This window comes from Metabacillus litoralis, from assembly GCF_020524045.1.
Classification (GTDB): Bacteria; Bacillota; Bacilli; order Bacillales; family Bacillaceae; genus Metabacillus; species Metabacillus litoralis_C.
Window position 1 is genome coordinate 230,686 of the sequence record NZ_JAIVKL010000003.1, and the last position, 57,671, is coordinate 288,356.

Consider the following 57,671-nt stretch of genomic DNA (forward strand, 5'->3'; position numbering starts at 1 on the left):
TTATCCAAATCGCCTTATGCTTGTCGCCGATAAGCAGGCGCCTTTCGCTTTTCATTGTCTAGCTGCAGCGCCTAGCCCCTCGGGGTCATAAGCCACTCAAGAATTGAAGACAAAGAACGTCTTCTATTCCTGAGCGTCTTATGCCTGTCGGGGCTGAACAGGCGCTTACGCTTTTCATTGTCTAGCTACAGGCGCCATCGGCTCGAGATCATAAGTCAAATAGGAATTGAAGGTAAAGAACACCTTCTTATCCAAATCGCCTTATGCTTGTCGCCGATAAACGGCGCCTTCCGCTTTTCATTGTCTAGCTGCAGCGCCTAGCCCCTCGGGGTCATAAGCCACACAGGAATTGAAGACAAAGAACGTCTTCTATTCCTGAGCGTCTTATGCCTGTCGGGTCTAAACAAGGCGCCTTTCGCTTTTCTTAGTATCGGAGGTTATTTATGGCGAATAATAAGTATATTACAGAAGCAATCTTTAAATGGGTTGTTTATTTTATAGGTTTACTCATTATGTCATTTGGTATTGTATTGACAATTAAAGCGGAGTTAGGTGTTTCTTCTTGGGATGTGCTTCATATTGGTTTGTATTATCAATTTGGCTTAACTATTGGTTCTTGGACGATTATTACCGGTGCGTTAATCTTAGTGATGGCTACCTTTCTTATGGGGAGGATTCCGCAAATTGGTGCTTTTATTAATATGATAACAATTGGGATTTTTATTGATTTATTTTTATTATTGCCTTTTCTTCAAACACCTGATTCGTTTTTAGGTAAATTGCTGATGCTTCTAATAGGCATTGTTGTTTTATGTTATGGCATGGGATTATATATATCTGCAAAATGTGGTGCAGGACCCAGGGATAGCTTAATGATGGCTTTAGTAGAAAAAACGGGTAAGTCTATAACGGTTATTAGAGGTAGTATTGAGATTATTGTCTTATTTATCGGCTGGATTTTAGGTGGACCTGTATTTATTGGAACGATTATCACAACGCTATCTCTAGGGTACATGGCAGGTATCATGATTCCGTTTTGTGAAAAATCAACAAATAAACTTTTTGGTAAACTATTTAATCCAAGTGGAAAATTATTTGAAACAAGTTTGCTAGATCGTAAAGCTTAAGGGGGATATTATGAAAATATCAACAAAAGGACGTTACGGATTAACAATTATGATCGAACTCGCAAAAAAGCACGGGGAAGGACCTACTTCATTAAAAAGTATTGCTCAAACTCATAATTTATCAGAGCATTACCTTGAGCAACTTATTGCCCCATTAAGAAATGCCCGTCTTGTAAAAAGTATTAGAGGGGCTTATGGAGGCTATATTTTAGGAGATGAACCCGCTAATATCACTTCAGGTGATATTATCCGAGTGTTAGAAGGACCAATAAGTCCAGTTGAAGTTCTGGAGGATGAAGAGCCAGCAAAAAGAGCTCTTTGGATTCGAATTCGTGATGCTGTTAAGGATGTTCTTGATAATACAACACTAGAGGACCTTGCTAGCTATACAGATGGTGAACAAGAGCCTTATATGTTTTATATTTAATTTTATATTCTAAAAAGCTCTTTAGTGTGATGCTTAAATACCATGTGTAGGAAGGAGGGGTCGTTGGTGAAAAGAATATATCTTGATCATGCGGCAACTTCCCCAATTTATCCAGAAGTTGCAGAAAAAATGATGTCAATGATGATAGAAAGCTATGGAAACCCTTCTAGTATACATTCATTTGGGAGAGAAGCTAGGCGTATTCTTGATGAAGCTAGAAGAAGTCTTGCCAAAACGATCGGTGCTAAACCAGCTGAAATTATATTTACAAGTGGGGGAACTGAAGCTGATAACTTAGCTATTATTGGTTCAGCTTTGGCGAACCAACATAAGGGCAAACATATTATTACAACAGAAATAGAGCATCATGCAGTATTACATGCTTGTAAATATTTAGAGAAAATCGGTTATGATATTACCTATTTACCTGTAGATAAGTATGGCATGATATCAATTGAAGATTTAACGAATAGCCTAACAAATCAGACAGTGCTTGTTACAATTATGTATGGCAATAATGAAGTAGGTGTTATTCAGCCTATAAGAGAAATTGGTAACATACTAAAAGATCATCAAGCAATTTTTCATACAGATGCTGTACAAGCTTATGGAATTGAACAGATAGATATTAATGAACTTAATGTAGATTTATTATCTGTTTCTTCTCATAAGATTAACGGGCCAAAAGGAGTCGGCTTTTTATATGCAAAATCAGGCGTTAAGTTACAGCCAACTCTACATGGAGGAGAACAAGAATTAAAACGAAGAGCTGGGACTGAAAATGTTCCTGGTATTTTTGGTTTTCAACTTGCTGCCCAAGTATCCTTAGCAACACAGAAACAAAAAGCGGAAAACTACATGGCATTTAAGCAAGAAATGATATCTATTTTTCAGCAACATCAGCTCAGCTTTGAAGTAAATAGTCCAAGTGATGGATTGCCTCATGTATTTAATGTTTATTTTCCAACAACTAATATAGAGTCATTACTTGTAAATTTAGATTTAGCCGGTATTGCTGCATCAAGTGGGTCAGCTTGTACAGCAGGTTCAATTGATCCTTCACATGTCCTAGTCGCCATGTATGGCAAAGAATCAGATAAATTACTTTCATCGGTTCGATTTAGCTTTGGATTAGGAACCAATTTTGAAGATATTCAATATGCAGCAAATGAGATTGTAAAAGTCGTTAAAAAAGTTACAACATAGAGTATTATTGGAGGTGACGGGATGATTAAAGATCCTAAAGATACAAGAGTTGTTGTCGGGATGTCTGGAGGAGTTGATTCTTCAGTGGCAGCTCTTCGGTTAAAAGAACAAGGATATGAAGTGATTGGTATATTCATGAAGAATTGGGATGATACCGATGAAAATGGAGTATGTACAGCAACAGAAGATTATAACGATGTGATTGAAGTATGTAATCAGATTGGAATTCCCTACTATGCGGTGAATTTTGAAAAACAGTACTGGGAAAAAGTATTTACTTATTTCCTTGATGAATATAAAGCAGGACGAACACCTAATCCTGACGTGATGTGTAATAAAGAAATCAAATTTAAAGCATTTTTAGAGCATGCTATGTCTCTCGGTGCAGATTACTTGGCAACAGGTCATTATGCACGTGTTGAGTTTCGTGACGGAGAATACAAAATGCTGCGTGGAATAGATGATAACAAAGATCAAACATATTTCTTAAACCAATTAGGTCAAGAACAACTTTCAAAGGTTATGTTTCCAATAGGTGATATTGAAAAGCCACTTGTACGTGAAATGGCGAAGAAAGCAAACCTTGCCACAGCGACAAAAAAAGACAGTACAGGGATTTGCTTTATAGGTGAAAGAAATTTTAAAGAATTTCTAAGTGGCTATCTGCCTGCACAACCTGGAATTATGCAAACCCTTGATGGTGAAGTAAAAGGTAAACATGATGGACTTATGTATTATACGATAGGTCAACGTCATGGCTTAGGTATAGGTGGTAGTGGTGATCCGTGGTTTGCAATTGGTAAGGATTTAGAGAAAAATGTATTATATGTTGATCAAGGTTTTCATAATGAGCTTTTATACTCTGACTCTATCATCGCAACAGATATAAGCTGGGTTTCAGATTCTCCAAATACAGAGTTATCTTGTACAGCAAAATTTCGTTATCGCCAAGAAGATAATGAAGTAACAGTAAAAATGATAGATGATCATACAGCAAAGGTTTTGTTTAAAAAGCCAATCCGTGCTGTTACACCAGGACAAGCTGTTGTTTTTTATGATGGTGAAATTTGTCTAGGTGGAGGCACAATTGATGAAGTATACAAAGATGATAAAAAACTTTGGTATGTAGGTTAAAACATAGCATGTATAGGTAAGGGGCTGACGCTTATAGTGGAGTCAGCCTTTTACTCTTGTTATATCTTAAGGATTTATTACGTACTGAAAAATAAATGGAATTACATATGGCCAACATATATAAAAAGAGCTGTAAAGATGTTATCTTAAACGTAATTTGTTCTGCAAATAAACTGAGATAAATAACACTTGAAAGAGGGTACAAAATGGATAATAATCAACTTGGTATTGAAGCTATGCAAAAAGGTCATTTTGAAGAAGCAGCAACAGCATTTTCACAGGCGATCGAATCAAATCCGGCTGATCCAGTAAGTTATGTTAATTTCGGAAACTTACTTTCAGCAGTAAATGAACTCGAGAAAGCATTAAAATTTTATGAAAAAGCAATTGAAATTGATGAAAATACTGCAACTTCTTATTATGGAGCAGGAAATGTTTACTTTAATCAAGAAAACTATAATGAAGCTAAAAACATGTATGAAAAAGCATTAAGAAAAGGATTGGACAATGGTGACCTACATTTTATGCTTGGAATGTGTATGCTTCAGTTCGATCAAAACCGTTTAGCTCTTCCATATTTTCAACGTTCTGTCGAGTTAAATGAGGAAGACGCAGATGCAAGATTTCAATATGGATTATGTTTAGCTCAACTTGATTTAGTTGATGAAGCAATGAAACAATTTCAAGTAGTAATCACGTTAAATACTCAACATGCGGATGCTTTTTATAATCTTGGTGTAGCATATGCTTTTAAAGAAAATACGGTAAAAGCGAAAGAACTGTTAGAAAATGCACTAACTATACAGCCTGACCATATGTTAGCTGGACATGCGTTAAAAATAATAAATGAAAACGAAAATAAATAGTAGTAGCTAGCAGTAGAAGGGAGTATGGTTTCATGCAGGAAAGTGCAGATTTATTTGCAGAAAATGAAAAGTATGTGAAAGGATTAGTAAAGGTAGTTATCTTTCACAATGAGCAGAATTTATATTCTGTTTTAAAAGTAAGAATTCATGAAACAAGTGAGGATATTGAAGATAAAGAAATAACTGTTACTGGGTATTTTCCACTCCTGCATGAAGATGATACATACACCTTTTTTGGCTCCTTTACAAACCACCCAAAGTTTGGTTTGCAATTTCAAACAGAGCATTTCCGAAAAGAAATACCTCAAACAAAGGAAGGAATCATCCAATATTTATCAAGCGACCTTTTTAAAGGAATTGGAAAGAAAACCGCAGAAGCAATCGTTGATAAATTGGGTGAAACAGCGATCTCAAAGATTCTTCAAAATCCCTCTATCCTCGATGAAATTCCCAAAGTAAACAAAGACAAAGCAAAACAGTTAGTTGAAGCACTTGTGTCACATCAAGGTCTAGAACAAATTATGATCTCATTAAATCAAGTAGGCTTTGGGCCTCAGCTGGCCATGAAAATTTATCAAACATATCAAGATCAAACCTTAGAAATTATTCAAGAAAATCCTTATCAATTAGTACAAGATATTGAAGGGATTGGCTTCGTACGTGCAGATGAACTTGGACAGCAAATCGGTATCTCAGCGAAGAGCTCTGAGAGAATTAAAGCAGCTTGTCATTATATTATTGAACATTTAAGTTTGCAAGAAGGTCATGTTTATATAAATGTTGAACAATTAGTCATTAAAACAAAAGAATTGCTGGATCATTCAAAAAAAGATCTCATTCAAGAAGGAGACATTGCAAATGAGATAATTGCTTTAGGTGAAGAAGGAAAAATGATCGTTGAAGAAGATCGAGCATATATGCCTTCTCTTTACTTTGCTGAACAAGGTTTAGTGAAAAATATCAAACGAGTTTTGGAGCAAAAGGAGTATGAAGAGCTATTTCCAGAATCTGAATTTTTATTATCACTTGGAAATCTTGAAGAACGATTAAAGGTTCATTATGCTCCAACTCAAAAAGATGCTATTCAGAAAGCTTTAATGTCACCAATGCTTTTACTAACAGGAGGACCTGGAACAGGTAAAACCACTGTTATTAAAGGGATCGTTGAATTATATTCAGATTTACATGGCTGTTCATTAGATCCTTCAGATTATAAAAAAGAGGAGCCATTTCCAATCCTTTTAGTTGCACCAACTGGTCGTGCTGCTAAAAGAATGAGTGAGGCAACAGGCCTGTCTGCTGTTACGATACATCGTTTATTAAAATGGAATGGTGCAGACGGTTTTGAACATGATGAAGATAATCCAATCTCAGGAAAACTACTCATTGTTGATGAAGTATCCATGGTTGATATTTGGATTGCCAATCAATTGTTTAAAGCATTACCAAATAATATTCAAGTAGTAATGGTTGGTGATGAAGATCAGCTTCCTTCTGTAGGACCGGGTCAGGTTCTTAGAGATCTGTTAGCTTCTTCAATCATTCCAACTGTTCGATTAACTGACATTTATAGACAAGCAGAAGGATCTTCCATTATTGAGTTAGCACATGAAATTAAAAAGGGTCAAATGCCACAAAATATTACAAAACCAACCTCAGATCGCTCTTTTATTCAGTGCTCACAAGCCCAGATAAAAGAAGTTATTGAAAAAGTGATAAAAAGTGCGATAAATAAAGGGTATTCAGCAAGAGATATTCAAATATTAGCTCCAATGTATAAGGGACCAGCTGGGATTGATTCATTAAATAAACTACTTCAAGAACTTTTTAATCCTAAAACACCTGGTAAAAGAGAAATGAAGTTTGGTGATGTGATTTATCGAAACGGTGATAAAATTCTTCAACTGGTTAACCAGCCAGATCAAAATGTATTTAATGGAGATATTGGAGAAATCGTATCTATTTTTTATGCGAAAGAAAATACTGAAAAAGAAGATATGATTGTTGTTTCATTTGATGGGAATGAGGTTACCTACATAAAGCAGGACTTTAACCAATTTACCCATGCGTTTTGTTGTTCGATTCATAAATCACAGGGAAGCGAATTTCCAATCGTGATCTTGCCTATTGTAAAGGGATATTATCGTATGCTACGTAGGAATTTAATTTATACAGCTATTACGAGGAGCAAACGATCACTCATTTTATGTGGTGAGAGGGACGCATTACAATGGGGAATATCTAATAATGAGAGTTCTGAAAGACAAACAAGTCTTATGATCAAACTGAATGGTGATGCATATGAAATCATTGATGAGTTACAAAAAGAGTTACCGTTTCCTGTAGAAGATGCAAATATTGGCATGGAAAACGTTACACCGTATGACTTTATGGAGGTTAGTGAATCATAAAAATGTTCGAAAGAGGTGGAGCTACTTTGCGAACATATTCAAAGCTTAAAGGACTTCCAGTATACAGCAACAGCAGTGCTGACCTTCTTGGTCATATAACGAATTTATGCGTATCTACCCAAGGCTTTATCATCGGACTTCTAATGGAAGGAAAGGGTCTTTTCAATCGTGATCGTTTTTTACCTATTAAATCAATACATGCAATCGGTGATCATGGAGTAATGGTTGATGAAGCTGAAAACTTATTAACAATCCATGATCTAAAGAAAAATTACACGTATAAGACTTATAGTGACCTTCAATACAAATCAGTTATAACAAAAGAAGGAGAAAGACTTGGTTTGCTGGAGGATGTATATTTTTCTGAAGAAATGGGCACAATTGAGGCATACGAGTTGACGGACGGATTTTTTGCTGACATCGCTGAAGGAAAAAAAGTGGTGAAATCAAGCGGTGAGCCACTATCGATAAGCAAAGATGCGATCGTCATAGACTTTTAAGAATGTAAAAGAGGTGTGCCCGTTTGTTTTCATGTCCGAATTGTAAAAGTAAAGATCTTGGGAAGATAGGCGTTAATCAATATTACTGCTGGAGCTGCTTTATTGAACTGTCTGTTACAAAAGGAACTATTCTAACACATCAAGTTGAGGAAGATGGCACGTTAAGCTCTCTTGATGATTTGTTTTCAGATGATGAACGATCAATAAGCATGTAAAGGGGAGATTGATTTTGAAACGTACTGTAACCTCATTAATGTCTTTAGGAATAGGTGCTGCAGCATATCATTTAGCTCGCAACTCTAACATGACGAATAATCGTTCAATGAAAAAAATGAAAAAACGCATGATGAAAATGTTTTAATATTTAGAGGCTGAAGTTTTAGAGTTAAGTTAATGATAAACCCGAATTATTAGGTGATAAATTATTATCATTTGCCTATTAGTTCGGGTTTTTATTTGCCGTCTTCAATAGTTTTTTGATTTTGCATACTATTAATAAGAACCAGTAGAATGGAGCGGAAGACAATCGACTCCTACGGGCTGTAGAGGAAAGGCTGAGACCCCGCAGGCGCTTGCGTCGAGGAGGCTCAGCTTCCTCCCCGTGGAACGCGAGTGTCTGCAGCGCAATGGAACGAACTTGTTTCTTTCAGCTAAACTGCATTTAGATTTATTCGTCTTTTGTTATGTCCTCTTTAATTATGTCCTAGCCTCTTTAAAAAGTTTTTTTAGTTTTAATATCTAACTCTAGCGCTTACTTAGTTTGAGACTGCGCTTTTCTTATACATCATGTATAAAAAATCCCTTTCCTTTAAAGAATAGTAGGAAAGAGGAGGGAGTTTTTTGAGAGAACGTCAAATAAAATGGTTATTACGAATTACTATTTTATTATTAGGATTACTAACCATTTATATCTTTTTCAAACTATATGATATTTGGGCTCCTTTTTTTCTTATGTTTAAAGCCATTTTTATTCCTTTTTTAATTGGCGCATTTATTACATATCTCCTTCATCCAACGATTGAAAAATTACATCGTACAGGAGTACCAAGACCAATCTCAATACTTATTATTTACTTTCTCTTTTTTGGCTTAATCGGATATGGTTTTTATAAAGGAATTCCTGTATTAGTCAACCAATTACGTGATTTATCTGAGAATTTCCCGAAGCTTTCTGTCGCATATTCTGAGTGGGTGGATTCAATTCATGATCAAACGAATCGTTGGCCAAATGGCGTTCATGAAAGAATTGATCAGCTTTTTGCTAAAACAGAAGCTTGGTTAGCATTAACTGTCGAGAATGTAATTAGTAGCTTAAAAGGAATTTTTGATTATATGCTATTAATCGCAATCATTCCATTTTTAGTTTTTTATATGCTTAAGGATTATGACCTAATTAAGAAAGCAGGTTGGTATTTAACACCTAGAAAATGGCGAAGTGAAGCCATTCAATTTTTAAAAGATGTTGATCGTTCATTGGGAAATTATATTAGAGGACAATTGTTTGTTTGTTTTATGATTGGTTTAATTGCGTTTATTTCTTTTTGGTTCTTTAATGTAAGATATCCCTTGATATTAGGTTTATTAATTGGTGTAACGAATATTATACCTTATTTTGGACCAATTATTGGCGCTGTTCCAGCTCTCATTATTGCAGCTACAATGTCGACGAAAACAATTATTATTGTAATTGTTATCATTTTATCTCTTCAATTTATAGAGGGAAATATTTTAGGTCCATTAGTTGTAGGTAAAAGCTTGCATATGCATCCAATTATTATTATGTTGGCATTATTGGCTGGTGGAGAAATAGGTGGAATCGTTGGATTAATGTTAGCAGTCCCAATCGTAGTGATTTTACGAGTGATGATTCTTCATCTTGTATTACTTAAGAGACAACATTGACATTTAACGCGCGCTTGTCTATAATCACGATAGAATATTGAATATCGTTAAATCAATGATGGAAAAAAGATGTTGTTACCGCCTTTAGAGAGGAATTTCCTTGGCTGTAAGAAATTCTAGGTAGGCACAACTGAAAGCTAGTCCTAAGTGCAGAAAAACCTGTCGTCTTAACCACGTTACGGTTAGTAGAGGTGATGAACAAATAGATGTATGACTTTTTTGCTCAAAGTGGCGAATAAAGCAAAATACATGTAAATGTTCATAATCAGGGTGGTACCGCGAGCAAACTCTCGTCCCTGTGCAAAGAAGGATTTCTTTACACAGGGACGAGAGTTTTTTGTGTGATTTAATGTTTAAAATGAATGAGGAGGATACATATGAGAAATCTACAATCAGCTGAAGTGCGTCAAATGTTTTTAGACTTTTTTAAAGAAAAGGGACATGGTGTTGAGCCAAGTGCTTCTTTGGTGCCACATGAAGATCCTACATTACTTTGGATTAATAGTGGTGTTGCCACATTAAAAAAATATTTTGATGGCCGAGTGATTCCTGCCAATCCTAGAATTTGTAATGCACAAAAATCAATTAGAACCAACGATATTGAGAATGTTGGTAAAACTGCTAGACATCATACATTCTTTGAAATGCTAGGTAATTTTTCAATTGGAGATTATTTTAAGGTTGAGGCTATTGAATGGGCTTGGGAATTCCTAACAAGTGAAAAATGGATTGGGTTTGATGCTGAAAAGCTCTCAGTGACAATACATCCTGAAGACAACGAAGCATTTGATATTTGGAAAGATAAAATTGGTGTACCAGAGGAACGTATCATTCGATTAGAGGGTAACTTCTGGGACATTGGTGAAGGACCAAGTGGACCAAATACAGAGATCTTTTATGATCGTGGTGAAGAATATGGCAATGATCCGAAAGATCCTGAATTATATCCTGGTGGAGAAAATGAACGATATTTGGAAGTGTGGAATTTAGTATTTTCTCAATTTAACCATAATCCAGATGGTACATACACACCACTTCCTAAGAAAAATATTGATACAGGTATGGGACTTGAACGTATGGTCTCTGTTATTCAAGATGTGCCAACGAATTTTGATACAGATCTATTTATTCCGATTATTCGTGCAACAGAAGAAATATCTGGTGAAAAATATCGTACAGATAAAAATAAAGATGTCGCATTTAAAGTAATTGCTGACCATGTACGTACGGTAAGCTTTGCTATAAGTGATGGAGCTCTACCTTCTAATGAGGGCCGTGGATATGTTCTGCGACGTTTATTAAGAAGAGCAGTCCGCTATGCGAAACAAATTAATATTAATCGTCCTTTTATGTATGAATTAGTCCCTGTTGTAGCAGAAATAATGGTCGATTTCTACCCTGAAGTGAAAGATAAAACAGAGTTCATTCAAAAAGTGATTAAAAATGAAGAAGAACGTTTTCATGAAACACTAAATGATGGTCTGGCAATACTTAGTGAAGTAATCAAAAGCCAGAAAAAGCAGGGTAAAGATATCATTCCTGGAGAAGATGTATTCCGTTTGTATGACACTTATGGATTTCCGGTTGAATTAACAGAGGAATATGCAGAAGAAGAAGGAATGAAGGTTGATCAAGCTGGATTTGAAACAGAAATGGGACTCCAACGTGATCGAGCTCGTGCTGCAATACAAAAAGTTGATTCTATGCAAGTTCAAAGTGGAGTACTTGGTGAAGTTAAGGAAAAAAGTGAGTTCGTTGGTTATAGCCAATTAGAGATTGAGCAAGCAAAAGTTATGGTAATAATTAAAGATGGTGAACTTGTTCAGGAAGTTTCTGAGGGGGAAGAAGTTCAAGTTATCCTTGATTCAACACCTTTTTATGCTGAAAGCGGCGGACAAATTGCAGATGAAGGTATTCTAACCAATGGCAAAACACATGTTTTAGTGAAAAATGTTCAAAAAGCGCCAAATGGGCAAAATCTTCACCTTGTAGTAGTTGAAAGTGGTACTTTACAAACTGGTGATACATTTAAAGCATCTGTTACTGAAGCAAATCGTCGTGCTATTGTTAAAAATCATACTGCTACACATTTATTGCATCAAGCATTAAAAGATGTCCTTGGAGAGCATGTAAATCAAGCAGGTTCATTAGTTACTGCTGATCGTCTGCGCTTTGATTTCTCTCACTTTGGACAAGTAACTCAAGAAGAATTATCTCAGATCGAACATAATGTGAATGAGCAAATTTGGAAGAGTATTTCTGTTCAAATTGAGCTAAAATCACTTGCAGAAGCGAAAGAAATGGGAGCAATGGCGTTATTCGGTGAAAAATATGGTGAGGTTGTTAGAGTTGTTCAAGTTGGTGACTACAGCTTAGAGCTTTGTGGTGGATGTCATGTTGATAATACAGCAACAATTGGTTTATTTAAAATCGTAACTGAATCTGGAATCGGTGCAGGTACGAGACGAATTGAAGCTGTGACAGGTAAAGGTGCTTATCAAGCTATAAATGAACAATTAGAGAAACTAACAGAAGCTTCAGAGCTTTTAAAGTCAAACCCTAAAGATATTACAACTAGAATTAATGGATTACTTCAAGACTTCAGATCACTACAACGAGAAAATGAATCATTAAATTCTAAACTTGGAAATTTGGAAGCAAGTAATATTGTTGATCAAGCTAAATCGATCAATGGAGTAACTGTTCTTGCGACGAAAGTAAATGCAAAAGATATGAATAGTCTACGTGGAATGATGGATGACTTGAAAAATAAGCTGCAATCAGCTATTGTTGTTCTCGGAGCTGCTGAGGATGGTAAGGTAAATTTAGTTGCAGGTGTAACAAAGGATTTAGTTGATAAAGGCTACCATGCAGGAAAACTTATTAAAGAAGTTGCTGAAAGATGTGATGGAAAAGGTGGCGGTCGCCCAGAAATGGCTCAAGCCGGTGCTAAAAATCCTGAAAAACTGGACGGAGCACTTAAATATGCTGAAGAATGGATTGAATCCGTTTTATAATTAGTAAAAGTAGTGTAAAATAAAGGTAAGATTGGACAAGCAGATTTCTTCTTAAGAATCTGGGAAAGAGGTGCGAAGGTGAGTTCATTTGATAAAACGATGAAATTTAATTTCTCTGACGACTCTGTCGAAACGAATGTAAACGAAGTCCTTTATACTGTATACGATGCATTACAAGAAAAAGGCTATAATCCAATAAATCAAATTGTGGGCTATTTGCTTTCTGGTGATCCAGCCTATATTCCTCGTCATCGTGATGCAAGAAATCTAATTCGCAAGCTTGAGCGAGATGAATTAATTGAGGAGCTAGTTAAATCTTACTTACAAAAACGGATTTGATCTTTAGTATCTAAAGTATCTGTTCTGTAAAAAAAGAAATGTAATTTTGTATAGTGATGGGCTAAATTATTTTGAACAACCATGTTCTGAAAGTATTTAGCTCCAATCCTTATACAATAAAATCGAGAGGCATATTATGCGAATACTTGGATTAGATTTAGGAACTAAAACATTGGGAGTAGCCGTTAGTGATGAATTGCGCTGGACAGCACAAGGAATTGAAACGATTAAAATCAATGAAGAAGGTCGAGACTATCAGCTGGGAAGACTTTCTGAACTAATTAAACAGTATGAAGTTGAGAAAATTGTCCTTGGAATGCCTAAAAACATGAATGGAACAATTGGACCAAGAGCGGAAGCAAGTCAATCTTTTGCTGATATACTAACAAAGAAGTTTAATCTTCCTGTTATCCTTTGGGATGAGCGATTAACAACAATGGCTGCTGAAAAAATGCTAATCTCTGCAGATGTTAGTCGAAAGAAAAGAAAAAAAGTAATCGACAAAATGGCTGCAGTGATGATCTTACAGGGTTATTTAGATAGCTTAAATTAGACAAAAATTATTATGAGGTGAAGAATTCATGGATCACGGAGAAAAACAAATTACAGTTATAGATGAAAATGGAAATGAACAATTATGTGAGGTTCTTTTTACATTTGAATCAGAAGAATTTAAAAAATCTTATGTGTTATACTACCCACTAGGTGCAGAAGAGGACGATAGTGAGGAAATTGAAATTCATGCTTCAAGCTTTAATCCACATGCAGATGGTGAAGATGGAGAACTAGAGCCCATCGAAACAGAAGAAGAGTGGGACTTAATTGAGGAAATGTTAAATACATTTCTTGATGAAGAAGAAGAGCAAGAATAAGAATAAAAAGTGCAATAAGAGATATCTCTTATTGCACTTTTTTTATGTTTATCTTGTTAAACTATTAAACATATTGCGTGCATTGTTTAAAAATATTGCCGAATATTCATGAACATTGTAATATAATAGTTGGGATGAGAGGAGGATATACATGTCTGAAGATCCAAAAAAAGATTCATTCCGTAAAAAACTGTTAGAAAAACATAATGAAGCAAAGGTTGTACGGAGAATTGTTCTTTCGGTATTTATTATTCTTTTAATTGTATTTTCTGGATTAATCGGAGGCGGCTATCTATATATTAAATCTGCTCTAGAGCCAGTTGATTCAACAGATCAAAAGGCTATAGATGTAACCATACCGATTGGTTCGTCAGTTTCTTCTATTTCTAAAATTTTAGAGGAAAATGATATTATAAAAGATGATCGTGTATTTAAATATTATATTAAATTCAAAAATGAATCTGGTTTCCAAGCAGGAGATTATCAGCTTAAAAAGTCAATGACATTCCAAGATATTATTGCTAGTTTAAAAAAGGGTAAGGTCATGGATGATGTTGTTTTTCAAGTAACAATCCCTGAAGGAAGACAATTAAAAGAAATCGCATCAATTATTTCAAACAAAACGCAATATTCAGAAGACGACATTTTCGATAAAATAAATGATAGAAAATTTATTGATTCTATGAGAGCTAAATACCCTGATTTACTAACAGACGATATATTTAAAGAAAATGTAAAATATCCACTCGAAGGTTACTTATTTCCTGCAACATATCCATATTATCAGGAAGAACCTACGATTGAAGAGATACTGGAACCGATGATTAATAAAATGAGTGAGGTTGTTGCGAAATATATTCCGCAGCTTCAAGAAAAAAATATGAATGTTCATTATTTTGTGACGATGGCTTCATTAATTGAGGAAGAAGCAACAGAAAAATCTGATCGAGAAAAAATCTCTAGTGTCTTCTACAATCGTATTGATAAAGATATGATGCTACAAACAGATCCTACTGTTTTATATGCACTGGGAGAACATAAGGACAGAGTACTATATAAAGATTTAGAAGTAGATTCACCATATAACACATATCAAAATACCGGGCTACCTCCTGGACCAATTGCAAATGCTGGTGAAATGTCTTTTGTAGCTGCTCTTACGCCTGAACAGACAGATTTCTTATATTTCTTAGCTACAAAAGAAGGGGAAGTAATTTTCACAAAAACCCTAGATGAACACAACAAAGCAAAAAATGAACATATTACTAATAACTAACCATATTTCAACAAAGGGAAAGTGAATTATTATTCGCATTCCCTTTCTTGTTGTGGTAAAATATATCGAGTTGTTATTCGGATTAGTTTATTTGATATATTCACACAAAAGAGTTCTCAGGATATGGGGCTCTTCTTTTTAGGTAGATATAGATTATTCAACAAAGTTTACCAGTAAGTAGTTGTTTAGGCAGGAGGGCAATCATGTTAAATGAAGATGTGCTAACGTATGTTGAAAGCTTGATTCCAGAACGTCCTCAATACGTTGAACAAATTGAAGAGTTTGCTTTAAAGCATGATGTGCCAATAATGGAGAAATCAGGTATAGAGGTATTGTTATTGTTGTTAACAATGCAACAGCCTAAGAAAATATTTGAAATCGGGACAGCCATTGGTTACTCAGCAATAAGGATGGCTTTATCTTTACCCAATACCCACATTGTTACTGTGGAGCTTGATGAAGAGAGATATAAGCAAGCAACAATTCATATAAAAGAACTAGGACTCGAGAATCGAATTAAAATTTTCTTAGGTGATGCTCTATTATTATCAGATGATATAAGCAAGCATGGCCCATTTGATGCGTTTTTTATTGATGCAACAAAAGCAAAATATAGTAAGTTTTTTGATTTATATGAACCAATGCTAACAAAAGATGGAATTATATATACTGATAATGTTCTTTTCAAGGGAACTGTTGCTCGAGATCGTTCTGAATTAAAAACGAGAAGACAACGAACACTTGTTAGAAAGCTTGATGAATATAATCGAATGCTGTTTTCTAAGGAAGGTTATACATCAACAATGATTCCTGTAGGGGATGGTCTTGCAGTTACAAGAAGAAAAGAAGTATAAAGAGGTGTTAAGAATGAAAAAGCCAGAATTATTAGTGACTCCTAAAAAGGTGGAAGATTTATTACCTTTAATTGAAGCAGGTGCGGATGCATTTGTGATTGGTGAGCAAAAATTTGGTCTTAGATTGGCTGGAGATTTTTCAAAGGACGATATTAAGCATACAATTGGTGTTGCTCATCAGCATGGGAAAAAAGTGTATGTTGCAATGAATGCAATTTTTCATAACGAATTAGTCGATGAGTTAGGTGAATATTTACGTTTTCTAAGTGAAGTAAAAGCAGATGCGGTTGTTTTTGGTGATCCAGCAGTTCTTATGATGGCTAAGGATGCTGCACCTGACATGAAGCTGCATTGGAATACAGAAACAACAGCAACAAACTGGCATACGTGTAATTATTGGGGTCGAAAAGGATCGAAACGGGCTGTACTTGCTAGGGAGCTAAGCATGGATGCAGTAGTTGAGACAAAGGAACATGCAGAAGTTGAAATAGAAGTACAAGTTCATGGAATGACATGTATGTTTCAATCAAAACGCTCACTATTAGGCAACTATTTTGAGTACCAAGGAAAAGCATTAAAAATAGAAAAGCATGATAACAAAGAAACAATGTTTTTATTTGATCCTGAACGAAATAATAAATACCCAATATTTGAAGATGCAAATGGAACTCATATTATGAGCCCCAACGATATTTGTATTATAGATGAACTTGGTGAAATGATTGAAGCAGGTGTGGATTCATTTAAGATTGATGGTGTTCTACAAACATCGGATTATATTGTGGAAGTGACAAAAAAATACCGCAAAGCAATTGATTTGTTTGTTTCGAATGTTGATGACTATGAAGAGGTTAAGGATGACCTTTTAAATGAGATAGAAGATCTACAGGCTAAAAATCGCCCATTAGATACAGGCTTTTTCTTTAAAGAAACAGTATATTAATCTAATAAAATGAATCGGTTGAAAGTTAAGCCTTTCATTTCGAACATAAAAGGAGTGAAAAAATTGACAACAGTAGTTGATAAAATATCAAGCATCGTTGATGGGAAGCGTGTAATTACAAAAAAACCTGAGTTGTTAGCACCAGCTGGAAACTTAGAAAAATTGAAAATTGCCGTTCATTATGGCGCCGATGCTGTATTTATCGGTGGACGTGAATATGGTCTAAGATCTAATGCTGATAATTTCTCACAAGAAGAAATGGCTGAGGGAGTTCAGTTCGCTAATAAATATGGAGCAAAAATCTATGTGACAACAAATATATTTGCTCATAATGAAAACATGGATGGTCTTGATGAATATTTAATAGGTCTTCAAGATGCAGGAGTAACTGGGATTATTGTTGCCGATCCATTAATTATTGAAACATGTAGAAAAGTTGCACCTAAGCTTGAAGTACATTTAAGTACTCAGCAATCTCTATCCAACTGGAAAGCTGTTCAGTTTTGGAAGGAAGAGGGACTTGAGCGTGTTGTATTAGCACGTGAAACAAGTGCTGAAGAAATTAAAGAAATGAAAGAAAAAGTTGATATTGAAATTGAGGCTTTTGTTCATGGAGCAATGTGCATTGCCTATTCTGGTCGATGTACATTAAGTAACCATATGACAGCACGCGATTCTAATCGTGGTGGTTGCTGTCAATCATGTCGTTGGGATTATGACTTATTTAAACTTGAGGATAATCAAGAAGTCGAATTATTCGATAAAGAAGATGCACCTTTTGCGATGAGCCCAAAAGATTTGAATTTAATTGAATCTATTCCTAAGATGATTGAGCTAGGAATCGATAGCTTAAAAATCGAAGGTCGTATGAAATCAATTCATTATATTGCAACGGTTGTTAGCGTATATCGTAAAGTAATTGATGCTTACTGCGCAGATCCAGACAATTTTAAAATTGATATTGAATGGCTTAAAGAACTAGATAAATGTGCAAACCGTGAAACAGCTTCAGCATTTTTTGAAAGTGTTCCTGGTTTTCAACAACAGATGTTCGGTAATCATAGTAAAAAAACAGTGTATGATTTCGCTGGTCTTGTATTAGATTATGATCAAGAAACAAAAATGATTACTTTACAACAACGTAATCATTTTAAACCAGGTGAAACGGTTGAATTTTTCGGACCTGAAATTGAAAACTTCACACAAAAAATTGAGAAGATATGGGATGAAGATGGAAATGAGCTTGATGCAGCTCGTCATCCACTACAAATAGTAAAATTCAAAGTAGATAAACCCGTCTTCAGAAACAACATGATGCGAAAGGGGTTCTAACTACTATGGCGAAGAAGCCGGTTGTAATCGGTGTTGCTGGAGGATCTGGCTCAGGAAAGACGAGCGTAACAAAAGCAATATATGAGCATTTTAGAGGTCATTCTATCTTAATGCTTGAACAAGATTACTATTACAAAGATCAAAGTCACCTGCCGTATGAGCAACGATTAAATACAAATTACGACCATCCATTAGCTTTTGACAATGATTTACTTATCAATCATTTAAAAACATTGCTAAGTCATGAATCAATTGAAAAGCCAGTTTATGACTATAAATTGCATACAAGATCGGAAGATGTTATAGTTGTGGAACCTAAGGATGTTATTATCTTAGAAGGGATCCTTATTTTAGAGGATGAGCGCTTACGTGACTTAATGGATATTAAGCTCTATGTGGACACTGATGCGGATCTTAGAATCATTCGTAGAATTCTTCGCGATATTAAAGAGCGTGGTCGCTCAATTGATTCTGTTATTGAACAATATATTTCTGTTGTAAGACCGATGCATAATCAATTTATTGAACCAACTAAACGATACGCAGACATTATTATTCCAGAAGGTGGACATAATCATGTTGCGGTTGATTTAATGGTCACAAAAATTCAAACAATTCTTGAATTAAAGGCGATTTTGTAATAACATAGCATAGATAAAGTCTACTGTGTTCATATTATGTATAAGTACAGTTTTTCCTGGGGCATTTTGTTGCCCTGATTTTTTACATATGATCAAATTCTAGGTGTTTTAAGTTGAACTCACCATTATTTGAAGTACAACCATTATATTTTTAGTTATCATTTAGAAGGAAATATCACCCTAGCTTATACTTATACATAAGTAGTATTCATTCTATAATATTCATACATAGAAAATTAAAGTGCTAATGACTCAGTACGATAGGGACAGTCTACTAGAAGGAGTGGAACAAACATGCCACAAGATAAAATTTTTCCAATGACAAGAGAAGGTAAAGATAAGCTTGAACAAGAGCTTGAATATTTGAAAACGGTTAAACGTAAAGAAGTTGTAGAAAGAATTAAAATAGCACGAAGCTTTGGAGATCTTTCGGAGAACTCAGAATACGATTCAGCGAAAGAGGAACAAGCTTTTGTTGAAGGTCGTGTAACAACACTTGAGAATATGATTCGTAATGCGAAGATTATCGAAGGTGAAGCTGATACTAGTATTGTTGCTTTAGGAAGAACAGTTGCTTTTATTGAATTACCTGATGGTGACAAAGAAACGTATACAATTGTTGGTAGTGCTGAAGCAGATCCATTTGAAGGAAAAATTTCTAATGACTCACCTATTGCAAAAAGTCTTATGGGACGTAAGGTAGGAGAACAGGTGACTGTTCAAACACCAGGTGGAGAAATGCTTGTTAAGATTGTAGAAATTAGCTAATACAGGTTTATATAATGAGCACCTCGTCGAAAATGATGACGAGGTGTTTTTTTGTTGTAAAAAACACCTCCTTAATTACTTTGAAACAGCTAGTAGAAAGTTGTGTTGTAGATAAAGGATATCTTCATGACCTTTTAGTATATGTGATATCAAATTGAATTTTTGAGTTGTGAAGTTTTGTAGGGGAGTAATCATCATGTTTGGTAATGAGCATGTAGCAAGGTAAGTACCAACGAAATCGAGTTTAGAAACCTTTTTAAATATATTCCAATTCCCTTAAAGAAGTGAACTAAATAGCTATGAAAAAGCAAATAAGATACGAACTCAGTCAGTATGTAACAAAGAGAGGTGTTTTCAATGAATTTAAGAAGAAGATTTCTTACTGTAGGAATTGTCATTATGATATGTTTATCTTTTTATTTATACCGATTAGCAGAGTTACAATTAATTAAAACGGAATCATTTTCAAAAAAAGGGATTAATCTTGTGCAAGAAAGTGTGAAGCAGCGGACACAAGAAGTTTTAATTGATGATGGGAGAGGTCGGTTTGTTGATCGAAATCATTCTTCATTAAAAAAAGATGCTACACCATCTTTAGTACTGTTTCCTTTTTTAAAAGATATCTCTTGGTCTAGTGATAAGCTTTCTAGCTTAGTTAACGTATCTAGTACAGAGCTAGAGAGACTTGTTCAAAATACGAAAAAGCCGCTTGTTCTTTCAAGTAAAGATGGACTTGAATTATCAAAATCAGTATTAAAAGAAATTAATGAATTAGAGATCCCAGGTGTATTCGGTGTATTTCAACAAACAACAACAGATGAGTCAGTTGCTGATCACATTATTGGAATAACAGGAGAAAATGCAGAAACATTAAGAGAAAAATATCCAGATCGAACTGATTTATCTTATAAAACAAAAATTGGAGTAACTGGATTAGAAAAGACATTTGATGAGTTTTTGTTACCAGATGCAGAAACGAAACTTTTATATCACGTTGATGGAGATGGAAATCCACTCTTTGGAATAAATGTAAAATATATTGCTGATTCTAATCCATTCTATCCAGTAACAGTCGAAACGACAATTGACAAAGATATGCAAGAGGCTGCTGAAGATATATTAACAGATCATCAAGTAGAAAATGGAGGTCTTGTGCTTCTTGATGTTCAAACAAATGAAGTGCTTGCAATGGTAAGCAAGCCAGACTTAGATCGTTCTCTTTCTAGTACGTTAACAAATCATATGATTCGCCCATTATTTCCAGGTTCAGTTTTTAAAACTGTCATTTCTGCTGCTGCAATTGAATATGGTTTAGATGATGCGAATCGAAAATTTAATTGTAATTTAAATTTATACGGTGAAAATGATGGAGGACAGGAAGATGGTTTATTATCCTTCGAAAGGAGTTTTGCGAAAAGTTGTAATTACACGTTTACAACATTAGCAAAGGAACTTTTGAAACAAGATCAACAAGCTATTGAAAATATAGCAGGAAAACTGGGATTAATAGGTCCGATAGGGTGGAGTGGTGAGGTTTTTCATTATGAAGAATTTAAGCAATTTCCTGAAGAAATTGCTGGTAGTATTTGGGGTGATGAAAAGGATAAAAATGTACCCCGTGCCATTGATCAAACAGCTATAGGGCAAAAAGATGTTAAGTTATCACCAATGGCAATAGCAAATATGATGGCGACAATTGCAAGAGGCGGACAGAAACACCAGGTTCGAATCGTAGAAAATATATTATATAAAAATGGAACAAATATGTTTTCTTTTACGTCTAACAAACTAGAAGGAGAAAACATATCTCCATATACAGCCTCAAGGCTACAGGAAATGCTGAGATTAGTTGTCACTGATTCTGAAGGAACAGGAAGAAGGTTTCAAACATCTCCATTTGAGGTATCAGGAAAATCAGGGACTGCCCAAACTGGTAAGAAGAGTGCTGAAGGAGAAACACTTTATCATAAATGGTTTGCAGGCTTTTTTCCATCAAAACAGCCAAAATATGCCCTTGTTGTTGTAGAAATGGATACAACTAGTGCCAATGCTGGTACAAATGCTGTTTTTTATGATATGGTAGCAGAACTAGCCAAGAGATAAAAATAAATCGAATGGCCGTAGTTTGAAATTGGAATACAGTGTATTCTATAAAAAAACAATTTTTTCGTAGAATATGAAACTTCTGGCTTAGATAAAACGACTAGATAGAAAAAGGTCTAAATGCTAAAATAAGACAGAAGCTAAGAGGGACAAAGGAGTGTAGGAAATTGAGTAATTTTCAGATAAATAACTCTCGTTTTGAAAAAAGGAATAAACGTAGAAAAACAAATGTTGTTTTAAACACATTAATAGGACTCGTTTTTGTGCTTATTCTTGTTATTGGCTCTCAGCTGATCTTTGGGGATAACGGAGATGACAAAACAGCAAAATATAATGAACAACCTGATATTAAGCTAGCAAGCGAAGAAAACAAATCAGAACAAGAAAATACGGATAAAAAAACAGAAGATAACGATCAAAATAAATTAGATGAAAATGCAGATGGGAAAGAAACAGAAACGGAAGAATCTGAATTAGACACAGAGGATGAAGCAAAAGAAGAGTCTGAAGAGGATTCATTTGACCAAGCAACAATTACAGAGGGAGATCCTGGTTCAGGGATTGCTGAAACCATTGAAAATCCTGCCTGGTCACCTATCGGCACCTCACAAACTGGACCACATGCAGCTGATTATACGAAAGGTTCACAAGATTGGAATGAGATGACCAAAGCCCTTAGCTATGCAACAGGGATTCCAGAATCAGATATGATTATATGGTTTTTAGGAAATAACGGTGGACCAAATGATGCAGCAGGTACCATCTCACCTAAAGACAAATCTGTTAAATATAAAGTTTATATTACGTGGGTAGAAAACGATGGATGGAAGCCAACGAAGATAGAGAAATTAAATTAGTTAAACAAAAAAGGATGACATTGTCATCCTTTTTTGTTGGAGGAAAATTTAGGCTGAAACATAATTAAATAAGTCATACAAAAAGACGAATAAATTTAAATTCAGTTAAGTTGAAAGAAACAAGTTCGTTCCATTGCGCTGCAGACACTCGCGTTCCACGGGGAGGAAGCTGAGCCTCCTCGGCATGACTGCGGGGTCTCAGCCTTTCCTCAATTCCCGTAGGTGCCCGAGTATCTTCCGCTCCATTCCACTAGTTCTTAGACTTAGTATGCAAAATCAAAAAATATATTGATTACAGCAAATAAAAAACCGAACTATTAGGCGAATGATTAATTGATATATGACCTAATAATTGGGATTTATCATTAGCAATAATTCTTATGTCCCTGCATCTTTTTCTTGGAGGGAAATTACCGATTTCGCCTAGAATATAAGCTGGATAGAGCACCTTCTTTTCCTAATCAATTGATGCTGAACAGTTTTAGAAAGATGTTTTTCTTAGTTGCTAGATGTTTTAAAATGAACAACGGCACTATAAAGTCTTTTACCTTCTTCTGATACATACATTTGATGTGACACAGAATGAACAGTTAGTAAGATTGCTTGGTTATGTATAATTTGGTCATTAATTCTTTTTTCAAGTTCTTGTATAGAATGAGCTTCAAAAAACTCGACTTTATCTTTTATGATGTCTAGTTGAAAGTTCATAGTTCACCTCCATAAGTTTAAATCAAATATATCAAAAGTTTTGGAAAATGAACAAGAGAAAGGTATAAGCCTGTTTCATAAAATCAGAGTCTTGCTTTGTAAGTGTATAATATGTAAACTTCTAGTGAAGACTGAATTTGTCGATTTTAGAGTTACGACTGTTTGGTGAAAGTAGATACATAATGGAAGGATTTGAAGAAATTGAAAATCGCAATAATTGGTGCAATGGAAGAAGAAGTAACTATTCTTAGAGATCAGTTAGATAATCGTGAACAAGAGGTTATTGCGAATAGCGAATTTACAAAAGGAACCTACAATGGTGTAGAGGTAGTCTTATTAAAGTCTGGAATTGGTAAAGTTAACGCAGCTTTAAGTACAACATTGCTTTTAGATCGCTATAAGCCTGATTATGTTATTAACACAGGATCTGCAGGTGGCTTTCATCCTGAATTAAATGTTGGAGATGTTGTTATCTCGACTGAAGTAAGACATAATGATGTTGATGTTACAGCTTTTGGCTATGAATATGGACAAGTACCTGGATTACCTGCAGCGTATTTACCAGATCATAAGCTAGTTGACATTGCTGTAAGAAAAGCAGAAGAAATTAGTGACATTCAAGTAGCAAAAGGTCTAATTGTAACAGGAGATTCATTTCTAAACGATCCTGTAAAAGTTGAATTTATTCGTAGTAAATTCAGTAACTTATATGCAGGAGAAATGGAAGCAGCCGCAATTGCGCAAGTTTGTCATCAATTTGAAGTTCCATTCGTCGTGATAAGAGCACTATCTGATATCGCTGGTAAAGAATCTAATGTTTCATTCGATCAATTTTTAGATCAAGCTGCAAAGCATTCTGCAAATTTGGTTTTGAAAATCGTTGAAGCAATATAAGAAGCAGAGATTCATTAGTAACTAAAGCTTAATGCCAAGACAAAACAAATGATTGATATCGAGAAGATTTTCTTACATCATTTGCTTTTTGGCTTGGCTTTGGGTGATAGTTATTTGGTGAAATTTACATGGTTAGTAATCTACTAGATTATGTTATTGTTGTTATATGACATAATAAGTAGGTGAATGAAGAATATGAGTAAAAAGAGTTTACAAGAACTTGTTATTGATTTTAAAAACTATGCGTTTGTCCTTTTGGCTACAAGTGTATTTTTATATATAGGTGTTATTTTGCCTGATCAAGGAAAAGAAGGAATTTATGATATCATTTTAATGCTTACGACTAGTTTATTTTTAATTGGATCTTTCGTCTGCTTTAAATGTTCTCTAAAATATAAAAAGCAAATAGATGAACAAGAAGAAAATGCATCATGAAAACCGCTCTGTTATAGGGCGGTTTTTTATTTTGGTTTCACTTAAGGCTGGTAGTTACGTCGCTCCTGAAATACCCTCCGCTAAGCTAATACTTTGTTAGGAATTTTTGTTAATCACTTTAGTAATGTCCAAGATCCTGAATTTTCTGAAAATAAAAACATTAAGAAAAACATGAAAAGCTATTTACAGTTATGGAAATTGTGGATATAATTACCATTGTAATAATAATTGAAAACTAAGGAGGTCGAAGAAAATGAATAAGAGTGTAGCAATGAATTCAGGTTATAACAAATTTAATATTTTTCTATTCGACCATAATGGTGTAATACATTAATACTAGTTTTCATTTGCAATTATCTAAGGAAAACACGCCAGAGGTTGTCTAGAGCAAGCTTGTGCGTTATATATGAATATTTATATCGTCACAGGTTGCCTGTGGCGATTTTTTATATTCATGTAACATTGTATGTTGGTAAATGAAGTAAATAGTCTTCATAAGTTAAGAGTGGAACCTCTAAATAGATCAGGCAACCCGTGTTTAAACATCCCTAGATGTGTTAAATGCTTTAAAGGAGGTGATACCACATGACCATTAACCTATTTTTCATTACATTGACTTTCTCTAAAAGAAATCAATCAAAACAAGAAGTTGAGAAAAATGAACGAGTGCAACAGAAAATGGAAAAAATGAAAGAAAGAGAATACGAACTTTTTAGGAATATGTAATAACCTGTTCTTAAAAAAATTACTGGAGGCGATGAAAATGCTAAAAATCGAATTATTACTACATTTAACTGTTGAGAAGGACACTGCCTAGCTAAGTTTTGAAATGCTGCTTACTTCGCTTTTAAAAAGTAGTAAATTTTCCGAAAAATACCATGAAGAAATCATGAAACATCTAAATTATGTTACAAATAGCAAAATAAGCAATTGTGTAACCTTAAAAGGCATGAGTTCGGATTTATATCTAGCTCATGTCTTTTACATTTCTTCAGTTTATTCTTGCTCAAAGATAGGCCTTCCAAAGATCCAAAGGAGAAAAGAATACCGGGCTTTCCTCTCGCTTATGTCCTTCATTGGCTCAATGAATATTATGAGTATTCTCCCTAATCTTCGTAGGAAAACCTTTATGGCAATCTTAAAGCTCAATGAACCTTTTCTTATAAAAATCATCATCAAGATTATAGTTTTCTTTAAAAAGAGTTAAAATTTTTCTGAAAAAAGATAACTTCTTTTTTTGTACAGACACAAACAAGCTATCTCTCACATACACATAACTTATAGGCATTAGCCTACATAAAGTTTTAGTGGAGGTGGAGGTATGTCAGGGCTCATTACCGCACTAGGTTTTTTCGTAAAAGAATTAGTGTTCTTAGTATCTTATGTAAAAAATAATGCCTTCCCACAACCTTTGTCTGCAACAGACGAAAAGAAATATTTGCAGCGAATGTCAGAGGGTGATGAATACGCTAGAAACCTTCTGATTGAACATAATTTGCGACTCGTTGCTCATATTGTGAAGAAATTTGAGAACACAGGGGAAGACTCAGAAGATTTGATATCGATCGGTACGATTGGCTTAATAAAAGCAATTGAGAGCTATTCACAAGGAAAAGGAACGAAATTGGCAACCTATGCTGCCCGTTGTATTGAAAATGAAATCTTAATGCATTTACGAGCTTTAAAAAAGACGAAAAAAGATGTTTCACTTCATGACCCAATAGGTCAAGATAAAGAGGGTAATGAAATTAGTTTGATTGACGTTTTGAAGTCGGAAAATGAAGATGTAATTGATACAATCCAACTAAATATGGAATTGGAAAAAGTGAAAGAATATATTGATATTTTAGATGGAAGAGAAAGGGAAGTTATTGTCGGGCGATTCGGTCTAGATTTAAAAAAGGAAAAAACTCAGCGTGAAATAGCCAAAGAACTAGGAATTTCACGAAGTTATGTTTCACGGATTGAGAAACGTGCTCTAATGAAGATGTTTCATGAGTTTTATCGTGCTGAAAAAGAAAAGAGAAATCGTAAGAAAGAATAAAAGTAACTGTTTAAAAGATATGTATTTTAATTAAAAGATCAGTAAATTAGAACCCAAATAGTGAACACTTCTAAAAGGTGTTCATTATTCGGGTTTTTTTCTAGCTTTTGAATCTGAATTGCAAAGGAAATTTGGTGGGGAGAAAGCCTGAGAGCATACGGAGATTCCTAGTCCTAGGACAGTCTTCTCACTTAAAAGTCATTCGGTACTAACAATCAACATTAAGCTTTATCATAGTTTAAAAAAATTATTTTATTAGTAGGTGTGGGATATTAGCCTAAACTTATTAAAAGAATTGTACATATAACTAAAATATAGAAGGGTATTTAAGGGAGGTTCAATAAATGGTTGGTTATTCACCTTATGGTCCAGGTCCATATCCTTACTATCCTACACAAGGCTCAATTGGATATGGGTATTGGTATGCCTTTATTGTTGTTTTGTTAATACTGTTACTTGTCATCGGCGGAGGTTACTACTATTACAACCACTATCGTTAAATGTATGGGATGGCTTCTATATGAAGTCATCCCTAGATATTTTAAAGAAGATACCTTATCAAAATACTCTAGAGGTGCTTATAAACTAATGGTATAATTAACATTCTTGGTGAAAATTAGATACATAAATAGAAACTAGATTAGTGTAGTGGAAATTATGAATGGACAAAATAAAAAAGGCTCTTTTCTGAAAGATTGTTGCTAATTGACCTAATTATGCAGTGGAAACATTGTTGTTATAGCAAAATAGGTACTATCTTATGAAGAAAAGATGCCACTATGCTTTATATAGTGCTGTTTACTTGGAACGGTTGTGGTAAATCTACACTTCTTAAAACAATGGCTAGACTTATTAAACCTACCTCTGGGCAAGTTACTTTGGGTGGAAAACCAAGCAAGCAGCAACATCACTTGGAGTCGATACTGACAAAACACGATTTATACTTGTGATCAGTTCGGTCCTTATTATTACGTTAGCAAAATTTACGAAAACAGCCATAAAAAAAAGAGCCGTCTTACGGCATGTATTAAAGCTTTAAGAAGAAGCTTTTAAAACATGTCCTAAAGAACGACGTTTAATTTCCATTGTAATTAGTTCTATAAAATCATCATGTAGTTTCATTTCAGTTGCTTTAAAATAAGATTCAATTAATAATTCGTCAGAAAGTTTACGCATACTTGATGGCCAACTGATTGGCTCTACACCCCCTAACAGGTAGTAACGCACTTTTTTAAATTTGGCGTTAGTAAAATTTGTTATATATTGTTATTGATTTAAATTTAACATGAAAAAAAGAATAGAACAACCGTTCTGTTATCCACAGTTATAAGTGGATAAGCTGTGGGTATGTTGTTTATAAGGGTTGGAAAGTGAATCACTTCAAGGGGTAAAATGTGTATAATATTATCCACAACTGTTGAAGAGGGTCGGAAAATGTCGAAAAGTTTTTGTGTTTTTTAAAAACATTTTTGCATATATTATAAGTTTGTTTTGAAACTATGAATTAAATTCGTTATGATGTAAGATGGCAAAAAAATGATAATGAGGTGCTAAAACTCATGCTACAACAATTTTTACCTGGCGAATATGTAAAAAGTATTTATCATATTTCACCTAAAAAACTAAAAGAAACTGGAATTAAAGGAATTATTACAGATTTAGATAACACGCTAGTTGAATGGGATCGACCAAATGCGACACCTCAACTATTAGATTGGTTTAAAGAAGTGAAAGACCATGGGATTAAAGTTACTATTGTTTCTAATAACAAAGAAGCACGAGTGAAATCTTTTTCAGAACCTTTAAATATCCCCTTCATTTATAAGGCGAGAAAACCTATGGGTAAAGCTTTTATAAAAGCAGTTAAAAATATGAGTCTAAAAAAAGAGGATGTTGTTGTAATAGGTGATCAGTTACTAACTGATGTTCTTGGAGGTAATCGAAATGGCTTTCAAACGATTTTAGTTGTGCCTGTTGCATCCACAGATGGTTTTTTTACAAGGATAAATCGAAAAATTGAACGAAGAATAATGGATAATTTAAAGCGAAAAGGTTTGATTCAATGGGAGGAATAAAAGCGTGTTAGAAGATCAATTTTCATGTGTAGGCTGCGGAGTAGCTATTCAGACTGAAGATGAAGAAAAGTTAGGTTATGCACCTCAAAGTGCTTTAGAGAAGGAAGAGGTTATATGTCAGCGTTGCTTCCGATTGAAAAATTATAATGAAATACAAGATGTTTCACTAACAGATGATGATTTCTTGAAAATTTTACATGGTATTGGTGAAACAAAAGGGTTAATTGTTAAAATTGTTGATATCTTTGATTTTAATGGAAGTTGGCTACAAGGAATTCACCGATTTGTTAAAGGAAATCCAATCTTGTTAGTCGGAAATAAAAGTGATATTTTACCTAAATCAGTTAAGAAGCAAAAGCTAATCAACTGGATGAAAAGAGAAGCAAAAGAATTAGGATTAAAGCCTATAGATGTTTGTTTAGTAAGCTCTTCAAGAGGACATGGAATTAGAGAAGTTGCGGAACTAATTGACCAATATCGTGAGGGACAAGATGTTTATGTTGTTGGTTGTACAAATGTAGGGAAATCAACTTTTATTAATCGAATGATTAAAGAAGTAGCAGGAGTAAATGATGTGATAACAACATCTCATTATCCTGGCACAACATTAGATTTAATTGAAATTCCATTGGATAATGGTGCATCTCTTTATGATACACCTGGTATTATCAACCATCACCAGATGGCACATTTTGTTGATAAGCGAGATTTAAAGTTATTAAGTCCTAAAAAAGAGATCAAACCTATGGTTTTTCAATTGAATGAAAATCAGACATTGTTTTTTGGTGGGCTAGCTCGTCTAGACTATGTTTCAGGTGGAAAAGAAGCATTAGTTTGTTATATTCCTACTGAACTAAAGATTCATCGAACAAAGCTTGAAAATGCGGATGATTTATATCTAAAGCATGCTGGAGAATTATTATCTCCACCTAGACAAGAAGATGTTGATACATTTCCTAAACTAATTCCTCATGAATATACGATCAAAGAAGCAAAAACAGATATTGTTTTTTCTGGTTTAGGATGGGTCACAGTAAACAACCCAGGAAAAAAAGTTGTAGCTTATGCTCCTAAGGGTGTTAATGTGACATTAAGAAAATCGTTAATATAATTGAGGAGAGAACAAATTATGGGGAACTTATATGGTCTTATTGGATGTCCTGTTGAACATTCTATGTCACCAAACATTCATAATGATGCATTTAAGGATCAAGAACTTGATGGTTATTATCATGCTTTTCATGTAGAACCAGATTGCTTAACAGAATCAGTTCATGCTTTAAAAACTCTAGGAGTAAGAGGTTTTAATGTAACAATTCCACATAAAATATCAATTATTCCACATTTAGATGAACTAGATGAAACAGCTAAAATAGCAGGAGCTGTGAACACAGTTGTTCATAAAGATGGTCGCTTGATAGGTTATAATACTGATGGAAATGGGTATGTAACGTCATTGAAAGAAATGGTGAAAAGACCATTAACTGAGCAAAAAATCTTAATAATTGGTGCTGGTGGTGCTGCACGTGGGATTTATTTTACTCTCACACATCAAGGGTGTCAGCATATCGATTTATGTAATCGGACAGTTGCTAAGGCTGAGGAATTGGTTCATGCTTGCCCTTTTCCAAATACAAGCACTTCCTTAAGCTTAATACAAGCAGAAGAACAACTTGGGAGTTATGATATTATCATACAAACAACCGCAGTAGGTTTACATCCTAACTCAAACCTGAAGCCCTTAAGTTTAAAAAATGCAAGGTCCACTGCTGTAGTTAGTGATATTATCTACAATCCCATTTATACTGCATTACTTCAAGAAGCTGAAAATTTAGGTTTAACCGTTCATACAGGTGTCGGCATGTTTGTTCATCAAGCGGCACTAGCCTTTGAATTGTGGACAAAACAAAAACCTTCAGTAGATAAAATGACAACTATTGTAATGGACAAACTAGGAGGAACAACAAGATGTTAAAAGGAAAACAAAAACGTTTTTTACGTTCAGAAGCTCATCACTTGAATCCTATCTTTCAAGTAGGTAAAGGTGGAGTGAATGAAAATATGATTACACAAATTTCAGAAGCTTTAGAAGCTCGCGAGCTTTTGAAAGTGTCAATCTTACAAAACTGTGAGGATGACAAAAATACTGTTGCAGAAGAAATAGTAAATGGCACAAAAGCTGAACTTGTTCAGATTATAGGAAATACAATTGTGTTATTCAAAGAATCAAAAGAAAACAAAAAAATTAAATTACCGAATTAATTTGAAAGAGGGGAAGGGAATGACGAAAAAAATTGGGATTTTAGGCGGTACATTTGATCCTCCTCATTTTGGACATCTTTTAATTGCAAATGAAATACTTCACAACTTGCATTTAGCAGAAGTCTGGTTTATTCCTAATCAAATCCCACCTCATAAGCAAAGTAATCATTTTACAGAAAGTAAGCATCGCCTTAACATGCTTAAACTTGCTATAAAAGATAATAAAAAGTTTAAGATAAATACAATAGAATTAGAGCGTGAAGGTCCTTCCTATACATATGATACAATACACTTATTACGTGAACAGTTCCCAAGTTATTCCTTTCATTTCATCATTGGAGCTGACATGATCGAATATCTACCTAAATGGTATAAAATTGATGAAATGATTAAATTTGTTTCGTTTATTGGTGTTAAAAGACATGGATATAGGACAGAATCGAACTATCCAGTAACAGAAATTGAGATCCCGTTGTTCGATGTTTCTTCTACAATGCTAAGGGATCGTTTAAATAACAATGAAAGTACTGCTTATCTTTTACCAGAAGATGTGAAAAGATATATAGAGGGGAATCATTTATATGGAACGAGATAAAGCATTAAAAATAGTGGAAAAGCAGTTAACTGAACACAGGTATGTTCATACAATAGGAGTAATGGAAACGGCCACTTATTTAGCTGAAAAATATAATGAAAATGTAGAGAAAGCAGAACTTTCTGCAATATTTCATGATTATGCAAAATTCCGGTCTAAAGAAGAGATGAAACAAATAATTTCAGAACAAAAGTTTTCTCCTCTTCTTTTAGAGTATAATAGTGAATTGTGGCATGCGCCTGTTGGAGCATTTTTAGTTGAGAAAGAAGTAGGAATAAAAGATCATGCCATTTTAGATGCAATTAAATTTCATACATCAGGTCGGCCATATATGTCATTACTTGAAAAGATTATTTATGTGGCAGACTATATAGAGCCGGGTAGACATTTTCCAGGTGTTGATGAAGTAAGAGAACTGGCAGAGATAAACATAGACAAAGCTTTAATAAAATCATTACAAAATACGATTATGTTTTTACTGAAGAAAAATCAAGCTGTTTATCCAGACACGATTCAAACTTATAATTGGTTAGTATTAGAAGGAGGAAGAACTATTTAATGACTGAAAGAGACATTTTAACTACAGTAGCAAAAGCAGCAGATAGCAAGCGTGCAGAGGATATTATTGCACTTAACATGAAGGGGATTTCATTAATCGCTGATTATTTCCTAATTTGTCACGGTAATTCAGATAAACAAGTTCAAGCAATTGCAAGAGAAATTAAAGAGCAAGCAGCAGAAGAAGGTATCTTTGTGAAGCGCTTAGAAGGCTTTGATGAAGCTCGCTGGATTTTAATTGACCTTGGAGATGTAGTTGCACATGTATTTCATAAGGATGAAAGAGGTTATTATAACCTTGAACGACTATGGGGAGATGCGCCAACTGAGGACTTAGTGAGTGAACTAAATCAATGATTTACCAAGGATTCGCCTATATCTATGATCAGCTTATGAAAGATGCGCCATATGATCAATGGGCAGAATTAATTTTAGACGTTTTTTCTAAGCATCAACCTAATACGAAAAATGTATTAGATGTTGGTTGTGGAACAGGTGAAATAGCTACTCGCTTGGCTAAAAAACAGTTGAATGTAACTGGAGTAGACTTAAGTGAGGATATGCTCACTGTAGCTCAAGCGAAAGCTGAACTTCATAAAGTGAATATTCTTTTTTTACAGCAGGATATGCGCGAACTTTCAGGCTTCACTGAACAATTTGATGCAATTACAATATGTTGTGATTCTTTAAACTATTTAGAAACAAAAAACGACGTGAAGGCAACGTTTCAAGCTGTTCATAACCAATTGAATGCAGGTGGTTTATTTATCTTTGATGTGCATTCTCTTTATAAAATCCATCATGTTTTTGCTGATTCTACATTTGCAGATCAAGATGAAGATGTGAGTTTTATTTGGAGTTCATACCTGGGTGAAGAACAAAACAGTATAGAGCATGATCTTACGTTTTTTGTAAAACAACAGGGTGAGCTTTATGAACGTTATGACGAATTGCATTTCCAACGAACATTTGAAGTCGAGGAATATAGAGAATTATTACAATCTGCTTCTTTTGAAATTATTGATATATGTGGTGATTTTCAACTGCAAGAAAAACCAACAACAACTGCTGAGCGGATATTTTTTATAGCAAGAAAGAGGCTGGGACATAATTAAAGAAGTATACAAAAAGACGAATAAATCTAAATTCAGTTAAGCTGAAAGAAACAAGTTCGTTCCATTGCGCTGCAGACACTCGCTTTCCACGGGGAGGAAGCTGAGCCTCCTCGACGCAAGCGTCTGTGGGGTCTCAGCCTTTCCTCAATTCCCGTAGGAGTCGAGTGTCTTCCGCTACATTCCACTCTAGTTCCTTAAAATAGTATAAAAAATCAAGAATAAAACCCGAACTATTAGGCGAATGTTTAATTGACATATCACCTAATAATTCGGGTTTTTCATTAGCTTAAATACTTATGTCCCAAGCTCTTTTTATTCTCCTACTGTTGGTCCATTCTCTAACCAATTGCATTTCTTAGATAGTTTGAGGCGTCTTACAAGCTCAAGACAAGCCTAATACCTCTTTCACTGGGAATTATCCCTAAAGATCAGAATTTTAATCAAACAGAGCCTAAATCAACTGTCAGCTTTGACGCTACCTTTTTAAGGTTCTTTTCTGTAAGGTAGTTGCTATGGATGAACTTATCTGATAAACCCAGTATTTTATCGAAGAAAAAGATATCACTAGACTTTATACGATTCTGTTTCCTTCAAGAATGTCAAAACAACAATTTTTTAAAAAACAGTCTTTTAAAAAAAGAAGGAATTTCTCTAAACAAGAAGAATTATTTATTTGTTATGTGATTAAACTGTTCTGAAACTTCCTCAATATCTTCGTAATACTTTTCGTGAGTGACTTGGAATACTTTGTTAAACATGTCTCCGATTTCATTTTCTAGAACATTAATTCCTTTACCAGTTACTCCACCTTTAACACATACTTTCTCTTGTAAAGTTGGTAGTGTATAGATTTCTGTTTCAAGTAATTTTCCCATACCAACAATCATCTCACTTGCTAATAAAACTGCTTGATCTTTAGTAATCTCTGTCTCAGCTACAGCACTATCAACAAACTGTTGAAGTAAGTAACTAAAAAAAGCAGGTCCACAGCTAACAATATCTGATGAAACTCTTGTCACGTTATCCTCGATTTGAACTGGGTTAGATATCTGTTCAAACATTTCTTCGATTGCACATTGTGTTTCTTTATGACATGAATCTCCATAAGTAATTAATGAAACTCCAGAAAATGCTCTGTTCGTAATACTAGGAATAGCTCTAGCTACCTGGCACTTTACAAGCGATTCTAACTGATCAACACTGATAGGACTTGTTATGGAAATAATGCATTTATTTGGTGATAACAAGTTTTCTAGGTTTTTTAAAAGGGGGTGAATATCTAATGGTTTCACGCAAATAAACACGATATCAGACCGCTTTACAACATCCTTAGCATTGTCTACTACATTAACATGTGGGTATAGCTCCTTAATGTCGGCGGCTTTAGCTATTGTTCTATTTGTCATATAAATAAAAGAAGGTTTAATAGCTCCCGATTCAATAAAGGATTCGATTAAAATTCTCCCCATGTTACCTGTTCCAATAAATCCAACGTTCAAGTATATCCCCTCCTTAATATGCAATTCTCTCATACACGATATGTTGGTATTTTACTTTTTATGAATAAAATTAAAAAGGAGACGAAGAAATGAACTTTATTCAAAAAAACAAGAGATGGTTAATAATGATGATTAGTTTATTCATTTTGATTGTATTTTGTTATTCCTATTTCTCGAGAAATTCTTCAGATATAGAAGTGATTCAAGAAGAATCTGAAAATGATATTTTTCTTGAACAAAATGATAATCAAAAAAATGTTGGAGATGAAGTAACAGGGCAGACAACAACAATTATTGTTGTTGATATTAAAGGAGCGATCACAAAACCAGGTGTGTACAATATGGAGGAAGATGCAAGAGCTCATCAACTTATAGAAAAAGCTGGAGGTTTAAATGGTGATGCAGATGAACTTGCCATTAATTTAGCCGCACCTTTGCAAGATGGTATGGTTTTATATATCCCAAGAAAAGGAGAAACCGAGGAAAACCCTTTCCTTGCAACAGAAAGTGGACAACAAAATGATGCTACCACTAAAAAGATAAATATTAATACAGCAGAAATCGATGAGCTTCAAATGTTAAACGGAGTTGGTCCAGCAAAAGCAGAAGCAATTATTTCATATAGAGAGGAAAATGGGTTGTTCCAAAAACCTGAAGATTTATTAGAAGTAACTGGAATTGGTGAAAAATCTTTTGAGAAAATTAAAGAAAATATTGTTGTAAAGTAAGCATTTCAATTGCTTTGTCAAAAAAGTGTAAAAATACTAAGTTAGCTCTTACCGAAAATTAGTAGTTAATTAGCATCAAAGTTTAACAAGTTCTAATTTATAAAATGGAGATTTTCTCTTTGAAATTTCAAAAATAATAAATTGACGTAGGACAAGAATTCCCGATAAACTTGAAATAGAAATATGTCGAGTGGAGGAGTATTTTGTGAGTCGAATTTCTTGGAATCAATATTATATGACACAAAGCCATTTATTGGCTTTAAGAAGTACTTGTACAAGATTAGCAGTAGGAGCAACCATTGTAAGAGATAAGCGCATTATTGCAGGTGGTTACAATGGTTCAATTGCAGGTGGTGTTCATTGCTCTGATGAAGGTTGTTATGTAATTGACAATCATTGTGTTAGAACAATACATGCAGAAATGAACGCTATACTTCAGTGTGCAAAATTTGGTGTACCAACTGAAGGAGCAGAAATATATGTAACTCATTTTCCATGTTTACAATGTTGTAAAGCTCTTATACAAAGTGGGATAAAAACAGTTTATTATGCTGTTGACTACAAAAATCATCCCTATGCCATAGAACTTTTTGCTCAAGCTGGAGTGAAGGTAGAACATGTTAAGTTAGAAAAGGAATATCCTGATCAACATACACAAGAAAAACAAGAGTTTGTTACTAGTATATTAAATAAACTAGCTCAATCTAATATGACGGAAGAAGAAATTCGTACGTTACAAGATAAAGCAGATACATTATTTCGCTAGAAAATATAGGGCTGGTAGTAAATGCCAGTCCTTTAACTAATTAACGTCATATTTAAGGGGAAAGAGGTGTTTGTTTATAAAAGGAAAGTTATTATTTTTGGCTATAGCTGCTAGTTTAGCCATCACTTTAAGTCGATTTCATTTCCATCCTCTCACTATTCTCTCTACTTTTATTTACCTCAGTTTCCTTCTTTTTAAAAATAGATTTCAGCTCTTTTTGTTTTGTTTAATAACCATTGTAACTTATGTTGTAGTTTTTTATCTAACTGAAATGGAAAACAAATCTTCCTTACAAGAAGGTGATTATATTGCCGCATTAGAAATTATAACAATCCCAAAAATCGATGGGAATTTTTTAACTGGAAAAATAAAAAATGAAGAAGGAGAAAAATTAGTTTTTTCTTATATCCTAGATTCAAAGAAAGAAAAACAGTTATATGCAAACTTGAAACCTGGTGATAGCTGTATATTTAAAGGAGAATTACAGAGTCCGAAATTACCAACGCTGCCAAATGCCTTTAATTATAAACAATACTTACATGATCATCATATTCATTGGAAGTTTAGTGTGAAAGAAATTGAAAGATGCTACGCTAAAAATGGTGGGGTGATGAACAAGTTATTAAATTTAAGATTATTTGGTTTAAGTGTCATTGAAAATAACTTCCCAGCAACCACGGTAGGTGTTGTACAGGCTCTTATCTTTGGGGAAAGAAATCTTCTTCAAGAGGATATTGAAAAAGCTTATCAAGAACTTGGAATCGTTCATCTATTAGCAATTTCTGGATTGCATGTGGGTCTGTTGGTAGGTGGTGTTTATTTCCTATTGCTTTATTTTGGTGTAACTCATGAAAAAGCAAAGTTGTTCATTATTATATGCTTACCAATTTACATGATCGTTACTGGTGGAGCTCCATCCGTTATAAGAGCTTCTTTTATGGTGATTTTATATTTTGTATTGCAGCTTTTTAAACAAAAAGTATCGCCTCTAGATGTGATAAGTTTCACTTTTTTATGCTTGTTACTAATAAATCCCTATTATTTATTTCAGGTAGGATTTCAGTTATCGTATGTAGTAAGCTTTGGTTTATTACTTTCTTCAAAAATTTTGCACTTTTTTTCTAGTTGGCTTGCTAAGTTAACTATAGTTTCCCTTTTAGCTCAGGTTTGTGCGATTCCTTTGTTGCTGTATCATTTTTATGAATTTTCGCTTATTAGTTTGCCGATGAATATCATTTTTGTTCCGTTTTACTCTTTTATCATTTTGCCTCTAGCCATCATTTCAACTGTTGTTGTGTCTCTACCCTTCGTTGGATTTATCTTTGTGAAATTAATTTCATCTCTCCTTGAGTTATCACATCAGCTTGTTCTTTTCACATCCTCAATTCCATTTTTTACAATTACAACTGGAAAACCCTCAAGTGTCTTTCTAATTTTATATGTGGTTTTATTATTACTATTATTTATCATCTATGAAAGAACGAATACTGTGAAAAAGATCTTGTGGCCAATTAGTCTTATTTTATGCCTATTTATGTTCCAGAAATTTGCTCAAATGATAAATCCCTATGGTCAGGTATTAACCATTGATGTGGGACAGGGAGATTCAATTTTTATCCAACAACCTCATAATAATGGAACTTTTTTAATTGATACTGGTGGAAAAGTATCATTTCCAAAGGAAGCTTGGGAAGAATCAAAACGTTCTTATTCAATTGTTAAGTCTGTGACGGTTCCATATTTAAAATCAATCGGAGTGACAAAGCTAAATGGTTTATTTTTAACACATGGTGATTTTGATCATATTGGTGAAGTTTTAACACTAATGGAGGAAATACGTATTGAACAGATTATTATTCCAATTGGATTTAATAGAGGAGAACTTGAAGACAGAATCATTAAAGCAGCCACAAAAAAAGGGATTGGCATAAAAGAGGTTAAAGATGGTGATCAATTGCGATACAAAGATATTACTTTTCGTGTAATAGCACCAAAAACACTTTCAGAAAGTAAAAATGATGATTCTCTTGTGTTATGGACTAAAATGGGAGGATTGAGCTGGTTATTTACTGGTGATGCAGAGATAAATAGTGAACAACAGTTGATTAAATCATATCCTGCTTTAAAAGTAGACGTACTTAAGGTAGGTCATCATGGTAGTAAAGGGTCTACATCTGAATTATTGCTTGATATAATCAAACCATCTTACGCGATTGTATCAGCGGGATTGAATAATCGATATCAACATCCTCATCCTGAAGTTGTCGATAAGCTTCTTCGAAGAAATATCCGTATATTAAGAACAGATCTACAGGGAGCTATTTTATATCAATATAAAGGAAAAAGTGGAACCTTTTTAAAGCATCCGCCATACGATGAAGTAAAAGAAATGAAAAAATGAAAAAGAGACTGCGTATTAGCAGCCTCTATGTAAGAGTACACGAGAATTAAGAACCGATTAATTTAATAACAGTCGCAATGATAAAAATTGTCGCGAAGAATCCAAACGAAGCAACAAAACCTACTCCAGAATCAACAGCGTCATTACGTTTACTTTGGACGTTTTTTTCAAATTCGTTCACTGTTACCCCTCCTATATCATACTTAGTATAAGCGATTAATTTTAAAAAATCTACTGTAGGATTATACTTCTTTTTGTCAGTCAGGCTATTATTTCCATCTTTACTATAATTGATGATCTATAATTACGTTAAGATTGGCCAAAATAAGATGAACTTGTAGTATCGTTTCTATTTAGATACCTAGGATCTAAAGACGAAGCGTTCACATAGATAAGAGGGAATTGGATCAATTGGTCCATTCCCTTTTTCAAGTAATATACATAGTTTTAGTGGAGAGGCTACCTCCTTGCGTGATCTTATTCATATGTATTCAGGTAGGTACTTGCCAAACATCTATTTTCATTTTACCATTACTTTATGTGAACAATGATGGGAGTAAGATAATGTGATTTTTGATATATGGAAAGATATTAAGAAAAAAAACTTAGCACCAGCTTATCTGTTAATCGGTAAAGAAGCATTTTTGATGCAGGAAACTGTTCAACATATCATTCAAGCTGGAGTTCTTGAAGAAGAAATGGATTTTAATTTGTCCATCTACGATATGGAGGAAACATCAATAGAAACAGCCATTGAAGATGCAGAAACATTACCTTTTATGGGGGAAAGACGAGTTGTTATAATTAAAAACCCTGTTTTTTTAACAAGTGAAAAAAAGAAAGAAAAAGTAGAACACAAAATTGAAAAATTAGAACAATACATAAATTCTCCGGCTCCTTATACAGTTCTTGTATTTATGGCACCATATGAAAAGTTAGACGAGCGCAAAAAAGTAACAAAGTTATTAAAAAAACAAACGAAAGTAATTGAAATGAACTCATTATCTGAAAGTGATACTAAAAATTGGATGATGAATTTAGCAGAACAAGACAATGTGACTCTCCAAAAAGATGCGATGGAAGAATTACTTATGTTAACTGCTGGAGATTTAATGACAATACATCAAGAATTAAACAAGCTTAGTACATATGTTGGAGAAAATGGGACGATCACTTCTGAAACGGTTAAGTTATTAGTGGCAAGAACATTAGAGCAAAACATCTTTGATTTAATTGAACATGTTATACATAAACGTAGTAAACAAGCTTTACAGATATTTTATGATTTACTTAAAAATAATGAAGAGCCGATTAAAATTCTTTCGTTGTTAGTGACTCAATTTAGATTGATTTTACATGTGAAGGAATTAGCTAGTACAGGATATGGACAGCAGCAGATAGCTAATACAGTAAAAGTACATCCATTTCGAGTGAAACTTGCTTTACAACAAGCAAGATTATTTTCGTCAGATGAATTAGCTTATCTTTTAATTCAGCTTGCAGAAGCTGATTATGAGATGAAAACAGGTAAAAAAGACAAGCAGCTTTTATTGGAACTTTTTTTGTTAAAGTTATTTGATGAAAAGAGCTTGGTAAAATAAACTACTAATGAACAACACACTTTACCTAAAGCTCCATATAAAAAAACTAGCACCAAAGATTAAAAAAAGGCAAAATAAAAAACGATCCTATGCGGGATCGTTTTTTTTTGTATAAGAAAGGAAAAACGAAAAGTTTGTCCTCCTTATCATTACGCAGTTAATCCGTTAACACTTTTAGCTAAACGTGATTTGTAACGAGCAGCAGTGTTTTTGTGAACTAATCCACTTTGTGCAGCTTTATCAATTCGTTTGTTAGCTTCAACAAGTGCAGCTTTTGCGTTATCAGCTTCGTTATTTAAAACTAATGCATCTACTTTTTTAATAGCAGTACGCATAGCAGATTTGATTGTTGAGTTATGTGCATTACGCTCATTGCTAGTTTTTACGCGTTTGATTGCAGATTTAATATTTGGCATATCTTTCACCTCCTAAGAAGTAAATCGAGATCTATTTTACTCGACCATTACCTTTACATGAACAAAAGATATTTTACCAAACAGACGTTTATATTGCAATACTAATGTAAAGGAAATTGCGTTGAAACCCTTTATTTTTTCTTTAGGCTGTTATGGTAAATATTGTTGCTGATTAATGAGTATAGCGTTTGGTAGATATTCGCTACAGGTGCTTGCGTCCTCTGGGGATAATTTAGAGTGTGTAAACCTCCTTAAAATAAAATTACTAATGAAAAAATTGAAATGTCGTTTTCCTACTGAAATCTTTCAAAATGGGAATGTTTCCTAACAGTTATGGCAAACATACATACAAGGAACTATTTGGGGAGGTATTTTAATGGGAAAGTCTCTAGACTTAAGTTCATATTCTGTTCGAACAGACTTGGCTGTTGAAGCAAGGGCAATGGCGCTTGAACAAACAGAGAAAGATCGTAAGGATACTGCAGATCAAAGTCATATATCTGGAGTTGTCATAAAGGAATGGGATGAAGAGGGTATTAGTATCTCTTCAATTGAGATTGATGACGAAGGCTCAACTGTTGTTGGAAAAAAGCCTGGTAAATATTTAACACTTGAAGTACAAGGAATTAGACAGAAAGATACAGAGTTACAAGAAAAGGTGATTGATGTCTTTTCAAAGCAATTTAATCATTTTCTATCAGATTTAGGGATACCTAAAGATGCTAGTTGTTTAGTTGTTGGATTAGGGAATTGGAATGTGACTCCTGATGCATTAGGCCCTTTAGCGGTTGAGAACTTGTTAATCACAAGACATCTTTTTAAACTGCAACCAGAAAATGTACAAGAAGGATTCAGACCTGTTAGTGCCTTAGCTCCTGGTGTTATGGGATTAACTGGGATTGAAACAAGCGATATTATTTCTGGAGTGATCGAACAGTCTAAACCAGATTTTGTAATTGCAATTGATGCGCTTGCTGCGCGTTCAATTGAACGTGTGAATACAACTATTCAAATTTCAGATACGGGTATTCATCCTGGATCTGGAGTCGGTAATAAAAGGAAGGCATTAAGTCAAGAAACTTATGGTATTCCTGTCATTGCCATTGGAATCCCTACTGTAGTTGATGCTGTATCAATTACCAGTGATACAATCGACTATATATTAAAACATTTTGGTAGAGAAATGAATGAGGGTGACAGGCCTTCAAGATCTTTAACGCCAGCTGGTATGAGCTTTGGAGAGCGCAGAGTCTTAACAGATGAGGATTTACCTAGTGAAGAACACCGTCAACAATTTTTAGGTATTGTTGGAGGACTTGAGGATGAAGAAAAACGAAAATTAATTCATGAAGTCTTGTCACCATTAGGACATAATTTAATGGTTACACCTAAAGAAGTTGATACATTTATTGATGATATGGCAAATGTTATTGCTAGCGGCTTAAATGCTGCTCTTCATCAACAAGTCGATCAAGATAATTCTGGGGCATATACGCATTAAACAGTCTCTAATTTTAAAGATCTTTTAAAAAAGGCTGTTTTGTATAAATTCTAGTGGTATCAGTTCACACCTTATAAGCGACAAACCAATGGTTTTAACAGAAAAAAACGTCTTGAAGATCATATTGGAATTTAGGCTAGTTAAGAGCAAATAATCTTTAACAACAAAGTACAAAAATACAAGCGAAAACAAAGTTCTACTTCCTTATGCTTAGTCATACAATCTTTATAGACAAGTATAAGGAGGATTACTGTAATGAAGCGCGCTCATACTAGCCGAAATAATATGGTCGTAACACTAAATGGGACAAGCATAAAAAAGGGGTTTCTTGTTAGCTTCATCATACTATTTATGACGTTTTTACTGTCTGGAATACTTACATCATTAAAACCAGAATATAGATTAACATCTTCGTCTATAAATGATTTAACAACAAATATTGACGGAGAATCGTTTTTGCAGTTATTAGGTGCTGAAAACCGCTATTTTACATCAGCGCTACCTGAACAAGCTGAACCAATTAAATTATCGTCTCTCATGTTTACAGTAGCGACGAGTATTAATCCTGATGATCCACGAAGTCTATTAGGTCGTGAACTTCCGGGATTCTCATTGTTTGATAGTGAAATTGTTGTTGCTGGGGATGGGACAAACTATACTAATATGCCATATGAATCACCACCACCAACTGAGGTGCTAGAGCAAGAAAGAGAAGCATCAATCGATAAGAATGATGTTGTTAATCCATCTGATGAAGAACCTAAAGCACCACCTGCGTTAACAACAGGTGATAAAAAGGTTGTTTATATTTATAACACGCACAATACCGAATCATATCTTCCTTTATTAGAAGGAGAAAAAGATCCTAATCGGGCAATCCATTCAAATGCGAATGTCACCTTAGTTAGTGAATTATTAGGTAAAGCACTTCAAGAACAAGGAATAGGATCACAAGTGGAAGAAAAAGATGTTCAAGCTAATTTAAAACAAAAAGGTTGGAATTATGCAAAATCTTATACTGCTTCAAGGACTGTTGTACAGGAAGCAATGGCAAGTAATCAGGAATTAAGATATCTCATAGATATTCATCGAGACTCGCAAAGAAAAGATATAACCACTATTAAAATCGGTGATAAGACCTATGCAAAAATTGCTTTTGTCATCGGTGGAGATAATCCAACAGCTGAAAAAAATGAAAAGATCGCAAAAGAACTTCATGCTTTACTAGAGAAAAAGTATCCTGGTTTAAGTAGAGGAATCTTTGAACAAGCTGGTAAAGGAGTTAATGGAGTTTACAATCAAGACTTATCAAGTAATGCTTTGCTATTAGAGTTCGGTGGTGTTGATAACAACTTAGATGAATTGAAGAATTCAGTCACAGCTGTGTCCGATGTGTTTAGTGAATTCTACTGGCAAGCAGAAAAAGTGAACGCAGAATCATCTCAGGAAAAAAAGTAAGAACATTGTGAGGGAAGCAAGATGATAAAATTTATGCTCAAGACGTTTATTCTTTGTTCAGTGCTTCTTTTTGGAGTTCTAATAGGCATGCAGCAAGCAAATCAAGGCATGATAAAAATGAAGGGGTACAATGACCCGGATTTTCAAGGAGCATTCCAAGTTGATAGTGAGGAGACTGGAGAGTTTGATGCTTCAATTCTTGGTAATGAAGTGACTAGTCAAGATCTTCAACAAAAACAAGAACAACTTGAACAAATTGAAGCATTTAATTTTTTCTCTCATATTGGAAAACAGTTTGCTGATGTTGTAAGTCATGGAATTTCTTCACTAGTCGATTTATTTGCACAATGGGTAAATGGATTTTTGGAATAATATAAGAGCTGATAGGAAGGGTTAGTGATCTAATCCAGTCTATCAGTTTTTTGTTTATTAGAAGTATATTACTTAAGCTCTTTTCTGAACAATTGTTGTATGTAACCAAGATTTGGAGTGACCCAGTGTTTTTCCGTATAAGGATACTATTTTATGAAGTAAAGATGCCACTAGACTTAATACATTGCCGATTACTTCGGGTATTGAAAAGCAACAAAGCTTGCGAAAACAGCTATTACTTAACAATGAGAGAGACTAAAAGTGTATAAAAGTTGTTTTGTTGTAGCAGAAGTATGAAAACACGGGTGAAAAAAATGAGTAGTTATGTAGCAAAATTCTATAATGTGCCATGCTTGACATAGAGCGACAAGTTTATGAAAGTAGACTACAGTTTTATGAACTATTAATTATTGCCCATTGACTACTTAATTTTTATCCATTGAATCTTGCTATACCTATTGATATAATGAGAAATAGTGTATTCGTAAGCTATGTAGGAGTGAAGAAATAATATGAATAAAGACGAAAAATTAATAAGGCAGTCGAGAATCCGTAATTTTTCGATTATTGCCCATATTGATCACGGCAAATCGACTTTAGCAGATCGTATTTTAGAAAAAACATCTGCTTTAACTCAACGTGAGATGAAGAATCAATTATTGGACTCTATGGATTTAGAGAGAGAACGAGGAATTACGATCAAATTAAATGCTGTGCAGTTAAAATATAGAGCAAAAGATGGAGAAGACTATACATTCCATCTTATAGATACACCAGGACATGTTGATTTTACCTATGAAGTGTCACGTAGTTTAGCTGCTTGTGAAGGTGCTGTGTTGGTTGTTGATGCTGCGCAAGGTATTGAAGCTCAAACTCTTGCAAATGTGTATTTAGCTCTCGATAATGAATTAGAAATTTTACCTGTTATTAATAAAATTGATTTACCAAGTGCTGAACCTGAGCGTGTTCGAACAGAAATTGAAGACGTGATTGGTCTAGATGCTTCTGAAGCTGTATTAGCATCTGCAAAAGCTGGTATTGGTATTGAAGAAATACTGGAACAAGTTGTCGAAAAAGTTCCTGCGCCAGAAGGAGATCCAGAAGGTCCACTAAAAGCACTTATTTTCGACTCTTTATATGATGCCTATCGAGGTGTAGTTGCGTACATCAGAGTTGTTGAAGGAACTGTAAAGGTTGGGCAAAAAATCAAAATGATGGCAACTGGTAAAGAATTTGAAGTAACAGAATTAGGAGTTTTTACGCCTAAACCAGTTCAACTGAAAGAATTAAATGTTGGTGATGTTGGATTTTTAAGTGCAGCCATTAAAAATGTTGGAGATACGCGTGTTGGAGATACAATTACGACTGCTAAAAATGGAGCTACAGAAGCGCTACCAGGTTATCGTAAACTAAATCCTATGGTTTTCTGTGGTTTATATCCAATTGATACATCAAAATATAATGATTTACGTGAAGCGTTAGAAAAGCTTGAGTTAAACGACTCTTCACTTCAGTTTGAGCCTGAGACTTCACAAGCATTAGGTTTTGGTTTCCGTTGTGGTTTCTTAGGATTGCTTCACATGGAAATTATTCAAGAGCGTATTGAACGCGAATTTAAAATTGATTTAATCACAACGGCTCCAAGTGTTATCTATGATGTTCACCTTACAGATGGTGAATCATTGCGTATTGATAATCCTTCAAATATGCCTGATCCACAAAAAATTGATCGTATTGAAGAGCCTTATGTAAAAGCAGCAATTATGGTTCCAAATGATTATGTTGGTGCGGTAATGGAGCTTTGTCAGAAAAAACGTGGAAATTTCATTGATATGCAATATTTGGACGAGATTCGTGTCAACATTAATTATGAAATTCCTTTATCAGAAATTGTTTATGACTTCTTTGACCAGTTGAAATCAAGTACTAAAGGATATGCATCATTCGATTATGAATTGATCGGATATAAAACATCTACTTTAGTGAAGATGGATATTCTTTTAAATGCTGAAAAAATTGATGCATTATCATTCATTGTGCATCGTGATTCAGCTTACGACAGAGGTAAAATCATTGTTGAAAAATTAAAAGAATTAATTCCTCGTCAGCAATTTGAGGTACCGATTCAAGCGACAATCGGACAAAAAGTTGTTGCTAGATCTACAATTAAAGCTATGCGTAAGAACGTACTTGCAAAATGTTATGGTGGAGATATTTCACGTAAACGTAAATTGCTTGAGAAACAAAAAGAAGGTAAAAAACGAATGAAGATGGTTGGATCTGTAGAAGTGCCACAGGAAGCATTTATGGCAGTACTTCGCATGGATGAAAGCTGATTTCTTAATTTGTACTACACAACATGATATAATTTGCATCTGCAAAGAAATCTGATAGCCGCAGCCCTAGTCTGCGGCTTATTAATTAGAAGGTGAAAATATGATTCAGTCAGCATACATTCACATCCCTTTTTGTCATCATATTTGTCATTATTGTGACTTTAATAAAGTGTTTTTTAAACAACAGCCTGTAGACGAATATATTGAAATGCTTATAAGTGAGATGCGCCATGCGACAGCTCAAAGAAAACAGAATATGATAAAGACAATATTTATTGGTGGAGGTACACCTACTGCCTTAACAGCTAAACAACTTGATCGGTTATTAGAAGGTATAACAACAGAGCTTCTTCCAACAAATGAACTAATTGAATTTGCAGTAGAAGCAAATCCTGGAGAGCTAACAAACGAGAAGCTACATGTATTGAAAAATGCTGGCGTCAATCGTTTAAGTATTGGTGTTCAAAGCTTTAATGATGAGCTATTAAACAAAATTGGACGAGTTCATAGAAGAGAAGATGTGTTCCGTACGATTAATGAAGCACAGCAAATAGGGTTCGATAACATGAGTATTGACTTAATGTATGGACTCCCAGGACAAACAGTGGAGGATTTTACAGAATCATTAGAAATTGGCTTTAGCCTGAACGTAAAACACTTTTCTGCTTATTCATTGATTATTGAACCAAAGACAGTTTTTTATAATCTTATGCAAAAAGGAAGATTGTCATTGCCTCCTCAAGAGCAGGAAGCACAAATGTATGAAATAGCGATCGAAGAGATGGAAAAGCATGGTTATGCACAATATGAAATAAGTAACTATGCGATCCCTGGTTTTGAAAGCTTTCATAATCTTACTTATTGGAATAATGTTGAATATTACGGCTTTGGAGCAGGTGCTCATGGATATGTTGATGGTGTAAGAACATCAAATATTGGACCTGTGAAAAAATATATAGATAGTATCAAGGAAAAGGGTAATGCTTACAATAGTGAACATATAGTAAGTGTGAATGAACAGATGGAAGAGGAAATGTTTTTAGGTTTACGTAAAACTGCAGGAGTTAATAAAAAAAGATTTTATGAAAAATTTGCTATTGAATTAGACCAAAAGTTTAGTGGCAAAATAAAGAAGCTTACTGAAATGGGATTAATAAAAGATGAACCTGAGGTTATCAAGCTTACACATAAAGGAAAGCTCTTAGGAAATGAAGTGTTTCAAGAATTTCTCCTTTCTTAAACTTTGTTGTTGGCTGTTTTCGCAAACTTTGTTGCTTTTATATACCTGAAGCAATCAGCATTGAATTAAGTCTAGTGGCATCTTTTCTTCTATAGATCGCACTTCTTATGCGATAAAATACTGGTTCTAACAGGTAAAGACGTCAATTTGAAAAATCTTTTTAGAAAAGAGCCTTTCATAAAGAGATTATAATTGACATTTTAATTTGATTTTGATAACTTTTTATATATATTTAGCACTCACAATGGTAGAGTGCTAACAGAGGTGATGAATAGTTGCTTACAGATCGCCAATTATTGATACTTCAAGTAATTATTGATGATTTTATTCATTCTGCACAGCCAGTTGGATCTCGAACATTAGCGAAAAAAGACGAAATTACGTTTAGTTCCGCTACAATTAGAAATGATATGGCTGATCTAGAGGATTTAGGATTTATTGAAAAAACCCATAGCTCTTCTGGACGTGTGCCGTCAGAAAAAGGGTATAGATATTATGTAGATCATCTGCTAGCTCCACAGCGATTGACAAAAACAGAGGTTTCACAAATTAAGTCAATTTATGCTGAGAAAATTTTCGAATTAGAAAAAGTTGTTCAAAAATCTGCACAGATTTTGTCAGATATGACAAACTATACGTCAATTGTTTTAGGTCCTAAGGTTAATGAGAATCGGTTGAAACGAATTCAAATTGTACCGATTAATTATGAAACAGCAGTAGCTATTATTGTTACGAATACAGGACATGTTGAAAATAGAACAATTACCTTTCCTGGTGCACTTGATCCAAGTGAAATTGAGAAAATGGTTAACATTTTAAATGAGAGATTATCTGGAGTTCCATTGGTTGATTTACAGGATAAAATTTATAAAGAAGTTGTAACTGTATTAAAAGATCATATTGAAAACTATGATATTCTTCTTAAAATGATGGCTGGCTCATTGACGATGGATGCTAGTGAAAAGATATATTTTGGTGGAAAGACAAATATGCTTAGTCAGCCAGAGTTTGCTGATATCGGCAGAATTCGTTCTTTATTAACGATGATTGAGCATGAAGAAGAGCTTTATGGGCTATTAAAAACGAGTCACGCAGGAATCTCTATTAAAATCGGTAAAGAAAATGATAATATGGCAATGGAGAATTGTAGCCTAATTACTGCGACGTATTCGTTAGGTGCTCAGAAATTAGGTACAATTGCAGTGCTAGGTCCAACAAGAATGGAGTATTCACGAGTAGTAAGTTTATTAACGAGAATGACAAATGATTTGTCCAAAACGTTAACTGATTTGTATCATGAATCATAAGCTTGGCTATATTGTAGTGGATGGGGTAGAGATTACTCCATCCGATTGCCGTGCTTAAATGATAAAAAACATCATTTTGATAAATGAATTTTACTTTAAGGGAGGTGAATATCGTGTCAAATGAGAAAAACGTTGCAGAACAAGAAGAAGCAGTTGAAAGTGAAATGTCAGAAGCTGAGGTTGAAATAGTAGACGCAGATGATGTTGTCGTTGAAGAGACGTCAGAAGAAGTTGATGAATCAACAGCTAAAATTGCAGAGCTTCAAGCAAAGCTGGACGAAACTGAAAATAAAATGCTTCGTGCTCAAGCGGACTTCGACAATTTTAAAAGACGTAGTCGCTTAGATCAAGAAGCTGCTCAAAAATACCGCGCACAAAGCTTAGTATCTGAAATCTTACCTGCTCTAGATAGTTTTGATAGAGCGTTACAAATAGAAGCAGCTAATGAACAAACTAAATCGCTGCTACAAGGTATGAATATGGTTTATAATCAATTAATTCAAGCTTTACAAAATGAAGGTGTTGAAACAATTAAATCAGTAGGAGAAGAGTTTGATCCACATCTACATCAAGCAGTCATGCAAGTAGAGGATGAAAATTTTGATTCAAATACTGTTGTTGAAGAGCTTCAAAAAGGATATAAATTAAAGGATCGAGTTATTCGACCTGCAATGGTGAAAGTCAATCAATAAAAATAATCTTACATATTAGGAGGTTCTATATTATGAGTAAAATTATCGGTATCGACTTAGGTACAACAAACTCATGTGTCGCAGTATTAGAAGGCGGAGAACCAAAGGTGATCCCAAATCCAGAAGGTAATCGTACAACTCCTTCTGTTGTTGCTTTCAAAAATGGCGAACGTCAAGTGGGGGAAGTAGCGAAACGTCAATCAATTACTAACCCAAATACAATTATGTCAGTTAAACGTCATATGGGAACTGACTTTAAAGTTGAGGTAGAGGACAAAAACTTTACACCACAAGAAATTTCAGCTATTATTCTTCAACATTTAAAATCTTATGCAGAAGAGTATTTAGGTGAGCCTGTAACTAAAGCTGTTATTACAGTTCCAGCATATTTTAATGATGCTGAGCGTCAAGCAACTAAAGATGCAGGTAAGATTGCTGGTTTAGAAGTTGAGCGTATTATAAATGAGCCAACTGCAGCTGCTTTAGCATATGGTTTAGATAAAACAGACGAAGACCAAACAATTCTAGTTTATGATTTAGGTGGCGGTACGTTTGACGTATCAGTACTTGAACTTGGTGATGGTGTATTTGAAGTACGCTCAACAGCTGGTGATAATCGTCTTGGTGGAGATGACTTTGACCAAGTTATTATTGATTATTTAGTAGCTGAATTTAAAAAAGAAAACGGCATCGATCTTTCTAAAGATAAAATGGCATTACAACGTTTAAAAGATTCAGCTGAAAAAGCGAAAAAAGATCTTTCAGGTGTAACTTCAACTCAAATTTCTTTACCATTCATTACAGCTGGAGAAGCAGGACCACTTCACTTAGAAGTTAGCCTTTCTCGTGCTAAGTTTGATGAGCTTTCATCAGGTTTAGTTGAAAGAACAATGGGACCTGTTCGTCAAGCACTTAGTGATGCAGATCTTTCAGCTAATGAAATTGATAAAGTAATCCTTGTTGGGGGATCAACACGTATCCCAGCTGTACAAGAAGCGATTAAAAAAGCACTTGGCAAAGAGCCTCATAAAGGTGTAAATCCTGATGAAGTTGTTGCACTTGGTGCATCAATTCAAGGTGGAGTTATTACTGGTGATGTAAAAGACGTTGTTTTACTTGACGTAACACCACTTTCTTTAGGAATTGAAACAATGGGTGGAGTATTTACAAAGCTTATTGAAAGAAATACAACAATTCCAACTAGTAAATCACAAACTTTCTCTACAGCAGCTGATAGCCAAACAGCAGTAGATATTCATGTATTACAAGGTGAGCGCCCAATGTCAGCAGATAACAAAACATTAGGTCGTTTCCAATTAACTGATATTCCTCCAGCACCACGTGGAGTACCTCAAATCGAAGTATCATTTGATATTGATAAAAATGGTATTGTTAATGTTCGTGCAAAAGATTTAGGCACAAACAAAGAGCAAGCTATTACAATCAAATCAAATACTGGTTTATCAGATGATGAAATCGAACGTATGGTTAAAGAAGCGGAAGAAAATGCAGATGCTGATAAACAACGTAAGGAAGAAGTTGAGCTTCGCAATGAAGCAGATCAATTAGTTTTCCAAACTGAGAAAACATTAAAAGATCTTGAAGGTAAAGTTGACGAAGATCAAGTAACAAAAGCAAACGAAGCTAAAGACGCTTTAAAAGCTGCGATTGAAAAGAATGAATTAGAAGAAATCAAAGCGAAAAAAGACGAGCTTCAAACAATTGTTCAAGAACTTTCAATGAAGCTTTATGAAGAAGCAGCACAGCAAGCTCAGGCACAACAAGGTGGAGAAGCTGGAAAAAACAACGATGATGATGTTGTAGATGCTGAATTCGAAGAAGTTAAAGATGACGACAAAAAATAAGTCGCAGTAAGGTGAAAGTCAAAGTCAGGCTTGTCTTGACTTTGACTTTTTTTGATAAAGGAAAACTTGTTATTCGTTAAACATGGAGTACAACTATATGTTGCTTTTCCTTCCTTTAGAGTGATACAATTTACCTTATGTGAGAAAAATCGGGAGTGAGAATTTATGAGCAAGCGTGATTACTATGAAGTCCTCGGGTTAAGTAAGAACGCGGGTAAAGATGAGATAAAAAAAGCATATCGAAAGCTTTCTAAACAATATCATCCTGATATTAATAAAGAAGCAGATGCTGTGGACAAATTTAAAGAGATAACAGAAGCTTATGAAACTTTAAGCGACGATCAAAAAAAATCTCATTATGATCAATTTGGACATACGGATCCTAACCAAGGCTTTGGTGGTGGAGCTGGATTCGGTGGCGAAGGCTTTGGCTTTGAAGATATTTTTAGCTCAATCTTTGGCGGTGGCACGAGAAGACGAGATCCAAATGCACCACGACAAGGTGCGGATTTACAATACACGATGACATTAAATTTTGAAGAAGCGGTATTTGGAAAAGATACAACGATTGAAATTCCTCGTGAAGAAACTTGTGAAACATGTGATGGATCTGGGGCTCAAAAAGGAACGAAGCCAGAAACATGTACACACTGTGGAGGAAGCGGTCAATTAAGTGTTGAACAAAATAGTCCGTTTGGACGTATTGTCAATCGCCGAGTGTGTCACCATTGTGAAGGTACTGGTAAGATGATCAAACACAAATGTGGAACTTGCCGTGGAACTGGAAAAGTGAAAAAACGTAAAACAATTTCAGTGAAAATCCCAGCAGGTGTAGATGATGGTCAGCAATTACGAGTATCAGGACAAGGTGAACCTGGTGTTAATGGGGGGCCTCCTGGAGATCTTTACGTAGTATTCCATGTAAGAGAGCATGAGTTCTTTGAAAGAGATGGAGATGACATTTATTGTGAAATGCCATTAACATTTGCTCAAGCTGCACTTGGTGATGAAATAGAAGTACCAACACTACATGGTAAAGTAAAACTAAAAGTTCCTGCAGGTACACAAACAGGCAAGAAATTCCGCTTAACAAACAAAGGTGTGCCAAATGTTAGAGGTTACGGTCAAGGTGATCAATACGTTATCTTACGTGTCTTAACGCCAACAAATTTAACAGAGAAACAAAAAGATTTATTAAGAGAATTTGCAGAAATCAATGGAGATACTCCTGATGAGCATGAAGAAAGCTTTTTTGATAAAGTAAAGCGTGCTTTTAAGGGTGAATAATTTTTCTTTATTAATGGACAAATGAAAGATAGAAGGATTGGAGTTGGTAGATATGAAGTGGTCAGAATTAAGTATTCATACAACACAAGAAGCAGTAGAACCCATTTCAAATATATTGCATGAGGCAGGAGCAAGTGGCGTTGTTATTGAAGATCTTGCCGATTTAATAAAAGAACGGAGCACTGCCTTAGGTGAAATCTACCAACTTAATCCAACTGATTATCCTGAAGAGGGCGTACTTGTTAAAGCCTACTTACCAGTTAACAGCTTTTTAGGAGAAACAGTTGATGGCATAAAAGCATCTATAAATAATCTGCTAGTATATGATATTGATTTAGGTAAAAATCATATTACAATCAGTGAAGTGAATGAAGAAGAATGGGCAACTGCCTGGAAAAAATACTATCACCCTGTAAAAATTTCTGAAAAATTCACAATTGTGCCGACTTGGGAAATATATGAACCAGTTAGTTCTGATGAATTAATTATTGAGCTTGATCCAGGCATGGCATTTGGAACTGGAACACATCCTACAACTGTTTTATGTATACAGGCGTTAGAGAGAACTGTTCAAAAAGATGATACAGTCATTGATGTTGGTACTGGATCTGGTGTATTAAGTATTGCAGCTGGATTACTCGGTGCTAAACATATCGAAGCTTATGATTTAGATCAGGTTGCAGTTGACAGTGCCCGTTTAAATTGTAAATTAAATAAAGTGCAACAAATTGTCTCAGTTTCACAAAATAATTTGTTAGATGGTGTGAAAGGTCCTGTAGATCTTATTGTGTCTAACATTCTTGCTGAAATTATTGTTCGCTTTATCGATCAAGCATATGATGCATTAAAAAAAGACGGAACATTTATTACATCTGGTATCATACAAAACAAGAAACAAGAAGTGAAGGATGCACTTGTGAATGCTGGATTTATCATTGAAGAAACAATGGTCATGGAAGACTGGGTAGCATTTATTGCTAAAAAGAAATAAATAAGGGGTCTGACCCCAGGAACTAAGGTGGCTGCTTTGCAAAGGTATTTTATCAGTGAAGAAAAAGCAAATGTAGAATCGAATATTATGATTACAGGTGATGATGTTCATCATATCACACGTGTTTTGCGTATGCAGCCTGGCAGCAAAATTGTTTGTTGTACAACTGATGGTGTTGAGGCTCTTTGTGAAATAGTTGAATTTACCAATGACCAGGTGAATTGTTCTGTATTAGAATGGATGACAGTGAATCGTGAATTACCTGTTTCAATAACCATTTCGAGCGGGTTGCCTAAAGGGGATAAGCTTGAATGGATTATTCAGAAAGGCACCGAGTTAGGTGCTTCTTCATTTATCCCTTTTAATGCTGCTCGTTCAATTGTAAAACTAGAAGCTAAAAAGGTAGGCAAAAAGGTCGAACGTTGGGAGAAGATTGCGAAAGAAGCATCAGAGCAATCTTATCGAAATATGATTCCAACCGTTTCTGAACCTAGCTCGTTTGATTCACTATTAAAGAAGGCAAGTAATTATGATGTGAAAATAGTTGCTTATGAAGAATCTGCGAAACAAGGTGAAAAGAAAAACTTAGTTCAGGCATTTGATCAATTAAAAGACGGTGATTCCTTGTTTGCCGTTTTCGGACCTGAAGGCGGATTAACCGAGCAAGAAATAAAAAAACTTGAAGAACATGGTTTTTATATATGTAGTTTTGGTCCAAGAATATTAAGAACAGAAACTGCCCCTTTATATTTATTATCAGCGGTTTCTTATTATTTCGAATTATTGAGGTGAGGTATAATGCCTACAGTTGCATTTCATACATTAGGTTGTAAAGTAAATCATTATGAAACAGAAGCGATTTGGCAGTTGTTTAAAGATGCTGGATATGATCGTACTGAATATGAACGAGTTGCAGATGTGTATGTAATTAATACATGTACTGTTACAAATACCGGAGATAAAAAAAGTAGACAGGTTATTCGACGAGCAATTCGTAAAAATCCTGATGGTGTTATTTGTGTAACAGGATGTTATGCTCAAACCTCTCCAGCAGAGATTATGGCTATTCCCGGTGTTGATATAGTTGTCGGTACACAGGACCGTACGAAAATGCTTGAGTATATCGAACAGTTTAAAGAAGAGCGTCAACCAATTAATGGTGTTCGAAATATCATGAAAACACGTGTGTATGAAGAGCTTGATGTACCATCATTTACAGACCGTACGAGAGCCTCTTTAAAGATCCAAGAAGGCTGTAATAATTTCTGTACTTTTTGTATTATTCCTTGGGCACGTGGTTTAATGAGATCTCGAGATCCTAAAGAGGTTGTTGCACAAGCACAGCAGCTTGTAAATGCTGGTTACAAGGAAATTGTTTTAACGGGTATTCACACAGGCGGATATGGTGAAGACTTAAAGGATTATAATTTAGCGATGCTATTACGTGATCTTGATGAACAGGTAGAAGGTTTGAAGAGAATTCGTATTTCGTCAATAGAAGCAAGTCAAATCTCAGATGATGTGATTGATGTGCTGAAAAAATCAGATAAAGTTGTAAGACATTTACACATTCCAATTCAATCTGGTTCTGACACTGTCTTGAAGCGTATGCGCAGAAAATACACAATGGAATTCTTTGCAGAGAGATTAGATCGTCTAAAAGAAGCTTTACCTGGCTTAGCGATTACTTCGGATGTTATTGTAGGATTCCCTGGAGAAACAGAAGAAGAGTTTATGGAAACTTTTAATTTTATAAAAAAATATCAGTTTTCTGAGCTTCATGTTTTCCCATATTCAAAACGTACAGGAACACCTGCAGCAAGAATGGATGATCAAGTAGATGAAGAGGTAAAAAACAACCGAGTTCATCGCTTAATCGAGCTATCCGATCAATTAGCGAAGCAATATGCTTCACAATTTGAAGATGAAGTGTTAGAAGTTATTCCAGAAGAAAAGTTCAACAAAGAATCAAATGAAGATTTATATGTGGGATATACAGACAACTACCTTAAAGTAGTATTTCCAGCAAATGAAGAAATGATTGGTAAAATTGTAAAAGTAAAAATTTCAAAAGCTGGATACCCATATAATGAAGGAAAATTTGTAAGAATGTTAGACGAACACATAGAAGTTAATGAAACGATTCGATTAACATCATAAAAATTACACATCAAAAGGGTTAGTGAAAAGCTAACCCTTTTATTTGTGCATAAATAAATATATGCTGTTTTCAAAAAGATTGTTGCTTTTGATACTTTAGTAATTCACTTAGTGTCTGGAGCGTAATAGAACGAACTATTATTATGTTTAGCTAAAACTAAAACAACAAAGTATATGAAAACAGCTTCCTAGATATATGAACATCTGAGTGATGATGAAAACAATCAAATGACTAAAAAATCCTTAAGAGTACAAATTAAATTTGTACTCGTTTTTATTTATGGAAAATGATAAGATGTAAGAGGTCGGACAACTAAAATTTAAGGAGATGATACATAATGTCAAAAATAGCAAACATGATAGATCATACAGCGTTAAAAGCAGATACAACAAAAGAAGTAATCGAGAAGCTTTGTCAAGAAGCTAAGGAATATCATTTCGCTTCTGTTTGTGTAAATCCTACGTGGGTCAGCTTGGCTGCTGAACATTTGAAAGGAACTGATGTGAAAGTATGTACAGTAATTGGCTTTCCATTGGGTGCAAATACTCCCGAAACAAAAGCGTTTGAAACAACAAATAGCATAGAAAATGGTGCAACTGAAGTGGATATGGTAATCAATATCGGTGCACTTAAAGATAATAATGATGAATTAGTTCAACGTGATATCGAAGCAGTTGTCCAAGCTGCTACTGGTAAAGCTTTAACAAAGGTTATTATTGAAACGAGCTTACTAACAGAAGAAGAGAAAGTTAGAGCTTGTGAACTTGCTGTTAAAGCAGGGGCAGACTTTGTTAAAACATCTACAGGTTTTTCAACTGGTGGGGCGACTGTTGAAGATATTACATTAATGAGGAAAACTGTAGGGCCTGATATAGGCGTTAAAGCTTCTGGAGGAGTAAGAGATACTAAAGGTGCAGAAGATTTAATACAAGCTGGAGCTACACGTATTGGAGCTAGTTCAGGTGTTGCGATTATCAAAGGTGAAGTTTCAACGTCAGATTATTAAGTGTTTAGCATAAAAATTTATTTAGAATTGACCAATGATTTATTAGAGAGAAAAAGAATGGGAACATAAGTACAATCAATAATTAACGATCATCATAAAATAAATGAATAATTCAAACAACTTAATAAAAGAATAAGTTTTTGCTATATCAGTTGACCTGTATAATACCTTATATTATAATGGCAAAGTACATGTTTTGTTATAGCATGTTTTATTTAAAGTTGTCGATTGGTTGTATTCGGAGGGAGGGAAAGAGAATGTCAAAAACGGTCGTTCGTAAAAACGAGTCGCTTGAAGATGCTCTTCGTCGTTTTAAACGTACTGTATCTAAAAGTGGTACAATACAAGAAGCTAGAAAGCGTGAATTCTATGAAAAGCCTAGCGTAAAGCGTAAGAAAAAGTCTGAAGCAGCTAGAAAGCGCAAATTCTAAAAGAGGGTGTACGTATGAGTCTTCTTGAACAATTGAATCAAGATATGAAACAAGCGATGAAAAACAAAGAAAAAGACAAATTAACTGTCATTCGAATGGTGAAAGCTGCTTTACAAAATGAAGCGATTAAGTCTAGCCATAACGAATTGTCTAATGAAGAAGAATTGACAGTACTTTCTCGCGAACTTAAACAACGTAAAGACTCCCTCCTAGAATTTAAAAATGCTGATCGTTTGGACTTAGTTGAAAAAACACAAGTGGAAATCGATATTTTAGTCGATTATATGCCTGAACAGCTTTCCGAAGAAGAAGTTTCTGAAATTGTTAAACAAACGATCTCAGAAGTGAATGC

The 57,671-nt window shown here is 34.5% G+C and carries 58 protein-coding genes and 2 pseudogenes (1 of these 60 running past the window's edge); 55 read left to right on the forward strand and 5 right to left on the reverse strand.

The window, feature by feature from the left end; genetic code table 11:
• The first annotated feature begins 443 nt into the window (after nucleotides 1-443).
• The 22 genes and pseudogenes from LC076_RS07255 to LC076_RS07360 all read left to right on the forward strand — a co-directional run bounded on the left by LC076_RS07255 (nucleotide 444) and on the right by LC076_RS07360 (nucleotide 22,575).
• Nucleotides 444-1,127: a YczE/YyaS/YitT family protein gene (locus LC076_RS07255; protein ID WP_226667264.1), complete on the forward strand. Its 684-nt coding sequence runs from the start codon at nucleotides 444-446 to the stop codon at nucleotides 1,125-1,127.
• 10 nt (nucleotides 1,128-1,137) lie between these two features.
• On the forward strand, nucleotides 1,138-1,554 hold the full coding sequence (gene cymR, locus LC076_RS07260; RefSeq protein ID WP_226667266.1) for a cysteine metabolism transcriptional regulator CymR: 417 nt from the start codon (nucleotides 1,138-1,140) through the stop codon (nucleotides 1,552-1,554).
• A gap of 66 nt (nucleotides 1,555-1,620) precedes the next feature.
• Nucleotides 1,621-2,760 carry a cysteine desulfurase family protein gene (locus LC076_RS07265; protein WP_226667267.1) on the forward strand — a complete coding sequence of 380 codons (1,140 nt, stop codon included), beginning with the start codon at nucleotides 1,621-1,623 and terminating at the stop codon, nucleotides 2,758-2,760.
• Between the two features lie 21 nt (nucleotides 2,761-2,781).
• Nucleotides 2,782-3,894, forward strand: a complete 1,113-nt coding sequence (gene mnmA / locus LC076_RS07270; RefSeq protein ID WP_226667268.1) for a tRNA 2-thiouridine(34) synthase MnmA — start codon at nucleotides 2,782-2,784, stop codon at nucleotides 3,892-3,894.
• A gap of 206 nt (nucleotides 3,895-4,100) precedes the next feature.
• The gene (locus LC076_RS07275) at nucleotides 4,101-4,760 is read left to right on the forward strand and encodes a tetratricopeptide repeat protein (protein WP_226667270.1); all 660 of its coding nucleotides are present in this window, start codon (nucleotides 4,101-4,103) and stop codon (nucleotides 4,758-4,760) included.
• 32 nt (nucleotides 4,761-4,792) lie between these two features.
• Nucleotides 4,793-7,171: an ATP-dependent RecD-like DNA helicase gene (locus tag LC076_RS07280; RefSeq protein ID WP_226667271.1), complete on the forward strand. Its 2,379-nt coding sequence runs from the start codon at nucleotides 4,793-4,795 to the stop codon at nucleotides 7,169-7,171.
• Nucleotides 7,172-7,197: 26 nt separating this feature from the next.
• Nucleotides 7,198-7,671: a PRC-barrel domain-containing protein gene (locus LC076_RS07285; protein ID WP_226667272.1), complete on the forward strand. Its 474-nt coding sequence runs from the start codon at nucleotides 7,198-7,200 to the stop codon at nucleotides 7,669-7,671.
• 23 nt (nucleotides 7,672-7,694) lie between these two features.
• Nucleotides 7,695-7,886, forward strand: a complete 192-nt coding sequence (locus LC076_RS07290; protein WP_226667273.1) for a hypothetical protein — start codon at nucleotides 7,695-7,697, stop codon at nucleotides 7,884-7,886.
• Nucleotides 7,887-7,900: 14 nt separating this feature from the next.
• Nucleotides 7,901-8,032, forward strand: a complete 132-nt coding sequence (locus LC076_RS07295) for a DUF3918 family protein (protein WP_226667274.1) — start codon at nucleotides 7,901-7,903, stop codon at nucleotides 8,030-8,032.
• Nucleotides 8,033-8,511: 479 nt separating this feature from the next.
• On the forward strand, nucleotides 8,512-9,573 hold the full coding sequence (locus tag LC076_RS07300) for an AI-2E family transporter (RefSeq protein WP_226667276.1): 1,062 nt from the start codon (nucleotides 8,512-8,514) through the stop codon (nucleotides 9,571-9,573).
• A gap of 377 nt (nucleotides 9,574-9,950) precedes the next feature.
• A complete protein-coding gene (gene alaS, locus LC076_RS07305) occupies nucleotides 9,951-12,590 on the forward strand; it encodes an alanine--tRNA ligase (protein WP_226667277.1) in 2,640 nt (879 codons plus the stop codon).
• Nucleotides 12,591-12,668: 78 nt separating this feature from the next.
• Entirely contained in the window at nucleotides 12,669-12,929 is a 261-nt protein-coding gene (locus LC076_RS07310) for an IreB family regulatory phosphoprotein (RefSeq protein ID WP_146949110.1), read from the forward strand.
• Between the two features lie 136 nt (nucleotides 12,930-13,065).
• The gene (ruvX, locus tag LC076_RS07315) at nucleotides 13,066-13,482 is read left to right on the forward strand and encodes a Holliday junction resolvase RuvX (protein ID WP_204955510.1); all 417 of its coding nucleotides are present in this window, start codon (nucleotides 13,066-13,068) and stop codon (nucleotides 13,480-13,482) included.
• Nucleotides 13,483-13,510: 28 nt separating this feature from the next.
• The gene (locus tag LC076_RS07320) at nucleotides 13,511-13,801 is read left to right on the forward strand and encodes a DUF1292 domain-containing protein (protein WP_146949108.1); all 291 of its coding nucleotides are present in this window, start codon (nucleotides 13,511-13,513) and stop codon (nucleotides 13,799-13,801) included.
• 151 nt (nucleotides 13,802-13,952) lie between these two features.
• Nucleotides 13,953-15,077 (forward strand): endolytic transglycosylase MltG, encoded by a 1,125-nt coding sequence (gene mltG, locus LC076_RS07325; RefSeq protein ID WP_226667278.1) that lies wholly within the window; start codon nucleotides 13,953-13,955, stop codon nucleotides 15,075-15,077.
• A 203-nt stretch (nucleotides 15,078-15,280) separates the two neighbouring features.
• On the forward strand, nucleotides 15,281-15,931 hold the full coding sequence (locus LC076_RS07330; RefSeq protein ID WP_226667280.1) for an O-methyltransferase: 651 nt from the start codon (nucleotides 15,281-15,283) through the stop codon (nucleotides 15,929-15,931).
• Between the two features lie 13 nt (nucleotides 15,932-15,944).
• Nucleotides 15,945-16,874 carry a peptidase U32 family protein gene (locus LC076_RS07335; RefSeq protein ID WP_226667425.1) on the forward strand — a complete coding sequence of 310 codons (930 nt, stop codon included), beginning with the start codon at nucleotides 15,945-15,947 and terminating at the stop codon, nucleotides 16,872-16,874.
• Between the two features lie 63 nt (nucleotides 16,875-16,937).
• Nucleotides 16,938-18,206, forward strand: coding sequence for a peptidase U32 family protein (locus LC076_RS07340; protein ID WP_226667281.1), 1,269 nt, complete (start codon nucleotides 16,938-16,940; stop codon nucleotides 18,204-18,206).
• A gap of 5 nt (nucleotides 18,207-18,211) precedes the next feature.
• Nucleotides 18,212-18,847 (forward strand): uridine kinase, encoded by a 636-nt coding sequence (gene udk / locus LC076_RS07345; RefSeq protein ID WP_226667282.1) that lies wholly within the window; start codon nucleotides 18,212-18,214, stop codon nucleotides 18,845-18,847.
• A gap of 294 nt (nucleotides 18,848-19,141) precedes the next feature.
• A complete protein-coding gene (greA, locus tag LC076_RS07350; protein ID WP_226667284.1) occupies nucleotides 19,142-19,615 on the forward strand; it encodes a transcription elongation factor GreA in 474 nt (157 codons plus the stop codon).
• A 357-nt stretch (nucleotides 19,616-19,972) separates the two neighbouring features.
• A pseudogene (locus LC076_RS07355) lies at nucleotides 19,973-21,744 on the forward strand (peptidoglycan D,D-transpeptidase FtsI family protein).
• A gap of 141 nt (nucleotides 21,745-21,885) precedes the next feature.
• Nucleotides 21,886-22,575 carry a YrrS family protein gene (locus tag LC076_RS07360; RefSeq protein ID WP_226667287.1) on the forward strand — a complete coding sequence of 230 codons (690 nt, stop codon included), beginning with the start codon at nucleotides 21,886-21,888 and terminating at the stop codon, nucleotides 22,573-22,575.
• Nucleotides 22,576-23,073: 498 nt separating this feature from the next.
• Here LC076_RS07360 and LC076_RS07365 read toward each other — a convergent pair whose 3' ends face one another.
• Nucleotides 23,074-23,283: a DUF2536 family protein gene (locus LC076_RS07365; RefSeq protein WP_226667288.1), complete on the reverse strand. Its 210-nt coding sequence runs from the start codon at nucleotides 23,281-23,283 to the stop codon at nucleotides 23,074-23,076.
• A 201-nt stretch (nucleotides 23,284-23,484) separates the two neighbouring features.
• Between LC076_RS07365 and mtnN the strand changes: the two genes are divergently transcribed.
• The 6 genes and pseudogenes from mtnN to LC076_RS07395 form a co-directional block, all read left to right on the forward strand.
• The gene (gene mtnN, locus LC076_RS07370; protein WP_226667298.1) at nucleotides 23,485-24,177 is read left to right on the forward strand and encodes a 5'-methylthioadenosine/S-adenosylhomocysteine nucleosidase; all 693 of its coding nucleotides are present in this window, start codon (nucleotides 23,485-23,487) and stop codon (nucleotides 24,175-24,177) included.
• A 195-nt stretch (nucleotides 24,178-24,372) separates the two neighbouring features.
• A complete protein-coding gene (locus LC076_RS07375) occupies nucleotides 24,373-24,612 on the forward strand; it encodes a YrhC family protein (protein WP_226667299.1) in 240 nt (79 codons plus the stop codon).
• Between the two features lie 585 nt (nucleotides 24,613-25,197).
• Nucleotides 25,198-25,338, forward strand: a complete 141-nt coding sequence (locus LC076_RS07380; RefSeq protein ID WP_226667301.1) for a YrzI family small protein — start codon at nucleotides 25,198-25,200, stop codon at nucleotides 25,336-25,338.
• A gap of 595 nt (nucleotides 25,339-25,933) precedes the next feature.
• Nucleotides 25,934-26,656 (forward strand): RNA polymerase sporulation sigma factor SigK, encoded by a 723-nt coding sequence (gene sigK, locus LC076_RS07385; RefSeq protein WP_226667303.1) that lies wholly within the window; start codon nucleotides 25,934-25,936, stop codon nucleotides 26,654-26,656.
• Nucleotides 26,657-27,000: 344 nt separating this feature from the next.
• On the forward strand, nucleotides 27,001-27,156 hold the full coding sequence (locus tag LC076_RS07390; protein WP_226667304.1) for a hypothetical protein: 156 nt from the start codon (nucleotides 27,001-27,003) through the stop codon (nucleotides 27,154-27,156).
• A 306-nt stretch (nucleotides 27,157-27,462) separates the two neighbouring features.
• Nucleotides 27,463-27,549 (forward strand): annotated as a pseudogene (locus tag LC076_RS07395) (ATP-binding cassette domain-containing protein); the annotation flags it as partial.
• A gap of 142 nt (nucleotides 27,550-27,691) precedes the next feature.
• Here the strand turns inward: LC076_RS07395 and LC076_RS07400 are convergent.
• Nucleotides 27,692-27,832, reverse strand: coding sequence for a sporulation histidine kinase inhibitor Sda (locus LC076_RS07400; RefSeq protein ID WP_226667306.1), 141 nt, complete (start codon nucleotides 27,830-27,832; stop codon nucleotides 27,692-27,694).
• A 383-nt stretch (nucleotides 27,833-28,215) separates the two neighbouring features.
• Here LC076_RS07400 and LC076_RS07405 point away from each other — a divergent pair, with 383 nt between their 5' ends.
• From LC076_RS07405 to LC076_RS07440, 8 genes are read left to right on the forward strand one after another with little or no spacing between them, the layout of a single operon-like run.
• A complete protein-coding gene (locus LC076_RS07405; RefSeq protein WP_226667309.1) occupies nucleotides 28,216-28,731 on the forward strand; it encodes a YqeG family HAD IIIA-type phosphatase in 516 nt (171 codons plus the stop codon).
• Nucleotides 28,732-28,735: 4 nt separating this feature from the next.
• A complete protein-coding gene (gene yqeH / locus LC076_RS07410; protein ID WP_226667310.1) occupies nucleotides 28,736-29,842 on the forward strand; it encodes a ribosome biogenesis GTPase YqeH in 1,107 nt (368 codons plus the stop codon).
• An 18-nt stretch (nucleotides 29,843-29,860) separates the two neighbouring features.
• Nucleotides 29,861-30,706, forward strand: a complete 846-nt coding sequence (gene aroE, locus LC076_RS07415) for a shikimate dehydrogenase (protein ID WP_226667313.1) — start codon at nucleotides 29,861-29,863, stop codon at nucleotides 30,704-30,706.
• A complete protein-coding gene (gene yhbY / locus LC076_RS07420; RefSeq protein ID WP_226667318.1) occupies nucleotides 30,700-30,993 on the forward strand; it encodes a ribosome assembly RNA-binding protein YhbY in 294 nt (97 codons plus the stop codon). The genes aroE and yhbY overlap by 7 nt, the downstream gene beginning before the upstream one ends.
• A gap of 19 nt (nucleotides 30,994-31,012) precedes the next feature.
• Complete coding sequence (locus LC076_RS07425) at nucleotides 31,013-31,588, forward strand: nicotinate-nucleotide adenylyltransferase (RefSeq protein ID WP_226667320.1); 576 nt, start codon at nucleotides 31,013-31,015, stop codon at nucleotides 31,586-31,588.
• Nucleotides 31,575-32,147: a bis(5'-nucleosyl)-tetraphosphatase (symmetrical) YqeK gene (gene yqeK, locus LC076_RS07430; RefSeq protein ID WP_226667321.1), complete on the forward strand. Its 573-nt coding sequence runs from the start codon at nucleotides 31,575-31,577 to the stop codon at nucleotides 32,145-32,147. The genes LC076_RS07425 and yqeK overlap by 14 nt, the downstream gene beginning before the upstream one ends.
• The gene (gene rsfS, locus LC076_RS07435) at nucleotides 32,147-32,503 is read left to right on the forward strand and encodes a ribosome silencing factor (RefSeq protein WP_226667323.1); all 357 of its coding nucleotides are present in this window, start codon (nucleotides 32,147-32,149) and stop codon (nucleotides 32,501-32,503) included. Before yqeK ends, rsfS begins: the two co-directional genes overlap by 1 nt.
• Nucleotides 32,500-33,261: a class I SAM-dependent DNA methyltransferase gene (locus LC076_RS07440; RefSeq protein ID WP_226667324.1), complete on the forward strand. Its 762-nt coding sequence runs from the start codon at nucleotides 32,500-32,502 to the stop codon at nucleotides 33,259-33,261. Before rsfS ends, LC076_RS07440 begins: the two co-directional genes overlap by 4 nt.
• A gap of 665 nt (nucleotides 33,262-33,926) precedes the next feature.
• Here LC076_RS07440 and comER read toward each other — a convergent pair.
• On the reverse strand, nucleotides 33,927-34,760 hold the full coding sequence (gene comER / locus LC076_RS07445) for a late competence protein ComER (RefSeq protein ID WP_226667325.1): 834 nt from the start codon (nucleotides 34,758-34,760) through the stop codon (nucleotides 33,927-33,929).
• 89 nt (nucleotides 34,761-34,849) lie between these two features.
• Between comER and LC076_RS07450 the strand changes: the two genes are divergently transcribed.
• The 3 genes from LC076_RS07450 to LC076_RS07460 all read left to right on the forward strand — a co-directional run bounded on the left by LC076_RS07450 (nucleotide 34,850) and on the right by LC076_RS07460 (nucleotide 38,655).
• Nucleotides 34,850-35,488: a helix-hairpin-helix domain-containing protein gene (locus tag LC076_RS07450; protein WP_226667326.1), complete on the forward strand. Its 639-nt coding sequence runs from the start codon at nucleotides 34,850-34,852 to the stop codon at nucleotides 35,486-35,488.
• 205 nt (nucleotides 35,489-35,693) lie between these two features.
• Nucleotides 35,694-36,254 carry a ComE operon protein 2 gene (locus LC076_RS07455; RefSeq protein WP_226667328.1) on the forward strand — a complete coding sequence of 187 codons (561 nt, stop codon included), beginning with the start codon at nucleotides 35,694-35,696 and terminating at the stop codon, nucleotides 36,252-36,254.
• Nucleotides 36,255-36,324: 70 nt separating this feature from the next.
• Complete coding sequence (locus tag LC076_RS07460) at nucleotides 36,325-38,655, forward strand: DNA internalization-related competence protein ComEC/Rec2 (RefSeq protein ID WP_226667330.1); 2,331 nt, start codon at nucleotides 36,325-36,327, stop codon at nucleotides 38,653-38,655.
• Between the two features lie 46 nt (nucleotides 38,656-38,701).
• Here LC076_RS07460 and LC076_RS07465 read toward each other — a convergent pair whose 3' ends face one another.
• A complete protein-coding gene (locus LC076_RS07465) occupies nucleotides 38,702-38,836 on the reverse strand; it encodes a YqzM family protein (protein ID WP_072579108.1) in 135 nt (44 codons plus the stop codon).
• A gap of 385 nt (nucleotides 38,837-39,221) precedes the next feature.
• Between LC076_RS07465 and holA the strand changes: the two genes are divergently transcribed.
• A complete protein-coding gene (gene holA, locus LC076_RS07470) occupies nucleotides 39,222-40,256 on the forward strand; it encodes a DNA polymerase III subunit delta (protein ID WP_226667331.1) in 1,035 nt (344 codons plus the stop codon).
• A gap of 149 nt (nucleotides 40,257-40,405) precedes the next feature.
• Here the strand turns inward: holA and rpsT are convergent, their stop codons facing one another.
• Nucleotides 40,406-40,672 (reverse strand): 30S ribosomal protein S20, encoded by a 267-nt coding sequence (gene rpsT / locus LC076_RS07475; protein WP_226667332.1) that lies wholly within the window; start codon nucleotides 40,670-40,672, stop codon nucleotides 40,406-40,408.
• 376 nt (nucleotides 40,673-41,048) lie between these two features.
• Here rpsT and gpr point away from each other — a divergent pair, with 376 nt between their 5' ends.
• The 15 genes from gpr to LC076_RS07550 all read left to right on the forward strand — a co-directional run.
• Entirely contained in the window at nucleotides 41,049-42,173 is a 1,125-nt protein-coding gene (gpr, locus tag LC076_RS07480) for a GPR endopeptidase (RefSeq protein ID WP_226667333.1), read from the forward strand.
• A 255-nt stretch (nucleotides 42,174-42,428) separates the two neighbouring features.
• On the forward strand, nucleotides 42,429-43,631 hold the full coding sequence (gene spoIIP / locus LC076_RS07485; protein ID WP_226667335.1) for a stage II sporulation protein P: 1,203 nt from the start codon (nucleotides 42,429-42,431) through the stop codon (nucleotides 43,629-43,631).
• A 21-nt stretch (nucleotides 43,632-43,652) separates the two neighbouring features.
• Nucleotides 43,653-44,003, forward strand: a complete 351-nt coding sequence (locus LC076_RS07490; RefSeq protein WP_226667336.1) for a YqxA family protein — start codon at nucleotides 43,653-43,655, stop codon at nucleotides 44,001-44,003.
• Nucleotides 44,004-44,515: 512 nt separating this feature from the next.
• Nucleotides 44,516-46,339: a translation elongation factor 4 gene (gene lepA / locus LC076_RS07495; protein WP_226667339.1), complete on the forward strand. Its 1,824-nt coding sequence runs from the start codon at nucleotides 44,516-44,518 to the stop codon at nucleotides 46,337-46,339.
• A gap of 103 nt (nucleotides 46,340-46,442) precedes the next feature.
• On the forward strand, nucleotides 46,443-47,579 hold the full coding sequence (gene hemW / locus LC076_RS07500) for a radical SAM family heme chaperone HemW (RefSeq protein ID WP_226667426.1): 1,137 nt from the start codon (nucleotides 46,443-46,445) through the stop codon (nucleotides 47,577-47,579).
• Nucleotides 47,580-47,854: 275 nt separating this feature from the next.
• Complete coding sequence (hrcA, locus tag LC076_RS07505; RefSeq protein WP_226667340.1) at nucleotides 47,855-48,886, forward strand: heat-inducible transcriptional repressor HrcA; 1,032 nt, start codon at nucleotides 47,855-47,857, stop codon at nucleotides 48,884-48,886.
• Nucleotides 48,887-48,969: 83 nt separating this feature from the next.
• Entirely contained in the window at nucleotides 48,970-49,578 is a 609-nt protein-coding gene (gene grpE / locus LC076_RS07510) for a nucleotide exchange factor GrpE (RefSeq protein ID WP_226667342.1), read from the forward strand.
• Between the two features lie 32 nt (nucleotides 49,579-49,610).
• Nucleotides 49,611-51,443: a molecular chaperone DnaK gene (gene dnaK / locus LC076_RS07515; RefSeq protein ID WP_226667343.1), complete on the forward strand. Its 1,833-nt coding sequence runs from the start codon at nucleotides 49,611-49,613 to the stop codon at nucleotides 51,441-51,443.
• Between the two features lie 165 nt (nucleotides 51,444-51,608).
• Entirely contained in the window at nucleotides 51,609-52,730 is a 1,122-nt protein-coding gene (gene dnaJ / locus LC076_RS07520; RefSeq protein ID WP_226667344.1) for a molecular chaperone DnaJ, read from the forward strand.
• A 52-nt stretch (nucleotides 52,731-52,782) separates the two neighbouring features.
• Nucleotides 52,783-53,721 (forward strand): 50S ribosomal protein L11 methyltransferase, encoded by a 939-nt coding sequence (gene prmA, locus LC076_RS07525; RefSeq protein WP_226667348.1) that lies wholly within the window; start codon nucleotides 52,783-52,785, stop codon nucleotides 53,719-53,721.
• A 36-nt stretch (nucleotides 53,722-53,757) separates the two neighbouring features.
• Nucleotides 53,758-54,513 carry a 16S rRNA (uracil(1498)-N(3))-methyltransferase gene (locus LC076_RS07530; RefSeq protein ID WP_226667349.1) on the forward strand — a complete coding sequence of 252 codons (756 nt, stop codon included), beginning with the start codon at nucleotides 53,758-53,760 and terminating at the stop codon, nucleotides 54,511-54,513.
• A gap of 6 nt (nucleotides 54,514-54,519) precedes the next feature.
• On the forward strand, nucleotides 54,520-55,881 hold the full coding sequence (gene mtaB / locus LC076_RS07535) for a tRNA (N(6)-L-threonylcarbamoyladenosine(37)-C(2))-methylthiotransferase MtaB (RefSeq protein ID WP_226667351.1): 1,362 nt from the start codon (nucleotides 54,520-54,522) through the stop codon (nucleotides 55,879-55,881).
• A 335-nt stretch (nucleotides 55,882-56,216) separates the two neighbouring features.
• Entirely contained in the window at nucleotides 56,217-56,888 is a 672-nt protein-coding gene (gene deoC, locus LC076_RS07540) for a deoxyribose-phosphate aldolase (protein ID WP_226667427.1), read from the forward strand.
• Between the two features lie 257 nt (nucleotides 56,889-57,145).
• Nucleotides 57,146-57,319, forward strand: coding sequence for a 30S ribosomal protein S21 (gene rpsU / locus LC076_RS07545; protein WP_015595024.1), 174 nt, complete (start codon nucleotides 57,146-57,148; stop codon nucleotides 57,317-57,319).
• 14 nt (nucleotides 57,320-57,333) lie between these two features.
• Nucleotides 57,334-57,671, forward strand: the 5' portion of a protein-coding gene (locus LC076_RS07550) for a GatB/YqeY domain-containing protein (protein WP_226667352.1). Its footprint extends 109 nt past the window's final position; only the first 338 of its 447 coding nucleotides appear in the window; it begins with the start codon at nucleotides 57,334-57,336; the stop codon falls past the right edge of the window.

What these genes read in the sequence shown, in the direction of transcription:
- LC076_RS07275 (WP_226667270.1), top strand. Translation starts at nt 4,101, where the DNA reads ATGGATAATAATCAACTTGGTATTGAAGCTATGCAAAAAGGTCATTTT.
- LC076_RS07280 (WP_226667271.1), top strand. Translation starts at nt 4,793, where the DNA reads ATGCAGGAAAGTGCAGATTTATTTGCAGAAAATGAAAAGTATGTGAAA.
- rpsT (WP_226667332.1), bottom strand. Translation starts at nt 40,672, where the DNA reads ATGCCAAATATTAAATCTGCAATCAAACGCGTAAAAACTAGCAATGAG.
- grpE (WP_226667342.1), top strand. Translation starts at nt 48,970, where the DNA reads ATGAATTTTACTTTAAGGGAGGTGAATATCGTGTCAAATGAGAAAAAC.
- ruvX (WP_204955510.1), top strand. Translation starts at nt 13,066, where the DNA reads ATGCGAATACTTGGATTAGATTTAGGAACTAAAACATTGGGAGTAGCC.
- LC076_RS07335 (WP_226667425.1), top strand. Translation starts at nt 15,945, where the DNA reads ATGAAAAAGCCAGAATTATTAGTGACTCCTAAAAAGGTGGAAGATTTA.
- mltG (WP_226667278.1), top strand. Translation starts at nt 13,953, where the DNA reads ATGTCTGAAGATCCAAAAAAAGATTCATTCCGTAAAAAACTGTTAGAA.
- aroE (WP_226667313.1), top strand. Translation starts at nt 29,861, where the DNA reads ATGGGGAACTTATATGGTCTTATTGGATGTCCTGTTGAACATTCTATG.
- yqeK (WP_226667321.1), top strand. Translation starts at nt 31,575, where the DNA reads ATGGAACGAGATAAAGCATTAAAAATAGTGGAAAAGCAGTTAACTGAA.
- udk (WP_226667282.1), top strand. Translation starts at nt 18,212, where the DNA reads ATGGCGAAGAAGCCGGTTGTAATCGGTGTTGCTGGAGGATCTGGCTCA.
- LC076_RS07405 (WP_226667309.1), top strand. Translation starts at nt 28,216, where the DNA reads ATGCTACAACAATTTTTACCTGGCGAATATGTAAAAAGTATTTATCAT.
- greA (WP_226667284.1), top strand. Translation starts at nt 19,142, where the DNA reads ATGCCACAAGATAAAATTTTTCCAATGACAAGAGAAGGTAAAGATAAG.
- LC076_RS07320 (WP_146949108.1), top strand. Translation starts at nt 13,511, where the DNA reads ATGGATCACGGAGAAAAACAAATTACAGTTATAGATGAAAATGGAAAT.
- rsfS (WP_226667323.1), top strand. Translation starts at nt 32,147, where the DNA reads ATGACTGAAAGAGACATTTTAACTACAGTAGCAAAAGCAGCAGATAGC.
- LC076_RS07440 (WP_226667324.1), top strand. Translation starts at nt 32,500, where the DNA reads ATGATTTACCAAGGATTCGCCTATATCTATGATCAGCTTATGAAAGAT.
- LC076_RS07365 (WP_226667288.1), bottom strand. Translation starts at nt 23,283, where the DNA reads ATGAACTTTCAACTAGACATCATAAAAGATAAAGTCGAGTTTTTTGAA.
- mnmA (WP_226667268.1), top strand. Translation starts at nt 2,782, where the DNA reads ATGATTAAAGATCCTAAAGATACAAGAGTTGTTGTCGGGATGTCTGGA.
- LC076_RS07490 (WP_226667336.1), top strand. Translation starts at nt 43,653, where the DNA reads ATGATAAAATTTATGCTCAAGACGTTTATTCTTTGTTCAGTGCTTCTT.
- mtaB (WP_226667351.1), top strand. Translation starts at nt 54,520, where the DNA reads ATGCCTACAGTTGCATTTCATACATTAGGTTGTAAAGTAAATCATTAT.
- alaS (WP_226667277.1), top strand. Translation starts at nt 9,951, where the DNA reads ATGAGAAATCTACAATCAGCTGAAGTGCGTCAAATGTTTTTAGACTTT.
- gpr (WP_226667333.1), top strand. Translation starts at nt 41,049, where the DNA reads ATGGGAAAGTCTCTAGACTTAAGTTCATATTCTGTTCGAACAGACTTG.
- LC076_RS07330 (WP_226667280.1), top strand. Translation starts at nt 15,281, where the DNA reads ATGTTAAATGAAGATGTGCTAACGTATGTTGAAAGCTTGATTCCAGAA.
- rpsU (WP_015595024.1), top strand. Translation starts at nt 57,146, where the DNA reads ATGTCAAAAACGGTCGTTCGTAAAAACGAGTCGCTTGAAGATGCTCTT.
- LC076_RS07400 (WP_226667306.1), bottom strand. Translation starts at nt 27,832, where the DNA reads ATGCGTAAACTTTCTGACGAATTATTAATTGAATCTTATTTTAAAGCA.
- lepA (WP_226667339.1), top strand. Translation starts at nt 44,516, where the DNA reads ATGAATAAAGACGAAAAATTAATAAGGCAGTCGAGAATCCGTAATTTT.
- LC076_RS07450 (WP_226667326.1), top strand. Translation starts at nt 34,850, where the DNA reads ATGAACTTTATTCAAAAAAACAAGAGATGGTTAATAATGATGATTAGT.
- LC076_RS07425 (WP_226667320.1), top strand. Translation starts at nt 31,013, where the DNA reads ATGACGAAAAAAATTGGGATTTTAGGCGGTACATTTGATCCTCCTCAT.
- dnaJ (WP_226667344.1), top strand. Translation starts at nt 51,609, where the DNA reads ATGAGCAAGCGTGATTACTATGAAGTCCTCGGGTTAAGTAAGAACGCG.
- dnaK (WP_226667343.1), top strand. Translation starts at nt 49,611, where the DNA reads ATGAGTAAAATTATCGGTATCGACTTAGGTACAACAAACTCATGTGTC.
- LC076_RS07380 (WP_226667301.1), top strand. Translation starts at nt 25,198, where the DNA reads ATGACCATTAACCTATTTTTCATTACATTGACTTTCTCTAAAAGAAAT.
- LC076_RS07375 (WP_226667299.1), top strand. Translation starts at nt 24,373, where the DNA reads ATGAGTAAAAAGAGTTTACAAGAACTTGTTATTGATTTTAAAAACTAT.
- yhbY (WP_226667318.1), top strand. Translation starts at nt 30,700, where the DNA reads ATGTTAAAAGGAAAACAAAAACGTTTTTTACGTTCAGAAGCTCATCAC.
- cymR (WP_226667266.1), top strand. Translation starts at nt 1,138, where the DNA reads ATGAAAATATCAACAAAAGGACGTTACGGATTAACAATTATGATCGAA.
- spoIIP (WP_226667335.1), top strand. Translation starts at nt 42,429, where the DNA reads ATGAAGCGCGCTCATACTAGCCGAAATAATATGGTCGTAACACTAAAT.
- sigK (WP_226667303.1), top strand. Translation starts at nt 25,934, where the DNA reads ATGTCAGGGCTCATTACCGCACTAGGTTTTTTCGTAAAAGAATTAGTG.
- LC076_RS07390 (WP_226667304.1), top strand. Translation starts at nt 27,001, where the DNA reads ATGGTTGGTTATTCACCTTATGGTCCAGGTCCATATCCTTACTATCCT.
- prmA (WP_226667348.1), top strand. Translation starts at nt 52,783, where the DNA reads ATGAAGTGGTCAGAATTAAGTATTCATACAACACAAGAAGCAGTAGAA.
- LC076_RS07255 (WP_226667264.1), top strand. Translation starts at nt 444, where the DNA reads ATGGCGAATAATAAGTATATTACAGAAGCAATCTTTAAATGGGTTGTT.